53 protein-coding genes and 1 pseudogene (1 of these 54 running past the window's edge) are annotated in these 57,671 nt (G+C 46.0%); 44 read left to right on the top strand and 10 right to left on the bottom strand.

Annotated features, from left to right (window positions below):
- Window positions 1-282: 282 nt before the first annotated feature.
- A complete protein-coding gene (locus tag KI350_RS02745; protein ID WP_065643624.1) occupies window positions 283-1,983 on the top strand; it encodes a sensor domain-containing diguanylate cyclase in 1,701 nt (566 codons plus the stop codon).
- A gap of 13 nt (window positions 1,984-1,996) precedes the next feature.
- Here the strand turns inward: KI350_RS02745 and KI350_RS02740 are convergent, their stop codons facing one another.
- The gene (locus tag KI350_RS02740; protein WP_065643625.1) at window positions 1,997-2,491 is read right to left on the bottom strand and encodes a GAF domain-containing protein; all 495 of its coding nucleotides are present in this window, start codon (window positions 2,489-2,491) and stop codon (window positions 1,997-1,999) included.
- 129 nt (window positions 2,492-2,620) lie between these two features.
- Here KI350_RS02740 and refZ point away from each other — a divergent pair, with 129 nt between their 5' ends.
- Window positions 2,621-3,259, top strand: coding sequence for a forespore capture DNA-binding protein RefZ (refZ, locus tag KI350_RS02735; RefSeq protein ID WP_020452593.1), 639 nt, complete (start codon window positions 2,621-2,623; stop codon window positions 3,257-3,259).
- On the opposite strand, the gene hisJ is transcribed toward refZ, so the two are convergent.
- Window positions 3,252-4,064 (bottom strand): histidinol-phosphatase HisJ, encoded by an 813-nt coding sequence (gene hisJ, locus KI350_RS02730; protein WP_212930428.1) that lies wholly within the window; start codon window positions 4,062-4,064, stop codon window positions 3,252-3,254. The two genes, refZ and hisJ, sit on opposite strands and share 8 nt — an antisense overlap.
- 188 nt (window positions 4,065-4,252) lie before the next feature.
- Here hisJ and ezrA point away from each other — a divergent pair, with 188 nt between their 5' ends.
- Entirely contained in the window at window positions 4,253-5,947 is a 1,695-nt protein-coding gene (gene ezrA / locus KI350_RS02725; protein ID WP_003184408.1) for a septation ring formation regulator EzrA, read from the top strand.
- 102 nt (window positions 5,948-6,049) lie between these two features.
- Here ezrA and brnQ read toward each other — a convergent pair whose 3' ends face one another.
- Window positions 6,050-7,387 (bottom strand): branched-chain amino acid transport system II carrier protein, encoded by a 1,338-nt coding sequence (brnQ, locus tag KI350_RS02720; RefSeq protein ID WP_003184402.1) that lies wholly within the window; start codon window positions 7,385-7,387, stop codon window positions 6,050-6,052.
- A gap of 193 nt (window positions 7,388-7,580) precedes the next feature.
- On the opposite strand from brnQ, the gene KI350_RS02715 reads away from it, so the two are divergent.
- From KI350_RS02715 to KI350_RS02685, 7 genes are all read left to right on the top strand, one after another.
- Window positions 7,581-8,726, top strand: coding sequence for a cysteine desulfurase family protein (locus KI350_RS02715; protein ID WP_003184401.1), 1,146 nt, complete (start codon window positions 7,581-7,583; stop codon window positions 8,724-8,726).
- Window positions 8,727-8,733: 7 nt separating this feature from the next.
- Window positions 8,734-9,939 (top strand): tRNA uracil 4-sulfurtransferase ThiI, encoded by a 1,206-nt coding sequence (thiI, locus tag KI350_RS02710; protein WP_003184398.1) that lies wholly within the window; start codon window positions 8,734-8,736, stop codon window positions 9,937-9,939.
- A 111-nt stretch (window positions 9,940-10,050) separates the two neighbouring features.
- Window positions 10,051-10,263: an alpha/beta-type small acid-soluble spore protein gene (locus tag KI350_RS02705; protein WP_003184396.1), complete on the top strand. Its 213-nt coding sequence runs from the start codon at window positions 10,051-10,053 to the stop codon at window positions 10,261-10,263.
- A 133-nt stretch (window positions 10,264-10,396) separates the two neighbouring features.
- The gene (gene mbcS / locus KI350_RS02700) at window positions 10,397-11,995 is read left to right on the top strand and encodes an acyl-CoA synthetase MbcS (protein ID WP_031314684.1); all 1,599 of its coding nucleotides are present in this window, start codon (window positions 10,397-10,399) and stop codon (window positions 11,993-11,995) included.
- Between the two features lie 25 nt (window positions 11,996-12,020).
- Window positions 12,021-12,449 carry a MarR family winged helix-turn-helix transcriptional regulator gene (locus KI350_RS02695; RefSeq protein WP_003184392.1) on the top strand — a complete coding sequence of 143 codons (429 nt, stop codon included), beginning with the start codon at window positions 12,021-12,023 and terminating at the stop codon, window positions 12,447-12,449.
- A gap of 137 nt (window positions 12,450-12,586) precedes the next feature.
- A complete protein-coding gene (locus KI350_RS02690) occupies window positions 12,587-14,209 on the top strand; it encodes an MFS transporter (protein ID WP_009329374.1) in 1,623 nt (540 codons plus the stop codon).
- Window positions 14,210-14,211: 2 nt separating this feature from the next.
- Window positions 14,212-14,847, top strand: coding sequence for an HlyD family secretion protein (locus KI350_RS02685; protein ID WP_003184388.1), 636 nt, complete (start codon window positions 14,212-14,214; stop codon window positions 14,845-14,847).
- Between the two features lie 61 nt (window positions 14,848-14,908).
- Here the strand turns inward: KI350_RS02685 and KI350_RS02680 are convergent, their stop codons facing one another.
- Entirely contained in the window at window positions 14,909-15,706 is a 798-nt protein-coding gene (locus KI350_RS02680) for an NAD kinase (RefSeq protein WP_009329373.1), read from the bottom strand.
- 192 nt (window positions 15,707-15,898) lie between these two features.
- On the opposite strand from KI350_RS02680, the gene sppA reads away from it, so the two are divergent.
- From sppA to KI350_RS02605, 15 genes are all read left to right on the top strand, one after another.
- On the top strand, window positions 15,899-16,906 hold the full coding sequence (gene sppA, locus KI350_RS02675; RefSeq protein WP_003184383.1) for a signal peptide peptidase SppA: 1,008 nt from the start codon (window positions 15,899-15,901) through the stop codon (window positions 16,904-16,906).
- 15 nt (window positions 16,907-16,921) lie between these two features.
- Window positions 16,922-17,440 carry an RDD family protein gene (locus tag KI350_RS02670; protein ID WP_003184381.1) on the top strand — a complete coding sequence of 173 codons (519 nt, stop codon included), beginning with the start codon at window positions 16,922-16,924 and terminating at the stop codon, window positions 17,438-17,440.
- 121 nt (window positions 17,441-17,561) lie between these two features.
- Window positions 17,562-18,245 (top strand): DUF2953 domain-containing protein, encoded by a 684-nt coding sequence (locus KI350_RS02665; RefSeq protein WP_003184379.1) that lies wholly within the window; start codon window positions 17,562-17,564, stop codon window positions 18,243-18,245.
- 12 nt (window positions 18,246-18,257) lie between these two features.
- Window positions 18,258-18,716: a GerW family sporulation protein gene (gene ytfJ, locus KI350_RS02660; RefSeq protein ID WP_003184377.1), complete on the top strand. Its 459-nt coding sequence runs from the start codon at window positions 18,258-18,260 to the stop codon at window positions 18,714-18,716.
- A 145-nt stretch (window positions 18,717-18,861) separates the two neighbouring features.
- A complete protein-coding gene (tpx, locus tag KI350_RS02655) occupies window positions 18,862-19,365 on the top strand; it encodes a thiol peroxidase (RefSeq protein ID WP_011198194.1) in 504 nt (167 codons plus the stop codon).
- 85 nt (window positions 19,366-19,450) lie between these two features.
- Window positions 19,451-20,437, top strand: a complete 987-nt coding sequence (locus KI350_RS02650) for a class I SAM-dependent methyltransferase (RefSeq protein WP_003184373.1) — start codon at window positions 19,451-19,453, stop codon at window positions 20,435-20,437.
- 229 nt (window positions 20,438-20,666) lie between these two features.
- Window positions 20,667-21,854 (top strand): acetate kinase, encoded by a 1,188-nt coding sequence (locus KI350_RS02645; protein ID WP_020452578.1) that lies wholly within the window; start codon window positions 20,667-20,669, stop codon window positions 21,852-21,854.
- A gap of 98 nt (window positions 21,855-21,952) precedes the next feature.
- A complete protein-coding gene (locus KI350_RS02640; RefSeq protein WP_023855497.1) occupies window positions 21,953-22,471 on the top strand; it encodes a MogA/MoaB family molybdenum cofactor biosynthesis protein in 519 nt (172 codons plus the stop codon).
- Window positions 22,472-22,665: 194 nt separating this feature from the next.
- Window positions 22,666-23,877, top strand: coding sequence for an argininosuccinate synthase (locus tag KI350_RS02635; RefSeq protein ID WP_020452576.1), 1,212 nt, complete (start codon window positions 22,666-22,668; stop codon window positions 23,875-23,877).
- Window positions 23,874-25,253 carry an argininosuccinate lyase gene (gene argH / locus KI350_RS02630; protein ID WP_020452575.1) on the top strand — a complete coding sequence of 460 codons (1,380 nt, stop codon included), beginning with the start codon at window positions 23,874-23,876 and terminating at the stop codon, window positions 25,251-25,253. The genes KI350_RS02635 and argH overlap by 4 nt, the downstream gene beginning before the upstream one ends.
- A 74-nt stretch (window positions 25,254-25,327) precedes the next feature.
- Entirely contained in the window at window positions 25,328-25,471 is a 144-nt protein-coding gene (locus KI350_RS02625) for a hypothetical protein (protein WP_020452574.1), read from the top strand.
- 165 nt (window positions 25,472-25,636) lie between these two features.
- Window positions 25,637-26,398, top strand: coding sequence for an SDR family oxidoreductase (locus KI350_RS02620; RefSeq protein WP_023855495.1), 762 nt, complete (start codon window positions 25,637-25,639; stop codon window positions 26,396-26,398).
- A gap of 32 nt (window positions 26,399-26,430) precedes the next feature.
- Window positions 26,431-27,117: a metal-dependent hydrolase gene (locus KI350_RS02615; protein WP_020452572.1), complete on the top strand. Its 687-nt coding sequence runs from the start codon at window positions 26,431-26,433 to the stop codon at window positions 27,115-27,117.
- A gap of 117 nt (window positions 27,118-27,234) precedes the next feature.
- Window positions 27,235-27,792: a PadR family transcriptional regulator gene (locus KI350_RS02610; RefSeq protein ID WP_020452571.1), complete on the top strand. Its 558-nt coding sequence runs from the start codon at window positions 27,235-27,237 to the stop codon at window positions 27,790-27,792.
- A gap of 92 nt (window positions 27,793-27,884) precedes the next feature.
- A complete protein-coding gene (locus KI350_RS02605) occupies window positions 27,885-29,207 on the top strand; it encodes a CBS domain-containing protein (RefSeq protein ID WP_020452570.1) in 1,323 nt (440 codons plus the stop codon).
- Between the two features lie 28 nt (window positions 29,208-29,235).
- Here KI350_RS02605 and KI350_RS02600 read toward each other — a convergent pair whose 3' ends face one another.
- On the bottom strand, window positions 29,236-29,538 hold the full coding sequence (locus tag KI350_RS02600; RefSeq protein ID WP_023855494.1) for a YtpI family protein: 303 nt from the start codon (window positions 29,536-29,538) through the stop codon (window positions 29,236-29,238).
- Window positions 29,539-29,684: 146 nt separating this feature from the next.
- Here KI350_RS02600 and KI350_RS02595 point away from each other — a divergent pair, with 146 nt between their 5' ends.
- Window positions 29,685-30,629: a DHH family phosphoesterase gene (locus KI350_RS02595; RefSeq protein WP_023855493.1), complete on the top strand. Its 945-nt coding sequence runs from the start codon at window positions 29,685-29,687 to the stop codon at window positions 30,627-30,629.
- Window positions 30,630-30,742: 113 nt separating this feature from the next.
- Here the strand turns inward: KI350_RS02595 and KI350_RS02590 are convergent, their stop codons facing one another.
- The 3 genes from KI350_RS02590 to ytrH form a co-directional block, all read right to left on the bottom strand.
- Window positions 30,743-30,922, bottom strand: a complete 180-nt coding sequence (locus KI350_RS02590) for a YtzJ family protein (protein WP_020452567.1) — start codon at window positions 30,920-30,922, stop codon at window positions 30,743-30,745.
- 112 nt (window positions 30,923-31,034) lie between these two features.
- Window positions 31,035-31,538: a sporulation membrane protein YtrI gene (gene ytrI, locus KI350_RS02585; RefSeq protein ID WP_026579084.1), complete on the bottom strand. Its 504-nt coding sequence runs from the start codon at window positions 31,536-31,538 to the stop codon at window positions 31,035-31,037.
- The gene (ytrH, locus tag KI350_RS02580) at window positions 31,535-31,876 is read right to left on the bottom strand and encodes a sporulation membrane protein YtrH (protein ID WP_065643635.1); all 342 of its coding nucleotides are present in this window, start codon (window positions 31,874-31,876) and stop codon (window positions 31,535-31,537) included. Before ytrH ends, ytrI begins: the two co-directional genes overlap by 4 nt.
- 139 nt (window positions 31,877-32,015) lie before the next feature.
- Here ytrH and dnaE point away from each other — a divergent pair, with 139 nt between their 5' ends.
- The 7 genes from dnaE to KI350_RS02545 all read left to right on the top strand — a co-directional run bounded on the left by dnaE (window position 32,016) and on the right by KI350_RS02545 (window position 42,415).
- Window positions 32,016-35,360 carry a DNA polymerase III subunit alpha gene (dnaE, locus tag KI350_RS02575; protein ID WP_065643671.1) on the top strand — a complete coding sequence of 1,115 codons (3,345 nt, stop codon included), beginning with the start codon at window positions 32,016-32,018 and terminating at the stop codon, window positions 35,358-35,360.
- Between the two features lie 142 nt (window positions 35,361-35,502).
- Window positions 35,503-36,738, top strand: coding sequence for an NADP-dependent malic enzyme (ystJ, locus tag KI350_RS02570; RefSeq protein ID WP_065643636.1), 1,236 nt, complete (start codon window positions 35,503-35,505; stop codon window positions 36,736-36,738).
- Between the two features lie 362 nt (window positions 36,739-37,100).
- Window positions 37,101-37,976, top strand: coding sequence for an acetyl-CoA carboxylase, carboxyltransferase subunit beta (accD, locus tag KI350_RS02565; RefSeq protein ID WP_065643637.1), 876 nt, complete (start codon window positions 37,101-37,103; stop codon window positions 37,974-37,976).
- Complete coding sequence (gene accA, locus KI350_RS02560; protein WP_065643638.1) at window positions 37,961-38,938, top strand: acetyl-CoA carboxylase carboxyl transferase subunit alpha; 978 nt, start codon at window positions 37,961-37,963, stop codon at window positions 38,936-38,938. The genes accD and accA overlap by 16 nt, the downstream gene beginning before the upstream one ends.
- Window positions 38,939-39,180: 242 nt before the next feature.
- Window positions 39,181-40,140 carry a 6-phosphofructokinase gene (gene pfkA / locus KI350_RS02555; RefSeq protein ID WP_020452561.1) on the top strand — a complete coding sequence of 320 codons (960 nt, stop codon included), beginning with the start codon at window positions 39,181-39,183 and terminating at the stop codon, window positions 40,138-40,140.
- Between the two features lie 24 nt (window positions 40,141-40,164).
- Entirely contained in the window at window positions 40,165-41,922 is a 1,758-nt protein-coding gene (gene pyk / locus KI350_RS02550; RefSeq protein WP_065643639.1) for a pyruvate kinase, read from the top strand.
- Between the two features lie 106 nt (window positions 41,923-42,028).
- On the top strand, window positions 42,029-42,415 hold the full coding sequence (locus KI350_RS02545; RefSeq protein ID WP_020452559.1) for an FxsA family protein: 387 nt from the start codon (window positions 42,029-42,031) through the stop codon (window positions 42,413-42,415).
- Window positions 42,416-42,457: 42 nt separating this feature from the next.
- Here KI350_RS02545 and ytvI read toward each other — a convergent pair whose 3' ends face one another.
- Window positions 42,458-43,573: a sporulation integral membrane protein YtvI gene (gene ytvI, locus KI350_RS02540; protein ID WP_020452558.1), complete on the bottom strand. Its 1,116-nt coding sequence runs from the start codon at window positions 43,571-43,573 to the stop codon at window positions 42,458-42,460.
- A gap of 101 nt (window positions 43,574-43,674) precedes the next feature.
- Here ytvI and KI350_RS02535 point away from each other — a divergent pair, with 101 nt between their 5' ends.
- Window positions 43,675-44,139: a DUF441 domain-containing protein gene (locus tag KI350_RS02535; RefSeq protein ID WP_020452557.1), complete on the top strand. Its 465-nt coding sequence runs from the start codon at window positions 43,675-43,677 to the stop codon at window positions 44,137-44,139.
- Window positions 44,140-44,405: 266 nt separating this feature from the next.
- Window positions 44,406-44,553, top strand: a pseudogene (locus KI350_RS02530) (transporter); the annotation flags it as partial.
- A gap of 255 nt (window positions 44,554-44,808) precedes the next feature.
- Here the strand turns inward: KI350_RS02530 and bglS are convergent.
- Window positions 44,809-45,540: a beta-glucanase gene (bglS, locus tag KI350_RS02525; protein ID WP_023855487.1), complete on the bottom strand. Its 732-nt coding sequence runs from the start codon at window positions 45,538-45,540 to the stop codon at window positions 44,809-44,811.
- 626 nt (window positions 45,541-46,166) lie between these two features.
- On the opposite strand from bglS, the gene citZ reads away from it, so the two are divergent.
- The 9 genes from citZ to coaE form a co-directional block, all read left to right on the top strand.
- Window positions 46,167-47,285 (top strand): citrate synthase, encoded by a 1,119-nt coding sequence (gene citZ, locus KI350_RS02520; protein ID WP_020452555.1) that lies wholly within the window; start codon window positions 46,167-46,169, stop codon window positions 47,283-47,285.
- Window positions 47,286-47,451: 166 nt separating this feature from the next.
- Complete coding sequence (gene icd / locus KI350_RS02515; RefSeq protein WP_023855485.1) at window positions 47,452-48,723, top strand: NADP-dependent isocitrate dehydrogenase; 1,272 nt, start codon at window positions 47,452-47,454, stop codon at window positions 48,721-48,723.
- Between the two features lie 47 nt (window positions 48,724-48,770).
- On the top strand, window positions 48,771-49,709 hold the full coding sequence (gene mdh, locus KI350_RS02510; RefSeq protein ID WP_020452553.1) for a malate dehydrogenase: 939 nt from the start codon (window positions 48,771-48,773) through the stop codon (window positions 49,707-49,709).
- Window positions 49,710-50,038: 329 nt separating this feature from the next.
- On the top strand, window positions 50,039-50,761 hold the full coding sequence (locus tag KI350_RS02505; RefSeq protein WP_020452552.1) for a response regulator transcription factor: 723 nt from the start codon (window positions 50,039-50,041) through the stop codon (window positions 50,759-50,761).
- Window positions 50,754-52,499, top strand: coding sequence for a two-component system histidine kinase PnpS (pnpS, locus tag KI350_RS02500; RefSeq protein ID WP_059231763.1), 1,746 nt, complete (start codon window positions 50,754-50,756; stop codon window positions 52,497-52,499). Before KI350_RS02505 ends, pnpS begins: the two co-directional genes overlap by 8 nt.
- Window positions 52,500-52,754: 255 nt before the next feature.
- Window positions 52,755-55,394 (top strand): DNA polymerase I, encoded by a 2,640-nt coding sequence (polA, locus tag KI350_RS02495; RefSeq protein ID WP_059231764.1) that lies wholly within the window; start codon window positions 52,755-52,757, stop codon window positions 55,392-55,394.
- An 18-nt stretch (window positions 55,395-55,412) separates the two neighbouring features.
- Window positions 55,413-56,240 (top strand): DNA-formamidopyrimidine glycosylase, encoded by an 828-nt coding sequence (gene mutM, locus KI350_RS02490; protein ID WP_023855481.1) that lies wholly within the window; start codon window positions 55,413-55,415, stop codon window positions 56,238-56,240.
- A gap of 220 nt (window positions 56,241-56,460) precedes the next feature.
- Window positions 56,461-57,093, top strand: coding sequence for a sporulation membrane protein YtaF (ytaF, locus tag KI350_RS02485; protein WP_009329359.1), 633 nt, complete (start codon window positions 56,461-56,463; stop codon window positions 57,091-57,093).
- Window positions 57,094-57,110: 17 nt separating this feature from the next.
- On the top strand, window positions 57,111-57,671 hold the 5' portion of the coding sequence (gene coaE / locus KI350_RS02480; RefSeq protein WP_035338188.1) for a dephospho-CoA kinase. Its footprint extends 45 nt past the window's final position; 561 of the gene's 606 nt are visible here — the first part of the coding sequence; the start codon lies at window positions 57,111-57,113; its stop codon lies off the right edge, out of view.

The following is a 57,671-nucleotide window of genomic DNA, read 5'->3' as shown; positions in this document are numbered from 1 at the left end:
TTCAATTCAGCCATGTCCATTTTGTTTTCATGTATCCTCGCTCCAGCAGCAAAGAGTTACACGATACACCTTAATAGATAAGGAACAAAATGAAACACAGAAGCAGAACAAAAAGGCTGCATTATTTCACACAAAGAAGATTATATAATGTCCGCTGTGCAAAGTCAACCATTCATGGACTGTCCCAAAGAGTCTGAATCATTAATAAGTATAAAGTCCTGTTTTTTATGATATAATCAGGAAAATAAAATACATAAAACGGATTTTTTTAAGGTGATGACCATGAACAAACAAACTGAAGACCTATATCTGTCTTTTCATCAGAAGCTGTTCCAATTTCTTTTAAAAAAGCCGGCCGTCTCGTACGATGACTCTGTTGCCTGGCTAAAAGCGGCAGCAGAGTCATTTTTTTCGTTTATATCTCTTACATTGCGTCCTTCTTCAAGTCCGCAGGGAGCGAACGGCCAAAGCGGCCAGATCAGCCGAGTTAATGATTATTATATCATTATAACAATAGAAGAAAACAGCAAATATATAGAACTTTTGTGTCAAAAGAATCATAAAGTACCAGAACGTCTTGCTGAATCCATCCTCCTGTTTTTAATGCATTGTCTGAAACTTGATGCATTATTTCATGAGGAGCTCAATAAAACAAAGATTTATGAAAAGACGGCGCTGCTGCATGAGCTGATGGATCAGGAGCAGGTGCTCAAGACAATGGTTGAAAGTTTGAGGGGTGTTTTTCCTTTTTTGGCATATTGTCTTTTCTTGTCATACGACGAGGACCAATACATCAGCCTTCCTGCGATAGAGTTAGATGTGCAAAGCGAATCGACCGATTCTTTCGCCTTAGAGGCATACTTATCAGGACAGGCGAAGAGCAAAAATGAATCGGAAGTTTACATTCCGATTAAAGGCCGGCAGGGAACGTATGGCGTTTTGAAGGCTTTTGGACCAGGGGCTGCCGATACGGCAGCGGATATATGCATTATTTCGAATGCGGCAGGGAAAGCATTTGAAAATTCCCGGCTTTACGAACAGTCGCAGAATATGATTTCAAATTTGGAGCTGATTAATGAAACATCGCATCAGCTGAACCGGACGAAACGCCTCCCTGATATGATGAAGAGTTTGTCCGAAAGGCTGATCAGTTCATTTGGCGCCGAAGAGGTGGGCTTTTTTTATAAAAATCATTTGGACGAGGAAACCCTGCTGCCGGGAAGCACCAGTTTTTTTCAGACGGATGCGGCCCTTCCATATATCCGCTATGTTAAAGAAAAGATTTCAGAGGAAAACGGGGTATTTGTCGGAAACGGTTCTTCGTTTTTTGGAAATGACGGTTATGCTTCATTAATGGGCGTTCCGATGCTGGAGAATAATGAAAACAAAGGATTTGTCATCGTATTGAAAAAAAACGTCTGCTCTTTTTCATTTGAAATGTTTAAGCTGTTTCAGACGCTGATCAGGCATTCCACGCTCGCCGTGTCGAATTTGATGCTGCGCGACCGGCTGAAGTATCTTGTTCAAACAGACCGTTTGACAGAGCTTTACTCGAGAAGCTATTTCGATGAAAAAATCGGGTACAGTATGAAAGCGGATGAGAGCGGCGTACTCGTATTGATTGATATCGATGATTTTAAACAGATTAACGATACGTACGGCCATCAGAAAGGCGATGATATTCTCATTCAAGTCGCCAGGGTGATCCAGCGAAACATCCGCGACCAGGACGTCGCAGCAAGGTGGGGAGGAGAAGAGCTTGCGGTATACTTGCCGAAAGCAGGGCTGAACACCGGTAAAATGCTTGCTGAGAGGCTGATTACGCTTGTCAGGGAATGCACTGATCCAAAGGTGACGATTTCGTGCGGGGTATCCAATTGGTCTCAAGATCGTCCGAAATCTTTAACCTGCCTTTTTAAAGAGGCGGATGTCGCGCTGTACAATGCAAAGCGAAACGGGAAAAACAGGTTTATGACACATTAAAAAAGAGCCGGATTTACCGGCTCTTTTCGCTTAAACGCTCTCCAAGCATCTCTGTGAACTTTTTCAAATAATACTCATCTGTTTCATCGAAGCGGTTTTTAATCGGGCTGTCGATATCGAGCACCCCGATGATGTTCCCGTCAACTTCAAGCGGAACTACGATTTCGGATTGGGATGCCGCATCACACGCAATGTGTCCGGGGAACGCGTTCACATCTTCAACGCGCTCGATCCGGCCGTTTGTATAAGCGGTGCCGCAGACGCCTTTCCCGAACGGGATTCTTACGCATGCAGGAAGTCCCTGGAACGGCCCGAGCACAAGCTCGCCGTCTTTGGCAAAATAAAAACCCGCCCAGTTGATGTCTTCCAATGATTGATATAAAAGAGCGGAGGCGTTTGCTGTATTGGCGATCATATCAGGTTCGCCTTCTGTCAGCGCATCGATCTGTTTGAGGAGAAGCTCGTATTTTTTTTCTTTGCTGCCTTCTGTTTTTTCGACATGAAACATGATAATTTCCCTCGCTTTTTCTTTGAAATGGCAAAAACACGCTTGCCGTGATGCTATTTGTCGAGCACTTTTTACAGGAACAATTCCGCTTGAAGTGGAATTGTTTTAAGTAAGAAGGGGTGAAACAAGATGGGATCAAACGCTATTTCAACCACGAAGGACAGGATCATCGAATCTGCCGTGGAGCTGTTCAACCAAAAAGGTTTTTCAGGAACATCCGTCCGCGAAATTGCCCGAGCAGCCAATGTCAATGTCGCCCACATCTCCTATTATTTTAATGGAAAAGGCGGTTTAATGGAGCATTTGATATCCCGTTTTTATGAAGGCTATTTAAGAGTCCTTGAAAAGGGTTATGAACGCCTTCCGGATGCAGGTGCAACGGATTGCCTTCTTCAATTGGTTTTTGATATTCTATCGTATCAGCATGAGCACCGTCAATTAACTCGGTTTGTTTATCGCGAAGTCACGATTGATTCCACACTGAATCGCGAAGTGATGTCGACATATTTAACAAAAGAAAAGTACATTCTCCACCTGATCATTGAAAAGGGAAATGAGGACAATGAATTTTCCCGTTTTCCCCTTTCCCATTTTATGATTCAGCTGAAGTCGCTTTTAATGATGCCTTATCTGCAGCCTCAATATATTTCAGAAGTGCTGTATGTACAGCCGCACGAGCCGTACTTTTATCAGGCGTATTACAAGGAAGTCAAAACATGGCTTCTCAGTCTGTTGTACAGAGAAGGTCGGCAAGCCGCCGTTATTTAGCCAAGCGGCTCTCAAAATGTTCGTAACCAAATCCGGCATCCTCTGCTTGGTGGGCATCAGACCCAAAGACAAGCGGGATGTTTTTTTGTTCCGCTTCTTTTATCATCCATTCTTCCATATAGACGTCGCCTGCATAAGGCTTGCGGAGGCCGGACGTATTAAAGTCAAGTTCGTATCCGCGCTTTGCGGCTTCATCCAAACAGGAGGAGACCGATTTTCTGACGCTTTCTGACATCGTATACGGAAACAGCTTCACAAATTTTTTCGCAAGCGTGATGTGGCCGATTCGTTTTGGCTTAAATGCTCCCAACGGTGATACAATGGAAGAATAGATTTCGTCATAATAGGCGAGATAAACCTGCTCTGTGCTGCCGTAGCAGTCGATCAGCTGCTGAAACGCTTTTTCATCGTAGTCAAGACAGATGTATGAAGATCCAGCCGGCAAAAAATGAACGGACAGGATGCTGTCGTCAAGATGTGTGCCGTACTGATCGAGAAAAGCTTTCGTTTCATGTTCAAAGGCGCGGATATAATCGACTTCAAGACCGATCAAAATGTCAAGCTGTCCTCTGTATTCTTCCTTCAGTTCGGTCAGCCGTTCAATATAGCGGCCCAGCTGGGAGATCGGCATGGCGCTGTCTTTCTCCGGAGTCGGATCAATAAATGAAGGCGGAAGCGGCGCGTGCTCAGTAAAGGATACGGATTGGAAGCCTTTTTTGCACAATTCTTCTATATAATATCTGAATTCGTCTTTTGATCCGTGCGGACAAAAGGGAGAATGAACATGACCGTCTCGTTTCAGCATGATGTCACCCCGTAAAAAAATAGTCAGATGTTGTCACTTTGATGTAAAAAAATTAAAAATTCTGCTCAAAAAATGTTGGTTACATGGTATCATAAGAACAATGAAAACGATAGTTTAACTTCATTTTTACATAACAATTTCAAATATCATACCCTGACAGAACAAGATAAACAGCAAGGGGGCTCATTATGGAGTTTGTCATTGGCTTACTGGCGTTATTTTTAATCTTATTCGCTACGGGCTACTTATTCAGAAAAAATATATATAAAGAGATCGACCGTTTAGAAGCTTGGAAAATCGAAATCATGAACCGTTCGATTGTGGAAGAGATGTCAAAAATCAAGCATCTGAAAATGACGGGGCAGACTGAGGAATTCTTTGAAAGATGGCGCCGGGAATGGGATGAAATCGTCACCTCGCATATGCCCAAAGTCGAAGAGCTTCTGTTTGAAGCCGAGGATTGCGCCGACAAATACCGTTTTCAAAAATCGAAACAGGTGCTCGCGCATATTGAGAATCTTTTATCAGCGGCTGAGTCCAACATTGAAGACATCTTAAAGGAAATCGCCGATCTTGTCTCAAGCGAAGAGCAGAACCGCAAAGAAATCGAAGAGGTAAAAGAACGTTATACAAAAGTGCGGAAAAACCTTTTGGCATACAGCCACCTGTACGGAGACCTCTATGCGAAAATTGAAGCCGACCTCGATACCGTGTGGGAAGGCATTAAACAGTTTGAAGAGGAAACAGAAGGCGGAAATTACATAGAAGCCAGAAAGGTGCTGCTTGCCCAAGACCGTTTGCTTGAAGAGCTTCAATCATACATAGACGATGTGCCGAAACTGCTTGCCAGCTGCAAGCAGACAGTTCCGCAGGAAATCGCAAAATTGAAAGCCGGCTATCAGGAAATGATCGATAAAGGGTATAAGCTCGATCATATTCAAGTGGAGAAGGAGCTCGAAAACCTTTTGAAAGAATTGAAGCGCGCTGAAGATGCGCTTTTGGACGAGCTTGATTTAGAGGAAGCCGCCGCAATCGTGCAGATCATTGATGAAACGATCCAGACGCTGTATAACCAGCTCGAGCATGAAGTCGAAGCAGGGCAGGAAATTTTGGGCAAAGTGCCTGAGCTTGCCGCTGCATTGGAAAAGCTTGAAGCCTCCAAAAAGGATACCGAAGCTGAAACCGAGCTCGTCAAGAAAGGCTACAGACTGACTACCGGCGAACTGGAGAAGCAGCAGTCATATGAAAAGCGCCTTGAAATGATCGAAAAGCAGTTCGAACAAGTGAGAGAAAGGCTTGATCAGAAACATGTCGCCTACTCGCTGTTAAAAGAAGAGCTTGCCGATATCGAAAAGCAGATGGAAGCCGCGCAACGGGAGCATGACGAATACAGAGACATGCTGCAAATGCTGAGAAAAGAAGAGCTTCAGGCAAGAGAGCTTCTCAAGCAATTGAAGCAGACAATCAAGGATACGGCGCGCAGCCTGGAGAAAAGCAATGTTCCAGGCATCCCGGAGGCCATAACCGAAAAGATCCGACAGTCGCAGACGACTGTGCAGAAAGTGACAGAACAGTTGAATGAGCTGCCGCTGAACATGGATGCGGTGAACGAACGTCTTCAAGAGGCGGAACAGCTTGTCACGGAAGTGAAAACAAAGACGGACGAACTGGTTGAACTGGTTTTGCTGATCGAACGCATCATTCAATATGGCAACCGCTTCAGAAGCCAGGACCGTATCCTTTCCGAACAGCTGAAAGAAGCAGAAAACTGTTTTTACGCATATCAGTATGAAGAGGCTTACGACATAGCCGCCAGAGCGGTGGAAAAAGCGTCGCCTGGAGCAGTGGCCCGGCTTGAAGCGGACGCGAAGCAGCCTGAATAAAGCAAAAACCCGGCATGTAAAGATGTGTGCCGGGTTTTTTGTCTAAAGAAATGAAAGATAAAAAAACAGCCCTGTTTTAAACAGAGCTGTTTTTTGCAAAGGTCAGCTGACGTTCTTTAATTTGTCCTCCGGCAAAGCGATAAAAAATGTCACAATGTAACCGATCACTGCGCCGATAACAGCCGGAACGACCCAGCCGACACCCATGCTGAACAGCGGGATGTTCGCTTTTAAGATATCGTTAACCGGCCCCAGCGGGATTTTCGCCGCGTTTAATCCGTCGATGATGCTCAGAATTCCTGTCGGGATAAGGGCGCCGATATAGACCTCGCGCCGTTCATTAAACAGCTTATCAATGAATGAGAGCAAAACGACGACGATCGCAAGCGGATAAATCGCAGACAGAATCGGTACTGAAAACGAGATGATTTCTGTCAGTCCGAAATTGGCAATCACAAGGCTGAAAAGCGTCACAATGATGACAACTGCTTTGTAAGAGAGCTTCGGAATCAGATTTGAAAAATACTCTCCGCAAGAAGAAACAAGTCCTACGCTTGTCGTCAGGCAGGCGAACAAGATCGCGATGCCGAGCACGGCATTTCCAAGCGAGCCGAACAAATATGCGGAAGCTTTGGACAATATTTCGCCGCCGTTGTCGAGCGAACCGACGGTTTCAACGCTTGTCGCCCCTAAATAAGCGAGTGAAACGTAAACGAGTCCGAGACCGACTGCAGCGACTATCCCCGCTTTGATGCATGAAGCGGCGATTGACTTTGGATTTGTGACTCCGCGGTCTTTAATTGCCGTAATGACGACAATTCCAAAAACAATTGAAGCGATCGCATCCATCGTTTTATACCCTTCTAAAAATCCGACAAACAGCGGTGCGGATTGGTAAGCCTCTGTCACAGACCCGATGCTGCCCATCGGGGTGATAAACGCTTTGATGACTAAGATTGCGATTACAGTCAATAATATCGGTGTTAAAATTTTACCGATGCGGTCAACAAGCTTGCTTGGGTTTAACGCCAAGAAATAAGTGATCCCGAAAAAGATCAGGGTAAAGATGAACAGATAAAGACTTGACGAATGTTTTCCTAAAAACGGCTCAACCGCTATGACGTATGAAACGTTTCCCGTCCTCGGAATGGCAAATAAAGGTCCGATCGTTAAATAAATGCTGACGATTAATATCGTGCCGAAGACCGGGTGGGCTTTGTCAGCTAGGCCTTTTGCACTCCCTTTTAAAGCAACCGCGATGACGCCGAGCAGAGGAAGACCAACGCCCGTCAGCAAGAATCCGATGATAGCCGGCCAAATATTCTCTCCGGCAGCTTGACCAAGCTGGGGAGGAAAAATCATATTTCCCGCTCCGAAAAAGAGGGCGAACAGCATAAGCCCAATCGCCGTCGTTTCCTTAGCGGATAGTGAAGTTTTCATTAAAAAGAACCTCCTGGCATTTTGTTTAAATTTTCTGTCAATTTATTTTCGTGATATAATATGACAAAAGTCCAAAGACTATTATATTTTAAAAATCAGAGAAGTCAAACATTTATTTTTAATTTTCAATTACAAGTTGATATGATAACATATACAGTCATGAAAAAGAACGTTCATTTTAAAGGAGTAGATCATGATTTATCTTGATAATAGTTCAACAACAAAACCATATCCTGAATTATTACAAATTTATGAACAAGTAAATCAGCGCTTCTTCGGCAACCCGTCGTCTCTGCACCGCCACGGCGTTGAAGCGGATCAATTGCTTTCTGAAGCGCGGAAACAGATTAAATCGGCGCTTTCGCTAAAAAATCATGATATCGTGTTTACGTCCGGCGCTTCAGAAGCCAATAACATGGCGCTTAAAGGCATTGCTTTGGCACATGCGCAAAAAGGAAAGCATATCATTGCTTCCTCCATTGAACACCCGTCTGTGACGGAATCCTTGGAGCAGCTGAAGACGGCCTTCGGCTTTGAGGTTACATATCTTCCTGTCGACGGCCATGGCTTTGTTTCTCTTGAAGACTTGAAACAAGCGCTCCGCAAAGACACGATTCTTGTAAGCATCATGCACGTCAACAATGAAACAGGCGTCATCCAGCCTCTGGAAGAAATCGGGAAAATCGTAAAAGAAAACACAAGGGCATACTTTCACGTTGATCATGTTCAGGGCATCAACAAGGTTCCGCTGGACATCTCCGGGGCAGCCATTGACCTTTGTACAATCTCGGGTCACAAATTTCACGGCTTAAAGGGAACAGGAGCCCTCATTCTAAACGAACGGATCTCGCTTTTTCCTTTGATTTCCGGAGGAGAACAGCAGAACAACAGGCGTGCTGGAACTGAAAATACCGCCGGCGCCGTTACACTTGCAAAAGCGATCAATTTGTCAAAACAGGATTATAACCATTATATAGAAGAAATAAAGGCGGCAAAATCAGCTTTTATCAAGGAGCTAAAAGAGCTGAAAGGTGTTATATTAAATACGCCGGAAGAAAACAGCGCGCCGCATATCATCAATTTTTCCGTTCCGGGATTGAAGGCTGAGGTCCTTTTGCATATGCTAGAGGAGCGGGATATTTTCGTATCGACGACATCAGCATGCTCTTCAAAACAGCATAAGCCGAGCAAGGTGCTTTTAGAAATGGGAAAAGGTGAAGGTGCGGCCTCAAGCAGCATCAGAATCAGCATGACGTACCGGGATAATCATGAGATTGTCGGCCCGTTTATGACGGCCTTAAAAGAAAGTTTACACAAACTAAAAGGAATTATGAGGTAGAGGCACAATGAATGAGGACTACATTTTAATCAGATTTGGCGAAATTTCAACAAAAGGAAAGAATAGAAAGCTTTTTGTCGATCGCCTGAAAAGAAATATCAAAATGGTCTTGCGCGATTTCCGCAACGTCCGTTATGAATCAACACGCGACAGAATGACTCTCGTATTAAACGGAGAAGACGCTGAAGCTGTAATGGCTCGTCTGAAACACGTTTTCGGCATCCAATCGTTCAGTCTTGCCGTGAAGTGCCGGACAGATCTGGAAAGCATTAAAGAGACGGCGCTCGCTTCTGTTCAAGAACAATACAAGCCCGGGGATACCTTTAAAGTATCGACGAAAAGGGCTTATAAGCAGTTTGAATTAAATACAAATGAGATGAATGCCGAGATCGGAGGACACATTTTGCGCAACACCGACGATCTTACCGTTGACGTCCACTCCCCGGACATCCATTTGCGTATCGAAATTCGGGAAGATGCCACGTATTTGACATTCCGGGATGAAAAAGGTGCGGGCGGACTGCCGGTCGGAAGCGGAGGAAAAGCGATGCTTATGATATCCGGCGGAATCGACAGCCCTGTTGCCGGGTTCTATGCCATGAAGCGCGGACTTGAGATCGAAGCCGTTCACTTTTTCAGCCCGCCATATACAAGCGAGCGGGCCAAGCAAAAAGTGATCGATCTTACTAAGCGGCTTACGGCTTTTGGCGGAGACATCAAGCTTCATATCGTTCCGTTTACAAAAACTCAAGAGCTCATTCAAAAGCAGATTCCCGAGAACTATTCCATGACGGCGACCAGAAGGCTGATGCTCCAGATCGCCGACAAACTGCGCGAACGCCATAACGCGCTTGCGATCTTTACAGGGGAAAGCCTCGGCCAGGTGGCAAGCCAGACGCTTGAAAGCATGTATGCCATCAACGCGGTCACGAGCACGCCGGTTTTGCGCCCTTTAATCGGCATGGATAAGACGGAAATCATCGAAAAAGCGAAGGAAATCGATACGTACGATATCAGCATACGTCCGTACGAAGACTGCTGCACGATCTTTACGCCTTCTGCGCCGAAAACGCGTCCGAAAAAAGAGAAAATCGAACACTTTGAAAGCTACACAGATTTCGAACCGCTTATCAACGAAGCTGTGGAAAACACGGAAACGATTGTTTTGAGCAGCAAAGCGGAAACGAAAGATCAATTTGCGGATTTTTTCTAAAGGAATATTCAATCAAACATCTTTGTCTGTTTTTGCATACAATTACCAAACATTCTTTGTATGAAGTCATGTGTTTTTACACAATCTATACTCACAAGGAGGTGAGAACACATGGCTCAAAACAACAGACAAAGCAGTTCTAACCAACTATTGGTTCCTGGTGCTGCTCAAGCTATCGACCAAATGAAATTCGAAATCGCTTCTGAATTTGGCGTTAACCTTGGAGCAGAAACTACTTCTCGTGCAAACGGTTCAGTTGGAGGAGAAATCACTAAGCGTTTAGTTTCTTTCGCTCAACAGCAAATGGGTGGAACACAACAATAATTAAAATTAAAAAGCAATGGATAATGGGTGGGGTTTAATCCCCACTCTTTTTTATGTTCTGCAAAATAGGCATTTCGGAATACAATTGTATGAAAGGATTATGTATAATAAAAAGATGGCACAAGACAAGGAGATGGAAGGGTTGAGAAGAGAAGATTTGATTGCGCCGGAGAAGTATAATGCGGTTGATGAAATTGAAAAATTTAAATCTTCCCGTGATAAAACCGCTTTGATCTGGGAAGATGAATCAGGGCGTCAAGTGTCATGGTCCTATGAAAAATTGATTGAAAAGGCTTACAAAATCGGCAGCATATTGACCCGTTCTGGACTGAAAAAAGGTGACAAGCTTATCGTGATGATGCCGCGGATACCGGAAACGTATGCCGTGTACATGGCCATTTTAAAAGCTGGAATGGTGGTCATCCCATGTTCCGAAATGCTTCGGGCGAAAGACTTGGATTACAGGATCAAGCATGCAGGCGTCAAAGGAGCCGTCGTATATTCAGCATTTCTTGATGCTTTTCTAGATGTTCGTTCAAAAGAGGCACTGTCGTTATTTGCCGTCGGAGAAAGCAGCGAAGGGTGGATCAATCTGCTCGAAAAAATGAATCAGGCCATTGCAGCGGATTTTCAAGCGGCGGATACCTCTCGCGATGACATCGCATTTTTATCTTACACATCCGGCACGACCGGTCAGCCAAAAGGGGTTGTACATACACACGGCTGGGCTTATGCTCACTTAAGAACGACAGCTTCCGCATGGCTTGACATTTCGGAAGGGGATCTCGTCTGGGCGACAGCAGGGCCGGGCTGGCAAAAATGGGTATGGAGCCCGTTTTTAGCAGTGCTCGGTAGCGGTGCAACCGGCTTTATCTATCATGGAAAATTCACGCCGGAAACGTATTTGCGGCTGATTGAGCGCCATCAAGTCAATGTGCTGTGCTGTACGCCGACAGAGTACCGGTTCATGGCGAAAGTCAATGATTTGTCCCGATTTGACCTGTCTTCTCTGCACAGCGCTGTTTCGGCCGGAGAGCCGTTGAACAGGGAAGTCATCGATACATTTAAAAAGCATTTTCATATTGCTGTGCGGGACGGATACGGACAAACGGAGAGCACGCTGTTGGTGGGGATTTTAAAAGGTATGAAAATCAAGCCTGGAAGCATGGGAAAACCGACGCCTGGAAACTTGGTTGATATTATTGACGGGAATGGAAAGAGCTGTCCCCCGGGCGAAACAGGCGATATTGCCGTTCACTTAAGCACGCCGGCTCTTTTTAAAGAATATTACAAAGATCAAGAACGAACGCTCCGACAAAGAAGAGGGGATTACTTTATAACAGGGGATAAGGCGCGAAAGGATGAAGACGGCTATTTTTGGTTTGAAAGCCGCAATGACGATGTGATCATCAGCTCAGGATATACAATCGGCCCGTTTGAAGTTGAAGATGCGCTGATCAAGCATCCTGAGGTCAAAGAATGTGCTGTTGTGGCAAGCCCTGATGAAATCAGGGGATCGATCGTGAAAGCATACGTTGTCTTAAAGGACCCATCCCGCGGAAATGAACACCTGACAAAGGAATTACAAGACCATGTAAAAGCCATGACGGCCCCTTATAAATACCCCCGGGAGATAGAATTCATCGAAGAACTGCCGAAAACGCCTTCGGCGAAAATCAAGCGCTTTGAACTAAGACAACGGGAAATCGCACTTAAAACGAAAGCTGAATAACCACACAAAGAGGAGGGAATATCCGTTGGGTCATGACTCACTCCGAAACATAGAGAAAGAAATCGCGCTTTTGGTCCGTCTGACGACGGCCTACAGCCCGCGCTTTGGAAGTCTGGACCGCTCGGAATATCTGCTGTTAAGCGAGCTTGATAAGCAAAGTCCTCTCGCCATCAACTCGCTGGCTGAAACCTTAATGCTGAATCTGTCGACAGCAAGCAGACAAGTTTCAGCCTTGGAACGGAAAAAGCTCATCAGACGTTTTCCTGATCCCAACAACGGCCGGATCAGCCTTGTGGAGATGACTTCGGAGGGCATTGATGCTCTGAAAAAAGTGCAAAAGGCCCGCTATCATGTATACACGGAGGTTCTTCAAGACTGGACAACAGAAGAACTGAACACGTTGGAAACCCATTTGATCAGACTGAATCAGGATTTTAAAAAGTGGAGCAAATAAGCGGCTAAAGGCTGGTTGGTCAGACGATCATCAGCCTTTTCTTTTTCTTTCGGTTGATTTATTGCGGGAAGGATGTATAATTTAACTTGCATAATACAACTTGTAATATGAAATATATAACTAAAGGAGGAGCGCTTATGAGTCAATCTGATGTGGCGATCCCGAGCTCTAAAAAAATCGGCATTCCGAAGTATTTGATCATTTCGGTTTTAACGATACTGGCCATTGGGCCGCAATATTTTCTTAATCTTTCCTATACGCTCAGTCAAGTCGTCATTCAAAACGGACTTCATTTGTCACCGGACGATATGCGGATTCCGTCCATTTTGACAAATCTTGCTTTTGCTCTCGGTGTTCCGCTTGGACGTATATTTTCAAGGAGGTTCGGCATTCGGAACAGCTACCTGACACTCATCACCTTATTTTTATGCGGCTCGCTGATCGACGCATTTTCAGCAGGCTTGTTTTCGCTTCTTATCGGAAGGGTGATACAAGGATTATGCTCCGGAATGTTATTTTTGACGATTCTTCCTGTCAAATTGATTTCGTTTCCGAACAAGGTCCGCAATTTGTTTTTGTTTTTCGTCATTAGCGGATTGTTCGGCGCTTCTGCCATCGGAGCGGTTTTTGGTTCCCTGTCACTCAGCGCGGATGCATGGCGCTGGGTGTTTATATTAAATATTTGTTCGCCTGTCCTTTGCCTTGTGATCGGCTTCTTTTCTTTGCCGAAACAAGCAGCGGATGAGCGGGAGCATCATTCGATTGATAAGACGGGCGTTTTTATGCTCTCATTGCTCATGGTTGTTTTGACGGTGCCGCTTATCAATTTGCAGAAGACGGGTGTTCATTCTTTTTATGTGTGGCCGTTCTTTTTGGCCGGATTCATCATTTTGGCGTTGTTTGTCATTACAGACTTGCGCGCCCGGGAACCTCTTGTGCCGTTTCGTTCACTGTGGTCCGCAAAAGCTGTTTCCGGGACAGTCATGGCCGTTGCTTCACACATTGCAATCATTGTTTCCCTTGCCGGGATAAACGGATTTTTGGAAAACATTGCAGAGGCTTCTTTTGAAAGCATGACACGCTTTTATTTGTGTTTTTTCGCAGGGATTTTAGCTACTGCCGTGCTCAGCACGCTTTTGTATGATCATTTTGGCGCCGGATTGCTCGGCTGTATCGGCGCTTTGGAAATGATCATCGTCGGTATGGAATGGAGATCGGTTCAACCCGGTGTTTCGATGGAGTCGTTATATCTTCATGCTGTTTTGCTGGGCAGCGGCGTCAGCATGGTATTGGTATCGGGAGCGCTGGGCACGGCGCTTGCCGGAGATATTCACCAAGCTTCAAAACGCTCGGTTTCGCTTCACTTTATCCGCAATTTCGCCGGTGCCTGGGCTGCACCGGTGATCGGCTGGTTTGCTTCAATGAAGAATGCGGTGCACTACGAGATGATAAGAGGACATATCAGTGAAGCTGATCCTGAAATTCAGCTGGAATTGTCAAAAATGATTCGTGATTTTGTCAGCAGCGGGCTTTCTGTTGGTGATGCGAAGAACATGGCGGCCTATACGATTGTTGCAAATGCCAGAAAAGCTTCAGCCCTTGGCGCATATCACGATTTGTTTACGATACTGCTCTGGCTAAGCATCATCATGCTTGCGGCTTCAATTGGAAAGGCAGCGACCGGAAAAGGAAGATCGCTCGTTCAGAAGCGCCTTCGCCTGCCAGACCCTTCAGCAAGTCAACAAAAGGAGATAGGATAAACATGAGTAAAGGACGTTTGATGATCATCAATATGATTGGTATTATCGCAACTTTAGCGCTTGTCGCTGTATGCGGATATTACTATTATCAAAATAAACATTATGTCACGACGGATGAAGCAAGGGTTTCCGCAAATATGACAAAAATAACGGCGCCTGCTTCCGGAAAATTAAGCGGCTGGGATGCAAAAGAAGGCGACCATATATCAGACGGCGACAACCTCGGAAAAATATCGGACGGGCAGCAGTCGGTAGCTGTCAAAGCCATTTCCGACGGAACACTGGTCAAAAATACAGCCGTCAATCATAAAATCGTAAATGCGGGGGTTGTCATCGGTCAAACTGCCGATATGGATAACATATATATTACGGCTCATATTAAAGAAACGGAATTACGCGATATCGAAAAAGACGACAAAGTGGACATCAAAGTCGACGGGGACCCTGATACAACGTTTGAAGGGAAGGTCGAAGAGATCGGATATGCGACAGATTCGGTATTTTCAATGTTTCCGGAAATGAACCAAAGCGGAGACTATACGAAAGTCACCGAGAAAGTTCAAGTCAAGATTTCGATTCAAAATCCGTCCGCCAAATTGCTTCCCGGCATGAATGCGGAAGTGAAAATTTCGTTATAGGCATTCGCAAAAAAGAGCAAGACGATCGTCTTGCTCTTTTTTAATGAAAAGGTTTTCAAAATTATAGAAATGTGCGCCTTACTTTTTCCCAGAACGAATTATCTTTTAATTTAATGGTTTTGATCATCTTGCCGGAGAGGCTGACTTCGACTTCTTTCACATTCATCGTACTGAAGGCTTCGTTATCAAGGCCGATGATCGGATAGTCGTTCCCGTCCTGGACGATTTTTAATGTCAGCTTTCGATCCGCGCTTAAAATAAACGGCGAGCCGAGGGTTCTGTATGTGTTGTTGTTCAATGAAGCGAGCTCTGTCACCTGTATGCATGGAATCAGCGGATCAACGATTGCCCCATCAACCGATTTGTTATAAGCGGTGCTTCCGGTCGGAGTGGACACGATCATTCCGTCCCCCCGGAATGTTTCAAAATGAAGATCATCTATATAGACGTCCATTACAAATGTTTTAATAATGCTTGAACGGATGGATACTTCATTTAGACATTGAAAGCTGGTCCCGTCAACGGTTACATCGATCAGAGGATATTTTCTGACCTCGATTTGCTCCGAGTTTGTCGCTTCAATCATTTTATCGGTATCATATATATTAAAATCCGCATACAAATGAGCTTTCCCCTTTTTGGCCACGCCTACGTACAGGCAGTCATCCCTGAAGTTCGTCTTTCGAACAGCCTGCAAAAATGTCCCGTCGCCGCCGATGCTTGCGATAATATTGGCTTCATTGTGATGGTGAACGACGCGAAATCCGTGTTCTTCGGCAAGCTGTTTCAGTTTTTTGCACTGCTCGTCGGTTTCTTCGCTTTTTTTGTAAAAGAAATAAATGTTTCGGCGGTCTGTCACAATCATTCTCCCCTTTGTCTGTTAAGTTTAGATTTTTCTGCCATCTAACATATATGTTAAAATGACCTGTGACCCTTAGTTTACCATGTCCAAAAACTTCTTGTATATGAAGCGGCATCATAATGAACTTTTTCTCTTCATATACGTACTAAGACATGCAGCTTTTTTATTCAAAGGAGGAGAACAGACAAAATGAATGCGAAAAGATGGATCGCACTTGTCATCGCGCTGGGCGTTTTTGCGTTATCTGCGGTGATGAGCCTTTTGCTTGCAGTATTTGACACGATGGGGAATGACGGAAAGATGCAGTTTGGCCTCAATGACACCCAGGAAGAAACGGTGCTTGAACAAGGAAACAGCTCAAGAAAAATCGCCGTTCTTGAAGTGAACGGAACGATTTCCGACAATGGCGGCGCTTCAGGCCTGTTCAGCTCTGAAGGCTACAACCACAGATCGTTTTTGCAAATGCTTGAAAAAGCAAAAGACGATTCTGCCGTAAAGGGCATTGTTCTGCGCGTCAATTCTCCGGGTGGCGGAGTATACGAGAGCGCTGAGATACATAAGAAGCTTGAAGAGATCAAAAAAGATACGAAAAAACCGATTTACGTATCAATGGGATCGATGGCTGCGTCCGGCGGCTATTACATTTCAACGCCTGCCGACAAAATCTTTGCAGCGCCTGACACGCTGACGGGTTCACTCGGGGTCATCATGGAAAGCCTTAACTACAGCAAGCTTGCAGAGAAGCTTGGATTAAAAACGGAGACGATTAAAAGCGGTGAGTTTAAAGATATCATGTCACCGACGCGCGATATGACGAAAAAAGAAAGAGAAATCATGCAGTCAATGGTCGATGACGCGTACGAAGGGTTTGTAGATGTTATTGCCGAAGGGCGCGGCATGTCCGAAAATGACGTGAAAAAAATTGCCGACGGACGTGTCTATGACGGCCGCCAGGCGAAACAGAACCATCTCATTGATGAGCTCGGCTATTATGAAGATGCGGTCAAAGCGATGAAAAAGGACCACAAAAACCTTGCCGGCGCATCTGTTGTCAGCTATGAAGAATCAGCCGGCCTTGCCTCGCTGTTTTCAATGACTGCAAATAAGATGTTTAAAAGCGAAGCTGATTTCTTAAACATTAAAGAAGCGATTTCTCAATCCGGTGCACCGAGACTCATGTATTTATATGCCAAATAGGAGGGGACCGAAAAAATGGATGTGACTTATGATGGAAAGGATCATAATGAATTATCGCCGAATGTCGGCGTTTCCAGGGAAGAATCGGCCCCGCATGTAGAGCATGCCTATGCCGGTTTTTGGATCAGGCTGTTTGCTTTTCTGCTTGACGGGGTTGTTATCGGCAGCATCAACAACTTAGCGGTTTCACCCGTTTTCAGCCTGCTGAACCTCCCTAAAGAATCAGGGTTTTTCACCTTTTCGCTTTATTCTTTTGTGACGGCGGCAGTATTTTTTGCTTACTTTGTCCTGATGACGAAGTATTTCGGACAGACGTTGGGCAAGATGGTATTCGGGCTGAAGGTCGTGTCGCTTGTCCCGGAAAAAGGGCTGACATGGGATGTGGTCCTGTTTAGGGAGTTTATCGGCCGCTATATCAACAGTTTATATATTACGTATCTCGTAGCAGCGTTTTCGCCTAAGAAACAAGGGATTCACGATTTCTTTGCGGACACTGCGGTTATCCATGAAAAACTGTATCGAAAAAAAGACTGAGAGTTTTAAACCCGGCTGAAGACTGCCGGGTTTTTTTATTCCTTTGTATCGGCGGAATTCCGGCTATGTTTATTTTTCCAGTTTTCTTCCTATAATGCTTAGTATAAGAGGAAGTGAAATCATGATTTACATATGGATTGCGGGAGTATTCATTCTTTTGGCAGCATTGATGATAATGAAAATCCGCGTAGCGATCGAGTATCTTCATACAGACGATGACGACCGGCTGACCGTCAAAGTTCGGACGGCTTTTGGCATTCTGCGCATTAAAAGGGAGATTCCGGTGATTAAAATCAACCAGGAGGATATGACCGTTGATGTGAAAGAACAGACGAATTCGGCTCTGAAAAAAGATAAAAAGAGGAGAAAAATCGGCTATCGGGAAGTGTTCGATAGTACGAAGCAAATCAAAAAATTGGTGGAACAGATCATCAATATGCAGCCGATCATCCGCCGGTTTATGAAGCGGATTCACGTCACGAAGCTCGAATGGACCTCTGTCCTCGGCTTTCCTGACGCGGCTTTAACCGGGATTGTCACAGGCGGCGCCTGGTCCCTGAAAGCCGGCACGGTGGCTCTCTTGCATCAGCTTTTTTGCTTTGACAGCCAGCCGGAATACGAGGTGATTCCAGCCTTTAACAGCCGTTCCTCCAAAACGCATCTGACATGTATATTCCATTTTCGGGTTGGACATGCTATAACCGCAGCTTTCAGAATCGTGGTGAACTGGAAAGGGAAAATGCGCGGCTTATTTAAGCTGCCAAAAAATCTGTCAGGTTCAACAAAGAATGATTCATCAGTATAGGAGGAATAGAATATGGCTGAACATCCAATTCAAGGTTTGATGAAAACCGCAATGGAAAACTTAAAAGAAATGATTGATGTCAATACCATTATCGGAGATCCTGTGGAAACACCTGACGGCAGCGTCATCCTAACCGTCTCCAGAGTGGGATTCGGCTTTGCGGCTGGCGGAAGCGAGTTCGGCGGCAATAAACCGGCCGAATCCAAAGCGAGCGATGGAGACCGCGAACGAAAAGAATCGAAGCTCCCGTTTGGCGGGGGAAGCGGAGGAGGCGTATCGATTACGCCGATTGCTTTTTTGATTGTCGGATCATCAGGCGTTAAAGTACTGCATTTGGATGAAAACACGCACGTCATCGATAAGATTTTAGACTCAGCTCCGCAAACGATCGAACGGATTCAGCATATGTTTAAGAAAAACGATAAGCAGAAGCAAAATATGAACCGTCAAAACCAGACGCCTCCTTTTTAAAAGCCCCGGCTTTCCGGCAACAGAGTCCCAGAAGTTAACTGTTCCTGCAGCAGTTAACTTTTTTTGTCTCTGCCGGACTTAAGCTTTGCAGTTTGTCCTAAACTCTTTTATAGTAGAGTCATACATAAATGAAGGAGGAATGATGATGGCTTCAATTACATTTAAGGGAAACCCGGTGACACTGGTGGGTTCAGAAGTGAAAGTCGGAGACCAGGCGCCTGATTTCACGGTTTTGTCCAATTCGCTTGAGGAAGTCACACTTCAGGACATCAAAGGCAAACCGGCGGTTATTTCGGTGATTCCGTCTATCGATACAGGTGTTTGTGACGCACAGACCCGCCGCTTTAACGAAGAAGCCGCAGGCCTCGGTTCGGTGAAAGTGTATACGATCAGCGCTGACCTGCCGTTTGCACAGGCGCGCTGGTGCGGAGCAAACGGAATTGAAAATGTGGAAACATTGTCAGATCACAGGGAGATGTCTTTTGGGGAAGCATTCGGGGTTTACATTAAAGAATTGAGATTGCTTGCCCGCGCCGTATTTGTTTTAGATGAAAACGGAAAAGTTGTCTACACTGAATACGTCAGCGAAGCGACAAACCATCCGGACTACGACAAAGCCATCGAAGCTGCCAAATCACTCGTTAAGTAAATTCAACTCATAAAAGGGCTCCAGGTGTTCATCTTGCCGGAGCTCTTTTCATGGCTTTGATTTTTTGATAAGGAGAGACATCATCATGCAAAACTATCCAGTCGAAACGATTTATGAATGGCTTGACAAAGGAGCGGAAGTCATCGCACGCGATCGGCAGATCCCTTACATAGAAGGATTGGCGGAAGCCGGAGAGGCATTCTTTACAGGTTCTGCGGACCGCGGGCTTTCCGAAGAAGCCGAACAAAAGGTGAAGGATCTGATCGGCCGTGCGCGCTTTTCAGAGTGCAGTCATGAGTCGATACGGAAAGCCTTCCAGCTTGCCATACTGAAAGGCCAGAAAGATATTCCTCATCCGAACAGGCAGATGACGCCCGATACGATCGGATTATTTATCGGATATCTTGTGAACAAATTTATGGAGCGGAAAAAAGGATTGACGCTGTTTGATCCGGCGGTCGGCACTGGAAACCTGCTGCTTGCCGTTTTGAACCAGCTGGCTGAGGAAGCGGGAAAAGCGTTCGGCTCAGAGATTGATGACGTCCTGATCAAGCTGGCCTATGTCCAGGCAAACCTGCAGGAAAAGGAAATCGAGCTTTTTAACCAGGACAGCCTGCAGCCGATTTTTATGGAACATGCCGATGCGGTCATCTGCGATCTTCCTGTCGGATATTATCCTGATGACGAAAGTGCGCGCGCTTTCGAATTAAAGGCAGATGAAGGCCACTCTTTTTCACACCATTTGTTTATTGAACAAAGCTTGACCTATACGAAACCGGGCGGCTATTTATTTTTTATGATTCCGAACCATTTGTTTGAAAGCGGTCAAAGCGAAAAGCTGCGTACCTTTTTAAAGAACAATGCGCATATTAATGCAGTGCTTCAGCTTCCGCTGTCGATTTTCAAAGATGAAGCACACGCGAAGAGCATTTTGGTTTTACAAAAGCATGGGGAACAGGCGAAAGCGCCTAAACAGGTTCTGCTCGCGCAAGTCCCGTCATTCGCCAATCAGGATGCGATGCTGAACATGACAGCCAAACTCGACAGCTGGTTCCAGGCTGAAAAAAGATAAGCAGATCAGAGAAGATATATTCTCTGATCTATTTTTATATTCAGAAAATAATAATTTCTTAGTGAAAGCGTTAACATGTCGGATCGTGACTTGAAATGCACTCTTTTGAGTGTTTAAATGAGAAAGGCAGATATTTTTTGAATTTACTAAGAACGATTTTATACATATTTTTTATGTTCCGGGTTGAACATAATGTCACCGGACTATAGGTAAAAAGGAGCGTCATTTTATGTCCAAAATTATTGCAATCAATGCTGGAAGCTCATCACTGAAATTTCAACTGTTCGAAATGCCCAGCGAAAAAGTATTGACAAAAGGCCTTGTTGAGCGAATCGGGCTGGATAACGGCATCTTCACGATTTCCGTCAACGACGAAAAAAAGACTGAAACAACAGATATTCCGGATCATTCCGTAGCTGTAAAAATGCTGCTGGATAAACTTACAAAATTCGGCATTATCAAAGATTTAAATGAAATCGACGGAATCGGACACCGCGTCGTACACGGCGGCGAAAAGTTCAGCGACTCCGTTTTATTGACGGATGAAATGATCCATGAGATCGAGGAGATTTCAGAACTCGCACCGCTTCATAACCCGGCTAATATTGTCGGAATTAAAGCGTTTAAAGAAGTACTTCCAAATGTTCCTGCCGTGGCTGTTTTTGATACGGCATTCCACCAAACAATGCCGGAACAATCTTATCTGTACAGTCTGCCATACGAATACTATGAGAAATTCGGCATCCGTAAATACGGTTTCCATGGCACATCTCATAAATATGTGACTGAACGCGCGGCAGAGCTGCTCGGCCGTCCGATTGAAGAACTTCGCCTGATTTCCTGCCACCTTGGAAACGGCGCGAGCATCGCAGCTGTTGAAGGCGGCAAATCAATCGATACATCAATGGGCTTCACACCGCTTGCAGGTGTAGCGATGGGTACGCGTTCAGGAAACATCGATCCTGCGCTTATCCCGTTCATTATGGAAAAAACGGGTCAAACAGCCGACGAAGTCCTGAACACACTCAATAAAAAGAGCGGTCTTTTAGGTATTTCCGGATTCTCAAGCGATTTGCGCGATATTGTCGAAGCAACTAAAGAAGGCAATGAACGTGCGGAAACAGCCCTTGAAGTATTCGCAAGCAGAATTCATAAATACATCGGTTCTTATGCAGCGAGAATGAGCGGAGTAGACGCGATCATTTTCACTGCCGGCATCGGGGAAAACAGCGTTGAAGTCAGAGAGCGCGTTCTTCATGGTTTGGAATTCATGGGTGTCTATTGGGATCCTGCGTTGAATAACGTCCGTGGAAAAGAAGCGTTTATCAGCTATCCGCATTCACCTGTAAAAGTCCTCGTCATCCCGACGAATGAAGAAGTGATGATTGCAAGAGACGTCGTTAGACTGGCTCACTAAAAATAAAAAAACAGCCTTCTCTTTACAAGGAAGGCTGTTTTTTTATGCATCTTCCCCTTTATAATGAAAAAAGACTGTATAAAGGAGGCTATTTAGCCATGAGTGTTGAGGAACATAAAAAAGAAGCGCCGGACCGCGTCAACTGCAAAGTTATTACTGTCAGCGATACAAGAACGGAAGACACAGATAAAAGCGGCCGGCTTATGAAAGAGTTTTTAGCGGAAGACGGTCATGAGATCGTTTCCTATGAGATTGTAAAGGATGAAAAGGAAATGATTCAAAAAGCTGTGCTGGAAGGCTGTCTTGATGACCGTATCGATGCCATCCTATTAAACGGAGGGACGGGCATTGCCTCTAGAGATGTAACAATCGAGTCGATCGTTCCTCTTTTTTCGAAAGAAATTCCGGGATTTGGGGAGATATTCCGCATGCTGAGTTATACAGAGGATATCGGAGCGGCTGCGATCCTTTCAAGAGCTGCAGCGGGTGTTATTCAAAACAAAGCCGTGTTTGCAACACCGGGTTCAAGCGGGGCGGTTAAGCTTGCAATGTCAAAGCTGATTGTGCCTGAGCTTGCCCATGTCATCAGAGAACTGAGAAAAGATATGAAAAAATAAAGCCGGAAAGCCCTCCGGCTGAACGCTGAATATGCACTGAACTTCATTCATAAAAAATGAATGAAGTTTTTTTTATAAAAAGGTTGAAAAAACCAGACTTCCTTGTTAAAGTGTATACATATTAAATGTATTTTTATTAAATAAAACTTATTTTTATACAAAAAAGAGCACCGAGATGAGAGGAGTTTTTCAAAATGACGCAAAAGAAAAAAGTGGTTTTAGCATATTCAGGAGGACTTGATACTTCTGTCGCGATAAAATGGCTGCAGGAACAGGGATATGATGTAGTGGCCTGCTGCCTTGACGTCGGGGAGGGAAAGGATCTCGCATTTGTTCAGCAAAAAGCGCTTCAAGTCGGGGCTTCTAATTCATATGTTATCGATGCAAAAGAAGAATTTGCGAAAGAGTTTGCACTGACCGCCCTCCAGGCCCATACGCTTTATGAAGGAAAGTACCCGCTTGTATCAGCTCTGTCCAGACCGCTGATCGCCAAAAAGCTGGTCGAAGTGGCTGAAAAAGAGAACGCCCAAGCCGTGGCTCACGGCTGCACAGGCAAAGGAAATGACCAAGTGCGCTTCGAGGTGTCCATTAAATCGCTCAATCCGGATTTAGAGGTACTGGCACCTGTGCGCGAATGGAAATGGTCGCGCGACGAAGAGATCGCGTATGCAGAAAAGCACGGCATTCCGATTCCGATCAATCTTGACAGCCCGTATTCAATTGACCAGAACCTGTGGGGCAGAAGCAATGAATGCGGAGTTCTGGAAGATCCATGGGCGGCGCCTCCTGAAGGGGCTTATGATTTGACGAAGCCGCTTGAAAAAACACCGGATACCCCCGATGTGATCGAAATCGCTTTTGAAGAGGGCATTCCGGTTTCCATTGACGGCGCTCATTACTCGCTGTCAGACTTGATTTTAAAGCTGAATGAACTGGCGGGCGCGCATGGAGTGGGGCGCATCGACCATGTTGAAAACCGCCTTGTCGGCATCAAATCACGCGAAGTGTACGAATGCCCGGGCGCGATGACTTTGATTAAGGCGCACAAAGAGCTTGAAGATTTGACATTAGTAAAAGAAGTGGCGCATTTCAAACCTCTGATCGAACAAAAAATGGCTGAAGTGATCTATAACGGCCTGTGGTTTTCTCCGCTTAAAGACGCGCTTTCCGGTTTCTTGAAAGAAACGCAGAAGCATGTCACGGGCGTCGTCCGCGTCAAGCTGTTCAAAGGCCATGCGATCGTTGAAGGGCGTAAATCCGAATACTCCCTGTATGATGAAAAACTGGCGACGTATACAAAAGACGATGCGTTCGATCATCACGCTGCCGTCGGCTTTATCGAGCTGTGGGGACTGCCGACGAAAGTAAACAGCATCGTCCAAAAAAAGGAGCAGATTAAAGCATGAAAAAGCTGTGGGGAGGCCGGTTCCAAAAAACACCGGAAAAATGGGTCGATGAGTTCGGCGCATCGATCCACTTTGACAAAACGCTCGTGAAAGAAGATATCGCAGGGTCTCTCGCTCATGCTTCCATGCTTGAAAAATGCGGCATTTTAACCGAAGCAGAAGCGGTCAAAATAAAAGAAGGCCTGACATCCCTTTTGCACAAAGCGGAAAAAAACGAACTCGATTTTTCAGTCGATTACGAAGACATTCACCTCAACCTTGAAAAAATGCTCATTGACGAAATCGGGCCGCTCGGCGGAAAGCTTCATACGGCCAGAAGCCGAAACGACCAGGTGGCGACGGATATGCACCTGTATTTAAAAGGGCACACAGAGCATATCATTGAGCTGATTACGGCTTTTCAACACGTGCTTATCGAAAAAGCGGAAGAACATGTGGAGACGATACTGCCGGGATACACCCATCTGCAGCGGGCGCAGCCGATCTCGTTCGCGCATCATTTGCTCGCTTACTTCTGGATGCTTGAGCGCGATAAAGAACGCTATCATGATTCATTCAAGCGGATTAACAAGTCCCCCCTTGGATGCGGGGCGCTCGCAGGAACGACATTTCCGATCGACCGTGAATATTCAGCAGGTCTGCTCGGGTTTGACTCGATATATGAAAACAGCTTGGACGGCGTCAGCGACAGGGATTTCATCCTTGAATTTTTAAGCGCGAGCAGCATTTTGATGATGCATCTGTCAAGATTCTCCGAAGAAATCATTCTTTGGTGTTCGCAGGAATTTAAATTCATTGAGCTTGATGACACTTATGCTACGGGGAGCAGCATGATGCCGCAAAAGAAAAACCCGGACATGGCAGAGCTTATCCGCGGGAAAACCGGACGCGTATACGGTGATCTGATCGGCCTCCTGACGATTATGAAAGGGCTCCCGTTAGCGTACAATAAAGATTTGCAGGAAGACAAAGAAGGTATGTTTGATACTGTGAAAACGGTCGAAGGAAGCCTTGAGATTTTTGCCGGCATGACGAAAACGATGACAGTGAACAAAAATATGATGAAAAAAGCAACGGAGCAGGATTTTTCAAATGCCACCGAACTTGCCGACTATCTGGCGAAAAAGGGCATGCCGTTCAGAGAGGCGCACGAAGTCGTCGGGAAGCTTGTCTACACTTGTATCGAAAAAGGCATTTATCTCAGCGGCCTGCCGTTTGAAGAGTTCGAAAAGGCAAGCGAACTGTTTGAAGAAGACGTCTACATCGTGCTCGACCCGCACCATGCCGTCGAAAAAAGGATGAGTGAAGGCGGGACGGGATTCAAAAAGGTGGAAGAAGCCATTCAAAAGGCGAAGCATTGTTTGAACAATTTTTAACACTTCCCGATTCGATTCATAACTGTGCGGCTTCATACGCAAAATAGATTTGTGAATCGAAAAGGGGTGTGGCAATGAAACAAGATCAGTCAAAACACGCATACATGTATGATGCCGACGGCGATAAAGAAACCGTTCAGCAAATCTCTGATGCCTATTTCAGCGGATTTGTCGCGCACGATGACGCACAGCCGTTAGCTGATGCAGATAAACAATAGAAAGCTGGAGCCCGTAACAGCGGGCTTCAGCTTTCTTCTGTCCAGCGACGATTGCAAATTTCCCGATGCTCCACATGTGATATACTCTGGCTTTTGTAGTAAAGTATAGGTAGATACATGCAATCATTTGCGAATACCGAGAACCAATGCCTGGGAGGGAAAGATGTGCGCCATGCGTTAATTACTGCCGGTTCAAAAGGTTTGGGGCGTAAAGTGACGGAAGCCCTGCTTGAAAAAGGCTACTCAGTGACGGTGAATTACAGGCAGGACGAAGAAGCTGTCAGCCGCCTCAAAGAAAAATGGCGGTCATCCCTTGACCGTTTACAGTTTGTAAAGGGAGATGTCACCAAGAAAGAAGACCTGCTCCGGATGGTGAATGCCGCACTTGAGCGATTTGGAAAAATTGATCTTCTGATCAATAATGCCGGCCCATACATATTTGAACGAAAAAAGCTTGCAGATTATACTGATGATGAATGGTATGACATGCTTGAAGGCAACTTAAGCTCTGTCTTCCATCTGTTTAAAGCGGTTGTTCCGGTGATGAGGCGCCAGCGGTTCGGCCGCATCATCACATACGGATTTCAGGGGGCAGACCATGCGCCGGGCTGGCTGCATCGTTCCGCTTTTGGAGCGGCGAAAGTGGGGCTGGCTTCTTTAACAAAAACGATCGCCATTGAAGAAGCGGGCTCCGGCATCACAGCCAACATGGTTTGTCCAGGCAACATCGTCGGGGATATGAAAGAGGCTTCGATTTCAGAAGCGAGGGCGTCACTTGATGAGGAAACGCCGATCGGCAGGTCGGGAACCGGTGAAGATATCGCAAGGATCATCACTTTTCTATGCGATGAACATTCCGACTACATTACGGGAACAGTCATTGAAGCGACAGGCGGCTTGAATGTGATTAACCGTCATTCTCTTTAGACGTGCGAAATTAAAAAACAGGGGTGGATATGATGAAAGTGACATATCATGGTCATTCAGTGGTAACAGTTGAAACGGGAAATCATCAATTGATCTTCGATCCGTTTATTACAGGAAATTCTTTAACCGATTTAAAGCCGGAAGAGGTTAAAGCGGATGTTATTTTGCTGACCCACGGTCATAACGATCATGTCGGCGATACCGTCGAAATCGCCAAGCGAAATCATTCGCTCGTTGTAGCTCCGAATGAACTCGCGGTCTATCTGGGATGGAAAGGCCTGAATGTCCATCCGATGCATATCGGCGGCTCCCATCAGTTCGATTTTGGCCAAGTCAAGCTGACGCAGGCTTTCCACGGATCGGCTTATACGGAAGAAGACAGCCAAAAGATCGTCTATACCGGCATGCCGGCGGGGATCCTCTTGACTGTGGAAGGAAGGACGATTTTTCATGCAGGAGACACCGGGCTTTTCTCAGATATGAAGCTGATCGGTGAATTAAATCATATCGACCTCGCTTTCCTGCCGATCGGCGATAATTTTACGATGGGCCCGGAGGATGCCAAACTGGCCGCAGAATGGCTCAGGGCGAAACAGGTTGTACCGGTTCACTACTCGACGTTCCCCGTCATCGAACAGGACCCGCATGCATTTGCGGACAGCCTTCCCGGCGGCGTCGGAAAAGTGCTTGAGGTCGGTGAGTCAATCGAATTTAAATAAACTTGTTTTTAGAGGACCCGAATCCGGGTCCTTTTTTCGGTTGAACCGGTTATATGTCTATCAAAACATGTTAATGATGATATAATATAGGAATCGGATTGTTCTTGGGAGGATATTATGAGGGTATTGAAATACGCGATTTTGGGGCTCCTTGATCACGGGAGTTTGAGCGGCTACGATATGACAAGCCGCTTTAAAGCCGAATTGGGCCAATTTTGGAGCGCCAAGCACAGTCAGATTTATCCCGAGCTGAAAAAGCTGACGGATGAAGGATTTATCGAATATGAAACGGTGATCCAAGGCTCAAAATTAGAAAAGAAAATGTATTCCATCACAGAGGCCGGAAAGCGTGAACTTCACGGATGGCTTACGGAATTCAAACCGGTCCCCGATACGGTAAAAGATGAATTTATGCTGAAAGCTTATTTTATCTCTTCGATGGAACGTGATGAAGCGAAAAGGCTTTTTGCCGATCAGCTTCAAAAGCGGGAGGAGAAAGCCGTTTTTTTAAAAAATAAGCTCGAAGAATTGAAGCGCGAAGCGGGTGAATCGATAACTTTCCGCTCGCCTCATTTCGGCCATTACCTTGTATTGACCCGGGCGCTGGAGCGGGAAAACGGCTATTGCTCATGGCTTGAAAAAGCGCTTCTTCTGATGGAGAATGATCGCTCTTAGACGGACATGATGTTGCGAAGGCGGATTGCGGTTCAATTGCACAACCATTTATAATAAATATATCTAGCAGTCAGAGGATGAAGGTGAAACGATTGGCGACAAAACACGAACAGATTTTAAAATATATTGATTCTTTGTCCGTCGGCGAAAAAATCTCCGTCAGGCGGATTGCGAAGGAAATGAAAGTCAGTGAAGGAACTGCTTACAGAGCGATAAAAGAAGCCGAGAATAAAGGGTTTGTCAGCACGATCGAAAGGGTCGGAACGATCAGGATCGAGCAAAAGAAAAAAGAGAATATTGAAAAACTGACATACGCTGAAGTGGTCAATGTCATTGACGGCCATGTGCTTGGCGGAAAAGCAGGGCTTCATAAAACGCTCAACAAATTCGTCATCGGAGCGATGAAGCTTGATGCGATGATGAGATATACCGGGGCGGGCAACCTGCTGATTGTCGGCAACCGAATCGATGCGCACCGCCAGGCTTTGGAAGCGGGTGCTGCCGTGCTGGTGACCGGCGGTTTTGATACGGAGCCGGAGATTATTGAGCTTGCCGACAGGCTCGAGCTCCCGGTCATTTCTACAAGCTATGACACGTTTACTGTAGCCGCGATGATCAACAGGGCGATTTATGACCAGCTCATCAAAAAAGAGGTCGTGCTTGTCGAGGATATTTTGACCCCTTTGGAAAAAACGGTCTGCTTATCCCCTCATGAAAAGCTCGAAAGATGGTATGAGAAAAACTTTGAAACGGGGCATGGACGTTTTCCCATCGTTGACGAGCAGATGAAAATCCACGGCATTTTAACTTCAAAAGATGTTGCCGGATATGACCGCTCTGTATTGATTGAAAAAGTCATGACGAAAAACCCGATTACAGTAATCGGCAAAACGTCAGTCGCTTCAGCGGCGCAGATGATGGTCTGGGAAGGAATCGAAGTGCTTCCCGTCGTTGACGAGCGGCAAAAGCTGATCGGCATGATCAGCAGGCAGGACGTATTAAAGGCGCTTCAAATGATTCAGAAGCAGCCTCAGGTCGGCGAAAAACTCGATGACATTGTGACAGGCGGTTTCAAAGAATCGGACAATGACAAAAACAAGCCGGATCCGGTTTATCAATACGAAGTAACGCCGCAAATGACAAACCACTTGGGAACGATTTCCTACGGCGTGTTTACGACGATTTTGACCGAAGCTGCAAACCGTTTTTTGCGGTCGCACAAAAAAGGCGAACTCGTGATAGAGAGCATGACGATTTATTTTTTAAAGCCTGTGCAAATGGAGTCTGTCATTGAAATAAAACCGAACATTCTCGAAGCCGGGAGAAAGTTCGGAAAAATGGATATAGAAGTTTTTCACCAGGGTGCTCTCGTCGGCAAAGCGATGATGATGGTTCAGCTGATGGAAAGAAGCTAAGGGACGCGGCCAGTGTCCCTCTTTTCGCTTATGCGTTTTCCCGTTCGTTTTCTTTCGCAAGCAAAGGGACATAGTGCTTATAGGCTCTGTAGCCGGCCCACATGCTCCCGAGCCCGGTCAGCATAAAAATAACGCCGATGACGACAGCCAGCGTGCCGCGGTTTAAAAGCAGCTGATTGGCGCCGAAGAACATGATAAACAGGCCCAGACTCATGCTTGACTTGGCCGAATAGTATTCCCGTTCAATCGCTTTTTTGGTGCGCACATACCTTACTTTGAAGTACCCATAAGCTATCGCTGAAACCACAATGAAAAAAACAAAAAACGGCATAATCGACATCCTCCATTGTAAGTTTTACAAACCCATTGTATACATAATCGGGTTCGCTTTCTACAATAAAAAGTCATAACTTTCACTTTCCACCAACAACAGATTATGATTTAATGGTTAAAAACAAAGTAAAGAAGGGGCGCGTCATGAAAAAAGAAATCATCAGAACCATATCATTATATGACACGATCATTATACATAGACATGTGAGACCGGATCCCGATGCCTACGGATCCCAATGCGGCCTTGCGGAAATCCTGAGGGCAACCTATCCTGAAAAAAATATTTTCGCGGTCGGAACGCCCGAGCCTTCCCTCGCTTTTTTGTACACCCCGGATGTGATTGAAGACCCGGTGTATGAAAATGCACTTGTCATCGTCTGTGACACGGCCAATCAAGCGAGAATTTCCGATTCGCGCTACAACATGGGCGACAAGCTGATCAAAATCGACCATCATCCGAATGAAGACCAATACGGCGACCTTTTATGGGTGGATACGAATGCGAGCTCGACGAGCGAGATGATTTACGAACTGTATTTAGCGGGTAAAGAACAAGCGGGATGGACGCTTCCGACAAAGGGTGCCGAACTGATCTATGCCGGCATTGTGGGGGATACAGGGCGCTTCTTATTTCCGAACACGACAAAAAAGACATTGAAATATGCCGGAGAGCTGATTGAGTATCCTTTTAATTCTCAGGCGCTTTTTAATCAATTGTATGAGACGAAATTAAATGTTGTGAGGCTGAACGGTTACATTTACCAGAATGTTTCTCTGTCCGAAAACGGTGTGGCGTCGGTATTCATCACCCGTGACATTTTGCATCAATACAATATTACGCCGTCTGAAGCTTCACAGCTTGTCAGCACGCTCGGCAATATTTCAGGAATCAAAGCATGGGTGTTTTTTGTGGAGGAAGCCGACCAGATCAGGGTAAGGCTTCGTTCAAAGGGGCCGATTGTCAATGAAGTCGCTAAAAAATACAACGGCGGAGGCCATCCGCTCGCAGCCGGTGCTTCCATCTATGACTGGAAAGACACCGATCTTGTCATCGCTGACTTGGAGCGCATATGCAAAGAAAACAAATAAGAGGGGAAGTCCCTCTTTTTTTGTGCAGTTCAACTGCAAGCGTTTGCATTATATGTTGCGAAAAAGTAAGCAGCAAAGTGTAAGCAGATCATTTTACGCATCACAGCTGCTGCTTATTCAGGTATAAACCATGATCCGATATCTGTTACATCCTCATAAACATGGATGTTTTGGGCTCTTAACTCTCTTTTGATAAGGGACGCGAGACTTTCGGTTTCCGCATAAGCCGAGTAGCCCAGCTTGATCCGGTTGACTTTATCTCTTGCCAGCTGATGGTAACTGTAAATGTACATTCTGCTTTCCTCCCTTTTTAAAAAAACTTACATATCGCTTACTGTCAGTTTAAATTAAAATATGGAAAAAAGCGACGAATGCATGTAAATCGTAAAAAAAAATCCATAAATTTTATTCGGAAAAAGAGATTTTGATTTCAACGGAAAGCCGCGTATAAATCGTCAGTTCGGTGACTTTCGCTTTGTACGTTTTATCGTTTATCGTATACTCTTTATTTTCAATCGTCCGCTTTAAAAGCTCCTTCGTCCGGTAGACGCTTTCGATATCCTTTGTGATGACATCCGAAATGTTATCCCGGATATGCTCTTCAAAGTTCATCATGTCGGGCTGTGACAGCTTGTATTGCTTGCCGTTGATCAGCTTGACGTCGACGCTTTGAATCAGCAGTTTTCTTTTATTATCTTCATTCAGCTTATGAAGGTCCTCCCGGTAAATGGTGATCTGGTCATTTAAATCATTGATGCGCTCTTTCTGTTCCCTTATCAAGACGACCTGCTTCTCCTGAAAGGTGCCGTATGTAAACAGGAACACGACCCAGCTGATGATGGCTCCGCACATCATTCCCGCAAAAAAACGCTGCCAACCCGGTTTTTTATAATAAGGAGGGATTCTCATGAGGAAATATGCTCCTGTGTGAGCCAATTGATGATCAGATAACCGGTCTGTGCTCCTCCCATCGCTGAAAGAATCAGGAGAAGCTGCTTGACGATGTCTCTCGTATTGCCTTCGATAATGCCCCTTTCAAAGCTGTAAACCGCGTCAAACGTGCCGCCGATTGCGGCAACCAGCGCCCAGATTTTCAGCCGGTTTGCGAGGCTTGTAATAATCGTTAAAGGCGGCTGCCCCGACAGATAGGCGCCGATCCCTCCGATTATGCAACCGCCGAGAAGCACGCCAAGCGCAATAAAATAACAGCTGATAAAGTTTGGAAAAAAGGGCTGTTCAGGATCCATTCCGATCACCTCACCTTATCACACTATATGGATAAAGAAAGACAAGTATGATTGTTGATCAAAGAAAGAACATTTGTTTCTCATTCGATCCCATCATATAATGAAAAGAGACGGCTCGAAAAAGGAAGGGGTGACAGAAATGCCTTTTGTTCACCTGCAAGTACATAGCGGTTACAGCTTATTAAACAGCGCCGCTTCCGTGGAGGACCTCACGGCCAAAGCCAAAGAGCTGGGCTACAGCGCGATGGCGCTGACGGATGACGAGGTCATGTACGGGGCGGTGGAATTTTATAAATCATGCAAAAAACGCGGCATCAAGCCGATTATCGGGCTTACGGCCTCAGTTTTAACGGATGAAAAAGAACAGCTTTCATATCCGCTCGTTCTTTTGGCGAAAACAAACAAAGGCTACCAAAACCTGCTGAAAATCAGCAGCGTGTTGCAGTCGAAATCAAAAACCGGCATCAAAGAAAAATGGCTCAAAAGTTATCATGAAGGGCTCATTGCGCTGACAACGGGCGGGACAAGCCATGTTGAAGCGCTGTTGAAAGAAGGGCTGATCGAAGAAGCGAAGAACGCCGCCCTCCGCTGTCTTTCGATCTTCGGAGAAGGCAGCTTTTATTTGTCGTATCAGCCGTACAAGGGCGATCCGCTTCTTTCTGAACGCATTCTGGAGCTCAGCGAACATACGGGAATTCCGATTGCCGCAACCGGCGATGTACGCTACATCGAAAAAGAGGATGCGGCAGCTTATACGTGTTTAAAAGCGATTAAAGCGGGCGAGAAGCTGAACGAAGACATGAAGGCCGAAGGAGATCTGCATCTTGAGCTCAAGCCGCCCGCTGAAATGCTTGACATTTACAGGGATCGTCCGGACGCGTTGGAGAATACAGTCAAAATCGCGGATCTGTGCCAGGTGGACCTGAGCCTTGGCCAGACGCGCCTGCCGAAATATCCGGCGCCTTCCGGCAAGAATGCTGACGATTATTTGGCTGAGCTTTGCTTTCTCGGACTGGAAAAACGGTTCGATGCCGCTCCGAGGGAGTATGTCGAACGGCTTGAGTATGAGCTGAAAGTGATTCGCGACATGGCGTTCAGCGACTATTTTTTGATCGTCTGGGATTTCATGAAGTTCGCCCACGACAACGGCATTATCACAGGGCCGGGGCGGGGGTCGGCGGCCGGCTCTCTCGTCGCTTATACGCTGTTTATCACAGATGTCGATCCGATCAAGCACAAATTGCTGTTTGAACGGTTTTTAAATCCGGAGCGCATCAGCATGCCCGATATCGATATCGATTTTCCCGATACGAGAAGGGATGAAGTCATCCAATACGTGAAAAATAAATACGGGGCACTGCACGTAGCGCAAATTATCACGTTTGGTACATTGGCCGCAAAAGCGGCGCTCCGGGACGTCGGCAGGGTGATGGGCATCAGTCCGAAAGAAGCCGACCAGTTGGCGAAATTGATTCCGTCCAAACCTGGAGTGACGCTGAAAGAGGCGAGAGCTCTTTCTGTTGAACTGGACAAGCGCCTGAACGGGTCCAAGAAGCTTCAGGACATATTTAAAACGGCTCAGAAAATCGAAGGGCTTCCGCGGCATACGTCCATTCATGCGGCGGGCGTCGTGTTGAGCGAGGAGCCACTGACGAATATCATACCGATACAGGAAGGACATGACGGTGTATATTTAACGCAATATTCGATGGGCTATCTCGAAGACTTGGGACTATTGAAAATGGATTTTCTCGGCTTGCGCAATTTAACGCTCATTGAATCGATCAAAACGCTGATCGAAAAAAGCGAGCGGGTCACCATCGATTTTTCGGCGATTCCCTATGAAGATGAACAGACGTTTAAGCTGCTGTCAGAAGGAGATACGACAGGTATTTTCCAGCTCGAATCAGCCGGCATGAGAAACGTTTTAAAAAGGCTCAAGCCATCAAGCCTTGAAGACATTGTCGCTGTTAATGCCTTGTACCGCCCGGGCCCGATGGAAAATATCCCGCTGTATATCGAACGAAAGCACGGACGGGTTGCCGTGTCTTATCCGCACGAGGATTTGGCCGAGATTTTGAAAGATACATACGGCGTGATCGTTTATCAGGAACAGATCATGATGATCGCATCGCGGATGGCGGGTTTCAGGCTTGGAGAAGCCGATCTTTTGCGAAGGGCGGTCGGCAAAAAAAACAAGGAAATTCTCGATACAGAGAGAAATCATTTTATTAGTGGATGCTTGAAAAAAGGGTATTCCGTACAAGCGGCTAATGAAGTATACGATCTGATTGTAAAATTCGCCAATTACGGTTTTAACCGGAGTCATGCGGTTGCATACAGCATGATCGGCTACCAGCTCGCTTATTTAAAAGCGCATTACCCCCTCTACTTTATGTGCGGCCTCTTGACGAGTGCGATCGGAAATGAGGAAAAGCTTGCTCAGTACATCTATGAAGCGAAAGGGAAAGGGCTGCATGTTTTAGGTCCTTCCATTAATAAGAGCGGCTATCCGTTCGTCGTGGAAAACGGGGCGCTGCGCTACAGTTTAAGGGCTGTTAAAGGCGTCGGTATTTCGGCTGTGAAAGAAATCTACAGGGCGAGAAAAGAAAAGCCGTTCGCAGATTTGTTTGACTTTTGTGTCAGGACTTCTGTGAAAAGCGTGAACCGGAAAACGATTGAAGCTTTAATTTTTGCCGGAGCAATGGATGAATTCGGTGAAAACCGGGCTACTTTGCTCGCTTCTGTCGATGTCGCGCTGGAGCATGCCGAATTGTTTGCAGGTGACAATGATCAGCTCGGCTTCTTTCTCGATGAAGGCTTGACGATTAAGCCGAAGTACGCCGAGACGGAAGAAATGCCGCTCGTCGACCTGCTGGCACACGAGAAGGACACGCTCGGCATTTACTTTTCTGACCATCCGCTGAGCGTTCACCGCAAGAAGCTGGACCGTGCAGGTGCGCTGCCGATTATTCAGCTGCTCGCCTCCAGCCGTAAAAAGGCGGCTTTGGGCGGACTTTTGACGAAGATGAAGACGATCCGTACAAAAACGGGACAGACGATGGCTTTTCTGGAGCTGAGCGATGAAAGCGGGGAAATGGAGGCGGTTGTTTTTCCTGAACAGTTCAGGCAGCTTTCCCCGATCCTGGAAGAAGGCGTATCGCTTTTTGTGGAAGGACGTCTTGAGACAAGGAATGAAAAGCGCCAGCTGATCATCGCCGGGGCATCGCTCGTCGAATCGCTTCATGCGAAAAAGCAGCCGTCCGTCTATATTAAAGTGGAGGAAAGCCAGCACACCCATGATATCTTCAAGAAGATCAGCAGCATCCTGCTTGAACACAAAGGGGAGACGCCGGTCTGCGTCTATTATGAAAAACGAAAGCAAACGATGCAGCTGCCGGAAAGCTACAATATCAAGGCTGACCACGCTGCCCTCTACAGGCTGAAAAGCGTTGTAGGTGAGAAAAATGTCGTGCTCAGATAGCAGGTATTTTGAGCATTTTTGATCAAAAAAGCGGTCAATTGTGTTATCATTTTTAAGATTCTAGGGTTCGTCTTACAAGAATCTTAAGCAGAAAACGAAGCAAAGTTTTTGGCAAAATTCCCTTGAAGGAGTGTTTGTTAACATGTCATTGAAAGAAAAAGCGCTGCATATGCACAAAGTAAACCAAGGCAAATTGGAATCAAAATCAAAAGTGCAGGTTCGCAATGCGGACGATTTAAGCCTTGCATATTCTCCAGGTGTGGCTGAACCCTGCAAAGCGATTTACGATGATAACAGCAAAGTATACGATTATACAATGAAGGGAAACATGGTAGCAGTTGTCTCGGACGGAACGGCTGTGCTCGGCCTCGGCAATATCGGCCCTGAAGCCGCCCTTCCGGTTATGGAAGGAAAAGCGGTTCTTTTCAAAAGCTTTGCCGGTGTAGACGCTTTCCCAATCTGTTTAAATACATCTGATGTCGACAAAATTGTTGAGACGGTCAAGCTGCTTGAGCCGACATTCGGCGGCGTCAACCTTGAAGACATTGCAGCGCCGAACTGTTTTGTCATTGAAGAACGCCTCAAAAAAGAAACGAAAATCCCGGTGTTTCACGATGACCAGCACGGTACTGCAATCGTAACGGTAGCCGGTCTCGTCAATGCGCTGAAGCTGTCCGGCAAATCGATGTCTTCCGTCAAAGTCGTGGCAAACGGCGCCGGGGCAGCGGGAATTGCCATCATCAAGCTTCTTTATCATTTCGGCGTGCGCGATATCATCATGTGCGACACGAAAGGCGCGATTTACGAAGGCCGTCCGAACGGCATGAACGCTGTTAAAGAAGAAGTCGCAAAATATACGAACAAAAACCGCATAGACGGCTCGCTCAAAGATGTGATCAAAGACGCCGATGTCTTTATCGGAGTTTCCGTCGAAGGCGCTTTGACAAAAGAAATGGTTGAAAGCATGGCTGACAAACCGATCATCTTCGCCATGGCGAATCCAAATCCTGAAATCATGCCTGCTGAAGCGCATGAAGCCGGAGCAAGCGTCGTTGGAACGGGACGCTCTGATTTCCCTAACCAAGTGAACAACGTTCTCGCATTCCCCGGCATCTTCCGCGGGGCGCTCGACGTCCGCGCGACACATATTAACGAAGAGATGAAAATCGCCGCGGTTGAGGCGATCGCATCACTCGTTTCCGACGAAGAGCTGAGTCCCGAATATGTCATTCCGGCTCCGTTCGATCCAAGGGTCGCACCGGCCGTTGCTAAAGCGGTAGCGAAAGCCGCGATGGAAACAGGCGTTGCACGAATCGATGTCGATCCTGAAGAAGTCGCTGAAAAGACAAGAAAGCTTGCAGTAATTGAAGGGAAATAAAACTCCATTTTTGTGATCAGCGCGTGATTGCTCTGGCCTAAAGAGCCGTCACGCGCTGTTTCTCGAATATGATGTACAGTTTTTCCTCTTATTGGGGACACTTGTAAGGGAATATGCGGGTTGTAAAAAATTTTTTCAAATCGCTTTTCCGGACTTTTGTATCCGCTCTCAAGGCTGATATATCAATTTGTCAGTCTCTAACTGCATAAAGCGCGATCCGGCTGTTTGCCGGTCAAAAATGTCGAATTGAGGATGACACCGTTTGACAAAAAAAGTACAATAGTTTCGGTATAGTGATGTTCTAGTCTATAAACAGGACAGGCATACATGAAGAAAACCCTTCAGAAAAGGGAGGTAATCTTTTGTTAAAAGATATATTCAGCAAAAAGAAAAAAAAATACGCTTCCGTTCCCGCGGAATCAGCAAAGCAAGATGTACCGGAAGGGATCATGACAAAATGCCCGGATTGCAAAAAAATCATGCTCACAAAAGAGCTGGATAAAAACTTAAGGGTCTGCATGAACTGCGGTTACCATCTTCAAATGAACGCGAAGCAGCGTATAAAAAGCCTGCTGGACGATGGCTCCTTTGAAGAATTCAATCAGGATATGATGTCTGAAAACCCGCTGGAATTCCCAGGATACCTTGAGAAACTGCAAAAAGACCGGGAAAAAACGTCGCTGAATGAAGCGGTTGTCACCGGAAAAGGGACGATTGACGGATCTCCGGCAGTCGTTGCCGTGATGGATTCATCTTTCAGAATGGGAAGCATGGGGTCTGTCGTAGGCGAAAAAATTACGCTGGCGATCGAAAAGGCAAGAGAAGACAAAGTGCCGTTCATTATTTTTACCGCATCAGGCGGTGCGAGAATGCAGGAAGGCCTTCTCAGCTTGATGCAAATGGCTAAAACAAGCTCCGCTTTAAAGCTGTTCAGTGAAGAGCAGGGCTTGATCATTTCGGTGATGACACATCCGACAACAGGCGGTGTATCCGCAAGCTTCGCATCCCTCGGCGATTACAACCTAGCCGAGCCGGGCGCGCTGATCGGCTTTGCCGGAAGAAGAATTATCGAACAAACCATCCGTGAAGAACTGCCTGAGGATTTTCAGACTGCAGAATTTCTGTTAAAGCACGGACAGCTTGATTCCGTCGTTCACAGAGCAGACATGAAAAAAACGCTCGGCAGCATTTTGAAAATGCACCAAACTGGAGGTGATCTCGAGTGGCTGGAGAATTAGAATTTGAAAAACCGGTGGTCGAACTGCGTGAAAAGATCGCCGAATTGAAAAGGTTCACACAGGATTCCGATATGGATTTAAGCTCGGAAATTACGAAGCTTGAAGCTCGTCTTGAAAGGCTTGAAGAAGACATTTATACAAATCTGAAAGCCTGGGACAGAGTCCAGATTGCAAGGCATCCGAACCGTCCGACAACTCTCGATTATATCGAGCATCTCTTTACCGATTTTTTTGAATGCCACGGAGATCGTTATTTCGGTGATGATGAAGCGATTGTCGGCGGAATTGCCAAGTTCCGGGGCCTTCCTGTGACAGTGATCGGCCAACAGCGCGGCAAGGATACAAAAGAAAACATCCGCCGCAATTTCGGAATGCCGCATCCGGAAGGCTACCGCAAAGCGCTCAGGCTGATGAAGCAGGCCGATAAATTTAACAGGCCGATCATCTGCTTTATTGATACAAAAGGAGCATACCCTGGAAAAGCAGCTGAAGAGCGGGGGCAAAGCGAAGCCATTGCCAAGAACCTTTTTGAAATGGCGGGACTCTCTGTGCCGGTCATCTCGATCGTCATCGGGGAAGGCGGCAGCGGGGGAGCGCTTGCGCTCGGCGTCGCAAACCGCTTATTGATGCTGGAAAACTCAACTTATTCGGTGATCTCTCCCGAGGGAGCGGCTGCTATCCTCTGGAAGGATTCAGGACTCGCGAAAAAAGCGGCAGAAACAATGAAAATCACCGCTCCGGACCTTAAAGAATTGGATATTATAGATCATGTTATAAAAGAAGTAAGAGGCGGAGCACACCGCGATGTAGAGCAGCAGGCCGCCTACATCGATGAAGCGCTGAAAAACGAGCTTAAATCCTTGCTGAAACTGGATAAGAACGAGCTGATTCAACAAAGATATAACAAGTATAAATCAATTGGAAAAATTTCGACTGAAAACCAATATGTTGGGATAAAATAAATAAACGTGAGGCCTTTGGCTCACGTTTATTTTTTATGGATGAAGGTGAAAAGTGAAAGGATTGTGTCTTTCACCCGCGATTTTTCAAAGAGTTTGCTTAAAATTTATTTAAAAACTTTTTGTTTAATTGTATAATGAGTAAGGTTTTATAGGGATTTTCGGAAAATTTTCATCCCTTTTTCATTGTTTTAGCGGCAATGAACGTGTTAAGGTAAATTATATATGTTTTCGAGGTGAAAAAGATGAAACGTATCGGAGTATTGACGAGCGGCGGAGATTCCCCGGGAATGAACGCGGCGGTCCGCGCGGTTGTCAGGAAAGCGATCTACCATGACGTAGAAGTATACGGAATTTACAACGGGTATTCAGGTTTAATCAGCGGAAAAATAGAAAAGCTTGAAATCGGTTCTGTCGGAGATATCATTCACCGCGGAGGAACGAAGCTATATACAGCAAGGTGTCCTGAGTTTAAAACGGTAGAAGGACGGGAAAAAGGAATAGCGAATTTAAAAAAATATGGTATAGAAGGATTAGTCGTCATTGGCGGAGACGGTTCTTATATGGGAGCGAAAAAGCTGACAGAACACGGCTTTCCTTGTGTCGGAGTGCCGGGAACAATCGACAATGACATCCCTGGAACAGATTTGACGATCGGATTTGATACGGCGTTAAATACCGTTATCGATGCCATCGATAAAATCAGGGATACAGCTACTTCCCATGAACGTACATACGTGATTGAAGTAATGGGCCGCCATGCCGGGGATATTGCTTTATGGTCAGGTTTGGCAGGAGGCGCGGAATCCATTTTGATTCCTGAAGCTGACTACGATATGGAAGAAATTATTGCAAGGCTGAAAAGAGGGCATGAGCGCGGCAAAAAACACAGCATCATCATTGTGGCGGAAGGCGTCGGAAGCGGTGTTGAATTCGGCAAAAGAATTGAAGAAGCCACAAATCTCGAAACTAGAGTATCGGTGCTTGGACATATCCAGCGCGGCGGTTCTCCGACTGCAGCAGACCGTGTATTGGCAAGCCGTCTAGGGGCATTTGCGGTTGAACTGCTTCTTGAAGGAAAAGGCGGACGCTGTGTCGGAATTCAAAATAACCAGCTTGTGCATCATGATATCATTGAAATACTCGATCATAAACATACAATTGATCAAAGCATGTACCGCTTGTCTCAAGAACTGTCAATCTAGTGTAAAACCCGAGGAGGAAGCAATATGAGAAAGACTAAAATAGTTTGTACAATTGGACCGGCCAGCGAAACTGTTGAAAAGCTCACCCAGCTGATGGAAGCCGGAATGAACGTGGCGCGCTTGAACTTTTCCCATGGAGATTTCGAAGAGCACGGCGCAAGAATTAAAAACATTCGCGAAGCAGCCGGCAAGCTGGGAAAAGATATCGGTATCCTTCTTGATACGAAAGGTCCGGAAATCCGCACGAACACAATGGAAGGCGGTTCAATCGAACTGGAAGCGGGTTCTCAGCTGATCGTTTCAATGGAAGAAGTCATCGGTACACCTGAAAAAATCTCAGTTACATATGATGGGTTGATTCACGATGTATCAATTGGTTCAACAATTTTGCTTGACGATGGACTGATCGGACTTGAAGTAACAGATGTCAACAAGGACAAGCGTGAAATCGTCACGAAAGTAATGAACAGCGGAACGCTGAAAAACAAAAAAGGCGTGAATGTGCCGGGCGTCAGCGTCAATCTTCCGGGAATTACGGAAAAAGACGCTAACGACATTGTGTTCGGTATCGAGCAGGGTGTTGATTTTATCGCGGCATCTTTTGTGCGCCGTCCGTCGGATGTCCTTGAAATCCGCGAACTTCTTGAAGAGCACAATGCGGCAGATATTCAAATCATTCCAAAAATCGAAAACCAGGAAGGCGTTGACAACATCGATGCCATTCTTGAAGTATCAGACGGTCTGATGGTTGCACGCGGAGACCTCGGTGTTGAAATCCCTGCCGAAGAAGTGCCGCTCGTTCAAAAAGAACTGATCAAAAAATGCAATGCGCTTGGCAAGCCTGTTATCACGGCTACCCAAATGCTCGACAGCATGCAGCGCAATCCGCGTCCGACACGCGCGGAAGCGAGCGACGTTGCCAATGCGATCTTTGACGGAACTGACGCGATTATGCTTTCAGGTGAAACTGCTGCGGGAAATTACCCTGTTGAAGCCGTTCAGACGATGCACAATATCGCTTCCCGTTCAGAAGAAGCGCTCAACCATAAAAAGATCCTTTCTGCACGAAGCAAGCAAGTCAGCATGTCAATTACAGATGCCATCGGCCAGTCTGTGGCGCATACGGCAATCAACCTTGACGTGAATGCCATCGTCACACCGACAGAAAGCGGTCATACGGCGAGAATGATTTCCAAATATCGCCCGCAGGCGCCGATTGTCGCAGTTACGGTAAATGATGCGGTTTCAAGAAAACTGTCTCTAGTCTTCGGTGTTTTCGCAACAAGCGGACAAAACCACAGCTCCACTGACGAAATGCTTGAAAAAGCAGTGCAAAAATCTCTCGACACAGGCATCGTACGCCACGGCGACTTGATCGTTATCACGGCCGGAGCTGTCGGTGAAGCCGGCACAACAAACTTGATGAAAGTGTATGTTGTCGGAGACGTGGTCGCAAAAGGCCAGGGAATCGGACGCAAATCCGCGTTTGGTGAAGTGGTCATCGCTCAAAATGCACAAGAAGCGGATAAAAAAATGAAAGATGGCGCCGTTTTGGTTACAAAAAGCACGGATCGTGACATGATGGCGTCCCTTGAAAAAGCGGCTGCGCTGATTACTGAAGAAGGCGGTTTAACCAGCCACGCGGCAGTCGTAGGCTTGAGCCTCGGCATCCCTGTCATCGTCGGAATGGAAAATGCGACTTCCATTCTCAAAGAGGGAGAAGACATTACGGTCGACTCCGCCCGCGGAGCTGTTTACAAAGGACGTGCAAGCGTACTTTAATCGCTTATTGAAGAAGAAGGGAAGCTTTTCCCTTCTTTTTTTGCAGGCGGCACAAGCAAAACAGGGCGGCCGTTCGCTTCCATATTAGAATTATGAGGTGAAGACAATGAAGTTTTTCTTATTATTTCTCGTCATTTTTCCAGCGAGTGAAATCGGTCTGTTCCTCTTGTCCGCTAATTGGATCGGTGTCTTGCCGACCGTTTTGCTGATCATCTTGACGGGATTTCTCGGGGCCGCTCTCGCCAAAAAACAAGGAATCGAAGTTTACTACAAAGTTCAGCGCGATCTTCAGTACGGAAAAATGCCTGGGGATGCGATTTTGGACGGGCTTTGTATTTTCATAGGCGGCATGCTGCTTTTGCTGCCCGGCTTTTTATCGGATATCATCGGTTTACTGCTGCTGCTGCCGGCAACGCGCAGCCGTTTCAAACCGTTCATATCCCGCAAGCTGAAGAGGATGTCTGAAGGCAGGCGGATTAACATCATCAAATAACCCGATAAGCGGCGGCCCGCATTGGAAAAAGCAGGCTGCCGCTTATTTTTCATTTCCTTTAATAAACTGCCATACGTCTTTAAAAATACCTGTTGTAAAGAGAGCCTGAATGAGAACGAGAAGGGCGGGACCCATGATCAATCCGAGAAAGCCAAACAATTTGAAACCGGCAAACAGCGCGATCAATGTTCCCAAAGGGTGAAGTCCGATTGACCGGCTCAAAATCTTCGGTTCGGCCAGCTGCCTGAAGACGAGCACGACGATGTACAGGACTCCGAGGCCGATCGCGAGCGGCAGCTGCTTGGATGCTGCTAAATAGACGATCCACGGCACAAATACAGACCCCGCTCCCAAATACGGCAGCAGGTCGACCAGCCCGATGAGAAAAGCGATGGCGACAGCATGATTAACCTTCAACACAGAAAGCCCGATCAACACCAGCACCATCGTCATCGCCACAAGGGTAAGCTGGGCCTTCACAAAGCCTGCCAGCGCTCTTTTCAATTCCGCATAGACAGCCGCTGCACCCGAGATCAGCCGATCAGGAAGAACAGACCGCGCCTTGTTTTGTATTTTATGCAAATCTTTGCTGATAAAAAAAGTGGCTAGGAGCGAAAAGATCAGCACGGCCGCCATATTCGGCAGAAAGGCGAAAAAGAGGGGCACCATCTCAAGAATTTTTGAAAGAAACAAAGCGGTGCCTGATGCGAGTTCACTGCCCAAATTTTGGACCTGTGTAATGATCGATTCCTGCTGGGCGGCTTCGAGCCCGTCAAAAAAAGCGGCAAGCTGATTATACAGCGGCATGATTTGATTCGTAAAAAAAGATTCGATATAAAGAGCGGCTTTATTAAACTGGACGGGGAGTATTTTAGCCAAATGAGCCGTTCCAGAGACAATCTCGGCAACGACCAGGGTCAAAAAGCCGGCTCCGGCGATCAAAAAGCCGCATAGCACGATGCCGACATTAACGCCTCTCGGGAGCCCGGTCCGCTTATCGAGCCATTCCACAAAAGGGTTGATCATGATGGCGAGAATAAGCGCAATCACAAAAGGATAGGTTAACGGAAAAGAGTAGTAGCCGACCGCTCCGCAAGCAGCGGTCAAAAACAGCACATACACTGCCCGAAGCGCAGCTGTGAGATAGGATTGATTCAATTCTGCATCCTCCTGATATTAGAAAGCATGTCCTTATTTCATTTTATTCTTGAGTCCTGTTATTATGAGAAAGGTCATAAAAAAATGGAGTTGAATACAGCATGTTTACTCAAGCTAATTTATTTTTGATCCTGCTTTTGGCCATCGCATTAATCGCGAAAAATCAGTCGTTGATCATCGCGGTATCCGTCCTGCTTTTGATCAAGCTGACCGGCCTCGATCAAAAGCTGTTTCCGGCCATCCAATCCAAAGGGATTAACTGGGGAGTTACCGTTATTACAATAGCGGTCCTTGTGCCGATTGCCACTGGAGAGATCGGCTTTAAACAGCTTGGCGAAGCGATGAAATCATATTACGCATGGATCGCACTCGGGGCGGGTATTCTCGTAGCATTGATCGCCAAAAACGGGATCACATTGCTCGCGGAAGACCCGCATATCACCACCGCTCTTGTATTTGGAACGATTTTAGCGGTCGCTTTATTCAAAGGTGTTGCCGTCGGCCCGCTCATCGGTGCCGGGATCGCCTATCTTGTCATGCAGGCCGTCCAGCATTTTACATCTTAGAAATGCGGGCCAGCTCCCCCTGTTTCAGGGGGTTTTTTAGTTTGAAAAAAACGTTCGTAACTAAAAATAAACATACATAACGCAGTTAAAACTCCTGAAAATTTGTAAATAGAAGTCAGCTGGTGCAAAAAAATAAGGCCCTCTATAAAAGAGGGCTCAGTTTGTCAAAAACCTGTGTGGGGAAATATGACCGTTTATTTCGAATTTGTGGGTTTTTATTTGTGGAGTCTTCAGCAGGTAAGCTTGGATAAAAAGAAAAAATGATCTATCGTCTCTTTCGGGCTGAAACGCTTGCATCAGTTATCGCATCCTTTATTATGATGGCTGTCGAATTGGGAGTTCTGTTCAGTGCCGGAGAGTTTATTTTTTCTGCTAACTGAGACGCCGGATATGATTGCGGCGCGGACGGCAGCAAGTGATTTTAGTGAACGAAAGAGAAAAATTGCTAGAAAACAGAAAGAAATTGAAGAAACCATCAAAAAATTGAAGGATATGAAGATGTCATTTTCACAAAAGAAAGAGAACTAAAGAAGCAAAAAAAGCAAACCCAGAAAGAGGGCTGTCATCATCTCGATAAGATTGTATAAAAGACTAATCATGCCAACAACTTCTCATTACAATGATAAGAGCCTGCTAGGTTGAGGCAGCAGGCTCTTATCATTTTTGAGATTATTTTTTTGTATAACGCACCCAGTCGTAATGAGCGTATAGAGGTGTTACACCGTTGTAAGAACCGAGCCAGTCATCGACACCAATACCATTCCACAAGTTCATCATGATCTTTCCTGGCGTAGTCGGAATTTGGCTCGTCGCGGTATGTTTTAATTGCCCATCGACATACCATTTAATCGAGTTTGGCTGCCAATCGAACGCATACGTATGATAGGAATTGGATGCATCAAATCCGAGATCCACAAGCTTCTCATGGTTTCCTACACCATTCGTATAGTAGTTAAACTGAACCTTTGTTGTGTCTTTTCCTAAAAATTCGATATCAATCTCATCCCAAGGAGTTCCATCTGTTGGACCTGTGTAAGTGAAGAACGATGAAACGATCCCTACGTTTTTAGCTGGTTTCATTCTGACTTCATAAAGTCCATATCCATATGTTTGAACAGAGCGATTTTCCCCGCAGTCAAACTTGTTATAAGATGGACTTGTTAGCCCCAAACGCATTTCACCTAATGATGTCATTGATACGTTATTTGCACGCCAAGTGCAGTTGAACACACCTCCATTCGAATAACCATTTGCTTTCTGCCATACACCGGAGTTATAGCTGTTAAAAGGGTCAAAAAACGATCCGCCTGCTTGAGCCGAGGCAGTAGAAGTGACTGCAGACAAACTCAAAAACAATCCGGTGACAAGAAGCAGCAACACTCGTTTCATACGATAAGGCATGTGGCATTCCCCTTTCTTTGAAAACGTTTTCTTTATCGATCATACCTGATTCTTTTAAAAGGGAACATCAGTCAAAATAATGATAATAACTTTTCATTCATAAAAACTCCCCCCGTTTGTTTTAAAACGGATGAAGGGGATTTGCTGTAAAGTAACAAGTAAAAGATTTTATCTCTTTTTCTTTTGTTTATAAATTTATTATAGGTGAAAATCATAAACCGATTAGTATGAAAGAACTGGAGGAATACGTCTGTCCACTTTTAATAAAAATCCCTTCCCAAAACCTCCCTCAAATAGATACAGAAGAATACATGATTCTACAAAGCTGTCGATTGATAATAAATAACTACGAACCCTTGATTTATAAGGCTTTGAAAGCATTTTTGATCAAAAACCTACAAATTTATCAGATTATTGTTTATAATATAAATATGCTTAATCTTTATTAAGCATATCGGAGTATCGAACGGTATATAGAAACGCACGATTGTTTTATTTGAAAAACGATTTAATGTAAGCATTTTCTTTTTGGGTTGAAGAAGATGTATACAACATGCGTTGTTTTTGCTCCTAGGTTTTGGTTTAATTTTAAAAGGGGAAATTTTTAAAAAAAGGGAGAGATGAGTATGACAGCAACACGCGGCCTTGAAGGGGTAGTCGCCACTACATCATCAGTAAGTTCAATTATTGATGATACTCTTACATATGTAGGGTATAACATCGATGATTTGACAGAAAAAGCTAGCTTTGAAGAAGTTGTTTATCTGCTTTGGCATTTAAAGCTGCCGAACAAAGAGGAACTCGCAGAGCTTAAAAAACAGCTTTCTGAAAATGCCGGTATCCCCAAAGAAGTGATTGACCATTTCAAATCCTACTCGAATGGAAAAGTCCACCCGATGGCAGCTCTTCGGACAGCCGTTTCTTTACTCGGACTGTTTGACGAAGAAGCAGATCAAATGGATGCGGAAGCAAACTACAGAAAAGCGGTGCGTCTCCAAGCGAAGATGCCTGCGCTTGTCGCTGCTTTTTCAAGAATCCGCAAAGGGCTCGAGCCGATTGAGCCGAATCCGGAACTCGGTTTTGCCGCCAACTTTCTCTACATGCTGAATGGAAAAGAACCTTCACCTGTTGAAGTGGAAGCGTTTGACAAAGCCTTGATTCTGCATGCGGATCATGAGCTGAACGCATCTACGTTCACAGCCAGAGTATGCGTCGCGACGCTTTCAGACGTCTACTCAGGGATCACGGCCGCAATCGGGGCCTTGAAAGGTCCGCTTCACGGCGGAGCAAACGAAGCAGTTATGAAAATGCTTTCAGAGATTGGCGAGGTTGAAAACGTAGATTCATATATTCACGCCAAGCTTGAAAAGAAAGAAAAGATCATGGGGTTCGGCCACCGCGTATACCGCCAGGGAGATCCCCGCGCAAAACATTTGAAGGAAATGAGCAGACGTTTGACGAATTTAACGGGTGAAAGCAAATGGTATGAGATTTCAGAGCGGACTGAGGAAATCGTCACGTCTCAGAAAAAACTGCCGCCAAACGTAGACTTTTATTCTGCGTCGGTTTATCATAGCTTAGGAATCGACCATGATCTGTTCACGCCGATTTTTGCGATCAGCAGGGTATCAGGCTGGCTCGCTCACATTCTCGAACAGTATGAAAATAACCGACTGATTCGTCCGCGGGCTGATTACACCGGCCCTGACATGCAGACGTTCATTCCGATTGAAGACAGAAGCTGACCGTTTGAAAGGAGGCTGTTCGAGCTTTGTTCGGCCGGCCTCTTAACGGCTTTCTTAGGAAACAACGATTTCATGAATCTATGAAAAAACATGTTTGTCCCCCGCCAAACGGGGGAAACAAATGTTTTTCTATATTGAAGAATTACATATTATGGGAGGTTTTATTGTGGCACAAGGCGAAAAAATTACAGTCTCCGGCGGAGTATTAAACGTTCCAAACAACCCGGTCATCCCGTTTATTGAAGGGGACGGAACAGGTCCTGATATTTGGAGAGCGGCTTCCAGGGTTCTCGAAGCGGCTGTGGAGAAAGCGTATAACGGCGAAAAGGAAATCACTTGGAAAGAAGTCTACGCCGGGGAAAAAGCGTACAACAAAACAGGCGAATGGCTTCCTGAAGAAACGCTTGATACGATCCGCGAATACCTGATCGCGATTAAAGGTCCTTTAACAACTCCTGTAGGCGGCGGAATCCGCTCATTAAACGTAGCGCTAAGACAAGAGCTTGACCTGTTTACATGCCTGCGTCCTGTCCGCTATTTCACAGGCGTTCCTTCACCGGTTAAGCGCCCTGAAGATACGGATATGGTCATCTTCCGCGAAAATACTGAAGATATCTATGCCGGCATCGAATACGCGAAAGGCTCTGAAGAAGTTCAAAAGCTGATTTCATTCCTGAAAAACGAGCTTGGCGTTAACAAAATCCGTTTCCCTGAAACATCAGGCATCGGTATCAAGCCGGTTTCTGAAGAAGGAACGTCAAGGCTTGTCAGAGCTGCGATCGAGTATGCAATCGAGCACGGCCGCAAATCTGTAACGCTCGTCCATAAAGGAAACATCATGAAATTCACGGAAGGCGCCTTTAAAAACTGGGGCTATGAAGTGGCTGAAAAAGAATTCGGCGATAAAGTATTCACATGGGCCGAATACGACCGCATCGCTGAAAAAGACGGCAAAGACGCTGCAAACAAAGCGCAAAGCGAAGCTGAAGCGGCCGGCAAAATCATCATCAAAGACAGCATCGCTGACATCTTCCTTCAGCAGATCCTGACCCGCCCTGCCGAGTTTGATGTTGTGGCGACAATGAACCTGAACGGGGACTACATTTCAGATGCGCTTGCTGCCCAAGTCGGCGGAATCGGCATCGCTCCTGGAGCAAACATCAACTATGAGACAGGACACGCCATCTTTGAAGCGACACATGGTACAGCTCCAAAATATGCTGGCCTAGACAAAGTAAACCCGTCTTCAGTCATCCTATCCGGCGTGCTGCTTCTTGAGCATTTGGGCTGGAATGAAGCTGCCGATCTTGTGATTAAATCTATGGAGAAAACAATCGCATCCAAAGTCGTCACATACGATTTCGCTCGTTTGATGGACGGCGCGACTGAAGTTAAATGCTCTGAATTCGGTGATGAGCTTATCAAAAATATGTCTTAAACGGCTGTTTTGGGGTAAAACAACAACAATTAAAAGGGGTAGAAAACATGGGAAAGAAGCGAAATAAAGTATCTGTCATCGGAGCGGGCTTTACAGGTGCAACAACTGCGTTTTTAACGGCTCAAAAAGAATTGGCTGACGTCGTGCTAGTCGACATTCCGCAGCTTGAAAACCCTACAAAAGGGAAAGCGCTCGATATGCTGGAAGCGAGCCCTGTCCAAGGATTTGATGCGAATATTACAGGAACGGCAAACTACGAAGATACGGCCGGCTCAGATATCGTCGTCATCACGGCGGGAATCGCAAGAAAGCCGGGAATGAGCCGGGACGACCTCGTGGCTACAAATGAAAAGATCATGAGGAGCGTAACGAAGGAAGTTGTTAAATACTCACCTGATTGTATCATCGTCGTTCTGACAAACCCTGTGGATGCGATGACATACGCCGTCTATAAAGAATCGGGCTTCCCGAAAGAGCGGGTCATCGGCCAGTCGGGAGTTTTGGATACGGCAAGATTCAGAACGTTTGTCGCTCAGGAGCTCAACCTTTCCGTCAAAGACATTACAGGTTTTGTACTGGGCGGACACGGGGACGATATGGTTCCGCTCGTTCGCTACTCTTATGCAGGCGGCATTCCGCTTGAAACGCTTCTTCCGAAAGACCGGATCGATGCGATTGTTGAAAGAACGAGAAAAGGCGGGGGAGAAATTGTCAACCTGTTAGGAAACGGAAGTGCGTATTATGCGCCAGCCGCTTCCTTGACAGAAATGGTTGAAGCAATCTTAAAAGACCAGCGCCGCGTGCTGCCGACTATTGCCTACCTTGAAGGCGAATACGGCTATGAAGGCATTTACCTCGGCGTTCCGACGATTATCGGCGGAAACGGTCTTGAACAGATCATTGAACTTGAACTGACTGAAACAGAAAGAAGTCAGCTTGATCGATCCGTTGAATCAGTCAAAAACGTCATGAAAGTATTATCATAATGAAAACAGCAGGAAGGCTTTATACAAGCCTTCCTGTTTTTGAATGCGATCTTTTTTTACATAAAACCATATGAAAATCAAGACATAAACACGGGCTGTCAGCATATACCTAATCATAATCATCTGCCCGGACATTTTCATTCTTTTTTCTGGAAGCATTCCATCGCTTAAAACAGCGGTTTATTGCCGAAAAAGAGAGATTTTATGCAAAACACTGAAAAATCAAATTGTCGAACGGATAGGCTTTCGTTAAAATAGGAGTGAAAACGTTTATTTAACAAAAGATAGAGAAAGAGATGTCGGGGAAATCTGAAGCCTGGAGGCATGTCATGAGCAAAAAGATATTAGTTGTAGATGATGAGGAATCGATTGTTACCCTTCTAAAATATAACCTTGAACGGTCGGGCTATCATGTGGTGACGGCCATGGACGGAGAGGCCGGCTTATTAAAGGCGATTGAAGAGAAGCCGGATCTGATCGTGCTCGATCTGATGCTTCCTAAAATGGACGGCATTGAAGTATGCAAGGAACTCAGACAGAAGAAGCTGATGTATCCGATTTTGATGCTGACCGCTAAGGATGATGAATTTGATAAGGTGCTCGGTCTCGAGCTGGGTGCCGATGACTATATGACGAAGCCGTTCAGCCCGAGAGAGGTGACGGCAAGGGTCAAAGCGATTTTAAGAAGAACACAGACGCTGTCCGTTCATCCGGAGGAGACGGAAGAACCGGATGCAGGCGAGCTGATCATAGGCGAATTGAAAATACTTCCAGAACATTATGAGGTTTACTTTCAAAACGAACGCCTCGAGCTAACGCCTAAGGAATTCGAACTCCTTTTATATTTGGGAAGGCATAAAGGGAGGGTGCTGACGAGAGACCTTCTCCTCAACGCTGTCTGGAACTACGACTTCGCGGGCGATACGCGCATCGTCGATGTCCATATCAGCCATCTTCGCGATAAGATCGAAAAAAATACGAAAAAACCGGAATACATTAAAACAATCAGAGGTCTTGGCTACAAAATGGAGGAGCCGAAGCTGAATGATTAAATTCCGGACCCGGCTTTTAGCTGCCCTGCTGACGCTTTTGATTCTCGTATTTGCTTCACTCGGTTTTCTGCTCGTTCACTTGTTTCACTCCTCATATGATGCCAAACTGAGCAGCCATATTGAAAAAGAAGCCGCTTTGGTCGCTTCATTGGCAAATCGTGAAAACATGAAGTCTTCGGAGCAAGGAGCCATTTTAGAGAAGGCAAGCCGTGAACTGGACAGTCATGTATCGCTGGTTGATACAAAAGGTCAGGTTCTTTTTCATTTTGGGGGCCGTGCAGAAGATCAATCCGTTATCAAAGAAGCGCTTGAGTCGGATTTAAACGGTGAAGGAGGAGGCTTCAGAATCAATCCGGATGACGAGTCGGTTTACCGTTACGTGCAGCCACTGAAAGAAGACGGGAATGTGAATGGATATATTCTGATCAGCACTCCTGTCGATTCATTGCAAGATATCAATCAAAAGATCTGGATTCTCCTCGGCGTGAGCCTTGGAACGGCCTTTTTAATCATCGCCGGGCTTGGGGCGAGAATAACCTCTCAATATACGAATCCGATTGAGTCTGCGACACAAGTAGCGATTGAGCTTGCCAAAGGAAACTATAAAGCAAGAACTTTCAACGAAGATGAAACGATGCTGAGCCAGTCCATCAATATGCTGGCGCAGAACCTGCAGGACATGACAAGAGCACAGGAAATGCAGCGCGACCGTCTGCAAACCGTCATCGAAAATATCGACTCCGGTCTGATCTTAATCGATGGAAAGGGTTATATTCACCTTGTGAACCGCGCTTATCAAAAGCAATTTCACGTAGAAGCCGATCAGCTTCTTTACCATTTCTATCACGAAGTGCTCGAACACGAAGAAATCATTAATCTCATCGAAGAAATTTTTATGACGGAAACAAAGGTCCGCAAAATGTTTAAACTGCCGATCAAAATTGAAAGAAGGTATTTTGAAGTCGACGGAGTTCCAATTATCGGCATCAATGATGAGTGGAAAGGCATCGTTCTCGTGTTCCATGATATGACGGAAAGAAAGCAGCTTGAAGAAATGAGGAAGGACTTTGTCGCCAATGTCTCCCACGAGCTGAAAACGCCGATTACATCGATCAAAGGGTTCACCGAGACGCTTTTAGACGGAGCGATGAACGAAAGGGAGACGCTGCTGCAATTTCTATCGATCATCTTAAAAGAGAGCAGCCGTCTGCAAACGTTGATCCAGGACCTGTTGGATCTGTCGAAAATCGAACAGCAGAACTTCACCTTGAATATTCAAAATTGCAATATAGGTGAAATCCTCGCTGAAATTGGGATGCTTTTGAAGAATAAAGCGGAGGAAAAAGGAATCACCTTGACACTGGAAAAGCCGGAGAAGCCAGCCGTTGCTTCCGGGGATCCTCACAGACTAAAGCAGATCTTTTTAAATTTGGTGAACAATGCCCTCACATATACGCCTGAAGATGGAAACGTAACGATTTCGGCTGATGTACTGGAAAATGCAGTGCAAGTCAAAGTGAAGGATACGGGCATCGGGATCAAGCGGTCCGAAATCCCGAGAATATTCGAACGCTTCTACCGGATCGATAAAGACAGGAGCAGAAATTCAGGAGGAACCGGTCTCGGCCTTGCGATCGTCAAGCATTTAGTCGAAGCCCACGACGGTGAAATCGACGTCGAAAGCGAGCGGGGGAAAGGCACCGAATTCACGGTCCGCTTAAAACGCGCATCCGAGTAGCTTCATTTAGCAAACTTTACAAAGGCTTAACAACTTTTATATATATGGTTAAAACTTGGCTGATAGGATCATTAGTGAACCCCTTCATCCAAGGAGCCATATGGACGGACGCGATCAACAGCGCGTCCCTTTTTTTATTTTTCTGCGAAATCACTCTCATTTTCCTTTCAAAATGAACTTTGCTAAAATAAAATAAGCAAATATGATCACGAAGTTGAATGGAAGCTGACGAATCGGCTCCTTAGGAGGATAAAGATGACTGAAAGAAAAAAACTAGTATTGGTTGACGGAAACAGCCTGGCTTACCGCGCGTTTTTCGCTCTGCCTCTTCTCAGCAATGAAAAAGGGATACATACAAACGCTGTGTACGGTTTTACCACGATCTTAATGAAGATGCTTGAAGAAGAAAAACCGACCCACATGCTCGTTGCTTTTGATGCGGGGAAAACGACATTCAGACATAAAACGTTTAAAGAATATAAAGGCGGCAGACAAAAAACGCCGCCCGAGCTGTCCGAACAGCTGCCGTTTATCCGCGAGCTCCTCGACGCCTATCAAATCTCAAGGTATGAGCTTGAAAACTACGAGGCCGATGATATTATCGGCACCCTTGCCAAGTCAGCGGAAAAAGACGGATTTGAAGTGAAGATTTTTTCAGGCGACAAAGACCTGACACAGCTGGCTACAGAAGGAACGACGGTCGCCATCACGAAAAAGGGCATTACAGATGTTGAATACTATACGCCGGAACATGTCCGGGAAAAGTACGGACTTACACCTGAACAAATCATTGACATGAAAGGGCTGATGGGAGACTCATCAGACAACATTCCAGGTGTGCCGGGCGTCGGCGAAAAGACGGCGATCAAGCTTTTGAAACAGTTCCATACAGTAGAGGAGCTGCTGTCGTCAATAGACGAAGTCAGCGGAAAAAAACTGAAAGAAAAGCTTGAAGAATTTAAAGAACAGGCATTGATGAGCAAAGAGCTTGCGACAATTACGACAGAAGCGCCGCTTGAAGTCACCCTCGATTCCCTCGGATACGAAGGTTTTGACAGGGAAGCGGTCGTCAAGATTTTTAAAGATCTCGGTTTTAACTCTTTGCTCGAAAGGATTGGCGAAGAGCCGGGAGAAAAAGAAGAAGAACAGTTTGAAGAGATCAACGTCACGATCAAAACAGACATCACGGATGATTTGTTTGCGTCACCGGCTTCACTCGTTGTCGAACAGCTCGGCGACAATTATCATGAGGCGCCGATTCTCGGTTTTTCGATCGTCAACGAACATGGCGCTTTCTTCATCCCGGAAGAGACGGCCGTTCAGTCGGACCGTTTTAAAGAGTGGGCCGAAGACGAGTCGAAAAAGAAATGGGTGTTTGATGCAAAACGCGCGGCGGTCGCTTTGCGCTGGCGGGGCATCGAACTGAAAGGCGCAGAATTTGACGTTCTCCTTGCGGCCTATATCATCAATCCGGGACACTCTTACGACGATGTTGCAAGCGTTGCGAAAGAACACCAATTACACATTGTCGCGGCAGATGAAGCGGTCTACGGAAAAGGCGCGAAACAGGCGGTGCCGGATGAGAAGGAGCTTGCCGACCATTTAGCCAGAAAAGCGAAGGCGATATCGCTGCTCCGCGAAAAGCTCCTTGATGAATTGGAGAAAAACGAGCAGCTCGATCTGTTTGAAGCGCTCGAAATGCCCCTCGCCCACATTCTCGGTGAGATGGAATCGATCGGTGTCCAAGTCGATGTCGACAGATTGAAAAAAATGGGAGAAGAACTGTCCGCCAAATTAGCGGAATACGAGAAGAAAATCCACGAGTCAGCAGGTGAAACGTTCAATATCAATTCACCAAAGCAGCTCGGTGTGATTTTGTTTGAAAAACTCGGGCTGCCTGCCGTCAAAAAAACAAAAACGGGCTATTCGACTTCAGCCGATGTGCTGGAAAAACTGCGCGACAAACACATCATTATCGAAGATATTCTGCACTACAGACAGATCGGCAAGCTCCAGTCCACATACGTCGAAGGGCTTTTAAAAGTAATCAAAAAAGACAGCCATAAAGTGCATACCCGCTTTAATCAAGCTTTAACACAAACGGGAAGGCTCAGCTCAACCGATCCCAATCTGCAAAATATACCGATCCGTCTTGAGGAAGGCCGCAAAATCCGGCAGGCGTTTGTCCCTTCGCAAAAAGGCTGGCTCATATTTGCTGCGGATTACTCCCAAATCGAATTGAGGGTTCTCGCCCACATTTCAAAGGATAAAAATTTGATTGAAGCGTTCACGAACGATATGGACGTTCACACGAAAACGGCGATGGATGTTTTTCATGTATCAGAAGAAGAAGTCACCCCTGCGATGAGGAGGCAGGCGAAAGCCGTCAATTTCGGAATCGTCTACGGAATCAGCGACTACGGCTTGTCGCAAAACCTGGGAATTACAAGAAAGGAAGCGGCCGCGTTTATTGAGCGCTATTTCCACAGCTTCCAGGGAGTTAAAGAATACATGGAAGAAACCGTTCAAGAAGCGAAACAGAGGGGCTATGTGACGACTCTTTTAAGCCGGAGGCGGTATATACCGGAATTGACGAGTCGGAATTTCAATCTGCGCAGCTTTGCCGAACGGACGGCAATGAACACGCCGATCCAGGGAAGCGCCGCAGATATCATTAAAAAAGCGATGATCGACATGGCGGACAAGCTGAAAGAAAAAAATCTCCAGGCCAAACTGCTGCTGCAGGTTCATGACGAATTGATTTTTGAAGCGCCTGAAGATGAAATCAAAGTGCTTGAACAACTGGTTCCGGAAGTAATGGAACATGCATTGGAGCTCGATGTTCCGCTGAAAGTGGACTGCGCTTCAGGGCCTTCATGGTACGATGCAAAATAGAGAAAAGGAAGTGATGATGTGCCGGAATTACCAGAAGTCGAAACGGTCCGGCGCACTCTTGCCGGGCTTGTAAGAGGGAAAACGATCGATGCGGTTGATGTCAGATGGACAAAAATCATAAAACGTCCGGAGGAGCCTGAGGAATTCGCAAGGCTCCTGGCCGGTCAGACGATTCAGTCGATCGGAAGAAGGGGAAAATTCCTGTTGTTTCATCTTGATGATTGTGTCATGGTTTCCCATTTGAGAATGGAAGGAAAGTACGGGCTTCATCAAAACGATGAACCTCTTGATAAACATGTGCACGTTATTTTCAGGTTCACGGACGGAAGCGAGTTGCGCTACCGGGATGTCAGAAAGTTCGGCACGATGCATTTGTTTAAGCCGGGGGAGGAACTGACGGAGCTGCCTCTCAGGCAGCTCGGTCCCGAACCTTTCAGCGAGGAATTTACAGCCGGTTACTTAAGAGAGCGCCTGAAGAAAACAAACCGCTCAGTGAAAACCGCACTGCTCGATCAGCGGACAGTGGTCGGGCTGGGCAATATTTATGTCGACGAGGCTTTATTCAGAGCCGGTATCCATCCCGAGACAACAGCGAACAAGCTCACAAAAAAACAGACGGTTCTTCTTCATGAAGAGATCGTTCAAACGTTAAAGGAAGCTGTTGAAGCAGGGGGAAGCACAGTCAGATCTTACATCAATTCACAAGGTGAAATCGGCATGTTCCAGCTCAAACTTTTCGTTTACGGCCGGAAAGATGAACCTTGTAAAAAGTGCGGATCTCCAATTGAAAAAACAGTCGTTGGCGGAAGGGGCACGCATTTTTGCATAAAGTGCCAGAAAAAATGACAATCGCATAAAAGGGACAACAGCAAGCCGTATCATGGTTCAAGCTGTCGATGCATACGCTCCATATAGCTGTTAAAAGCAAGCTTTAAGGTGTGATGTTTCTTTTTCGGGTAAACAACACACGGATGGTTTTCTTCTTTCATATATATAAGAAGCCTAGAAAGCTGCCTTTAGGCTGCATGACTTAACTGCTCGCATCAACAGAAAGGAAGAGCCTGATATGATGTTTGCATCTTTCTTGCTGCTGGCATTTGCCGTCAGCTTGGACAGTTTTTCAGTCGGATTTACTTACGGATTGCGAAAGTTGAAAATCCCATTTAAAGCGATTTTGATTATTGCTTTTTGCTCTGGAGCCGTGATGTATATTGCCATGATGATCGGAACCCTTTTGGCGAAATTCCTGCCCGTTGTCGTAACAGAAAGGCTCGGAGCCGTCATATTAATGGGGATCGGCGCATGGGTGCTGTATCAGTTTTTCAGGCCGGAGAAAGAACAGGATCTCGTCTTCTCTGAAAAAACGCTCATCAACCTTGAATTGAAATCGCTCGGAATCGTGATACACATTTTAAGAAAACCGACAAGCGCCGACATTGATAAATCAGGAATCATTACCGGTATAGAAGCTTTCCTTCTCGGTTTCGCCCTCTCTATTGACGCGTTCGGAGCAGGGATCGGCGCGGCTGCGCTCGGCTTTTCCCCTGTACCGATGAGCATTACGGTAGGCATCATGAGCTCATTGTTCGTATTTTGCGGAATACAGGCGGGGCGATTTTTATCGAAATGGAACTGGATGGATAAACTGACCTTTCTTCCCGGTATATTGCTGATTATGATCGGCATCTGGAAACTGTAAGAAGGAGGTGCAGGCCTTTGACATTGGTCATCGGGTTGACCGGAGGGATTGCCAGCGGCAAAAGTACTGTCGCGCAAATGTTCCAGCAGTGCGGCATCACAGTCGTCGATGCGGACGTAATCGCGAAAGAGGCCGTTGAACAAGGGATGCCCGCTTATCAGAAAATCGCTGAGACATTTGGTCAAGGCGTGCTGCTTGAAACAGGCGGTATCGACCGGAGAAAACTTGGAGAAATTGTTTTTACTAACGAAGAAAAGAGGATGCAGTTAAATGCGATCGTCCATCCGGAAGTGAGAAAAATGATGATCAAACAGCGCGACGAAGCCATCCGGGCCGGTGAACGGTTTGTTGTTCTCGATATTCCGCTTTTATATGAAAGCGGGCTTGAACATTTGACAGATAAAGTGATCGTCGTCTGGGTGCCGATGGAGCTTCAGCTTGAGCGGCTGATGAAAAGAAACCGGCTCACTGAAGACGAGGCGCTGAACAGAATTCACGCCCAGCATTCTCTTGACGAAAAAAAGAAAAAGGCAGACGCGGTGATCGATAACAGCGGCAGTCTGAAAGATACAGAAGGG

Origin of the sequence: Bacillus sp. J41TS8, from assembly GCF_018333035.1 — a bacterium.
Classification (GTDB): domain Bacteria; phylum Bacillota; class Bacilli; order Bacillales; family Bacillaceae; genus Bacillus; species Bacillus paralicheniformis.
Note: the sequence above shows the minus strand (reverse complement) of the source record. Positions and strands in the feature narration are given on the sequence as shown.

Excerpts from the sequence above, each read along its gene's own strand:
- KI350_RS02745 (WP_065643624.1), top strand. The coding sequence starts at position 283 with ATGAACAAACAAACTGAAGACCTATATCTGTCTTTTCATCAGAAGCTG.
- KI350_RS02740 (WP_065643625.1), bottom strand. The coding sequence starts at position 2,491 with ATGTTTCATGTCGAAAAAACAGAAGGCAGCAAAGAAAAAAAATACGAG.
- refZ (WP_020452593.1), top strand. The coding sequence starts at position 2,621 with ATGGGATCAAACGCTATTTCAACCACGAAGGACAGGATCATCGAATCT.
- hisJ (WP_212930428.1), bottom strand. The coding sequence starts at position 4,064 with ATGCTGAAACGAGACGGTCATGTTCATTCTCCCTTTTGTCCGCACGGA.
- ezrA (WP_003184408.1), top strand. The coding sequence starts at position 4,253 with ATGGAGTTTGTCATTGGCTTACTGGCGTTATTTTTAATCTTATTCGCT.
- brnQ (WP_003184402.1), bottom strand. The coding sequence starts at position 7,387 with ATGAAAACTTCACTATCCGCTAAGGAAACGACGGCGATTGGGCTTATG.
- KI350_RS02715 (WP_003184401.1), top strand. The coding sequence starts at position 7,581 with ATGATTTATCTTGATAATAGTTCAACAACAAAACCATATCCTGAATTA.
- thiI (WP_003184398.1), top strand. The coding sequence starts at position 8,734 with ATGAATGAGGACTACATTTTAATCAGATTTGGCGAAATTTCAACAAAA.
- KI350_RS02705 (WP_003184396.1), top strand. The coding sequence starts at position 10,051 with ATGGCTCAAAACAACAGACAAAGCAGTTCTAACCAACTATTGGTTCCT.
- mbcS (WP_031314684.1), top strand. The coding sequence starts at position 10,397 with ATGGAAGGGTTGAGAAGAGAAGATTTGATTGCGCCGGAGAAGTATAAT.
- KI350_RS02690 (WP_009329374.1), top strand. The coding sequence starts at position 12,587 with ATGAGTCAATCTGATGTGGCGATCCCGAGCTCTAAAAAAATCGGCATT.
- KI350_RS02685 (WP_003184388.1), top strand. The coding sequence starts at position 14,212 with ATGAGTAAAGGACGTTTGATGATCATCAATATGATTGGTATTATCGCA.
- sppA (WP_003184383.1), top strand. The coding sequence starts at position 15,899 with ATGAATGCGAAAAGATGGATCGCACTTGTCATCGCGCTGGGCGTTTTT.
- KI350_RS02670 (WP_003184381.1), top strand. The coding sequence starts at position 16,922 with ATGGATGTGACTTATGATGGAAAGGATCATAATGAATTATCGCCGAAT.
- KI350_RS02665 (WP_003184379.1), top strand. The coding sequence starts at position 17,562 with ATGATTTACATATGGATTGCGGGAGTATTCATTCTTTTGGCAGCATTG.
- ytfJ (WP_003184377.1), top strand. The coding sequence starts at position 18,258 with ATGGCTGAACATCCAATTCAAGGTTTGATGAAAACCGCAATGGAAAAC.
- tpx (WP_011198194.1), top strand. The coding sequence starts at position 18,862 with ATGGCTTCAATTACATTTAAGGGAAACCCGGTGACACTGGTGGGTTCA.
- KI350_RS02650 (WP_003184373.1), top strand. The coding sequence starts at position 19,451 with ATGCAAAACTATCCAGTCGAAACGATTTATGAATGGCTTGACAAAGGA.
- KI350_RS02645 (WP_020452578.1), top strand. The coding sequence starts at position 20,667 with ATGTCCAAAATTATTGCAATCAATGCTGGAAGCTCATCACTGAAATTT.
- KI350_RS02640 (WP_023855497.1), top strand. The coding sequence starts at position 21,953 with ATGAGTGTTGAGGAACATAAAAAAGAAGCGCCGGACCGCGTCAACTGC.
- KI350_RS02635 (WP_020452576.1), top strand. The coding sequence starts at position 22,666 with ATGACGCAAAAGAAAAAAGTGGTTTTAGCATATTCAGGAGGACTTGAT.
- argH (WP_020452575.1), top strand. The coding sequence starts at position 23,874 with ATGAAAAAGCTGTGGGGAGGCCGGTTCCAAAAAACACCGGAAAAATGG.
- KI350_RS02625 (WP_020452574.1), top strand. The coding sequence starts at position 25,328 with ATGAAACAAGATCAGTCAAAACACGCATACATGTATGATGCCGACGGC.
- KI350_RS02615 (WP_020452572.1), top strand. The coding sequence starts at position 26,431 with ATGAAAGTGACATATCATGGTCATTCAGTGGTAACAGTTGAAACGGGA.
- KI350_RS02610 (WP_020452571.1), top strand. The coding sequence starts at position 27,235 with ATGAGGGTATTGAAATACGCGATTTTGGGGCTCCTTGATCACGGGAGT.
- KI350_RS02600 (WP_023855494.1), bottom strand. The coding sequence starts at position 29,538 with ATGCCGTTTTTTGTTTTTTTCATTGTGGTTTCAGCGATAGCTTATGGG.
- KI350_RS02595 (WP_023855493.1), top strand. The coding sequence starts at position 29,685 with ATGAAAAAAGAAATCATCAGAACCATATCATTATATGACACGATCATT.
- KI350_RS02590 (WP_020452567.1), bottom strand. The coding sequence starts at position 30,922 with ATGTACATTTACAGTTACCATCAGCTGGCAAGAGATAAAGTCAACCGG.
- ytrI (WP_026579084.1), bottom strand. The coding sequence starts at position 31,538 with ATGAGAATCCCTCCTTATTATAAAAAACCGGGTTGGCAGCGTTTTTTT.
- ytrH (WP_065643635.1), bottom strand. The coding sequence starts at position 31,876 with ATGGATCCTGAACAGCCCTTTTTTCCAAACTTTATCAGCTGTTATTTT.
- dnaE (WP_065643671.1), top strand. The coding sequence starts at position 32,016 with ATGCCTTTTGTTCACCTGCAAGTACATAGCGGTTACAGCTTATTAAAC.
- ystJ (WP_065643636.1), top strand. The coding sequence starts at position 35,503 with ATGTCATTGAAAGAAAAAGCGCTGCATATGCACAAAGTAAACCAAGGC.
- pfkA (WP_020452561.1), top strand. The coding sequence starts at position 39,181 with ATGAAACGTATCGGAGTATTGACGAGCGGCGGAGATTCCCCGGGAATG.
- pyk (WP_065643639.1), top strand. The coding sequence starts at position 40,165 with ATGAGAAAGACTAAAATAGTTTGTACAATTGGACCGGCCAGCGAAACT.
- KI350_RS02545 (WP_020452559.1), top strand. The coding sequence starts at position 42,029 with ATGAAGTTTTTCTTATTATTTCTCGTCATTTTTCCAGCGAGTGAAATC.
- KI350_RS02535 (WP_020452557.1), top strand. The coding sequence starts at position 43,675 with ATGTTTACTCAAGCTAATTTATTTTTGATCCTGCTTTTGGCCATCGCA.
- bglS (WP_023855487.1), bottom strand. The coding sequence starts at position 45,540 with ATGCCTTATCGTATGAAACGAGTGTTGCTGCTTCTTGTCACCGGATTG.
- citZ (WP_020452555.1), top strand. The coding sequence starts at position 46,167 with ATGACAGCAACACGCGGCCTTGAAGGGGTAGTCGCCACTACATCATCA.
- mdh (WP_020452553.1), top strand. The coding sequence starts at position 48,771 with ATGGGAAAGAAGCGAAATAAAGTATCTGTCATCGGAGCGGGCTTTACA.
- KI350_RS02505 (WP_020452552.1), top strand. The coding sequence starts at position 50,039 with ATGAGCAAAAAGATATTAGTTGTAGATGATGAGGAATCGATTGTTACC.
- pnpS (WP_059231763.1), top strand. The coding sequence starts at position 50,754 with ATGATTAAATTCCGGACCCGGCTTTTAGCTGCCCTGCTGACGCTTTTG.
- polA (WP_059231764.1), top strand. The coding sequence starts at position 52,755 with ATGACTGAAAGAAAAAAACTAGTATTGGTTGACGGAAACAGCCTGGCT.
- ytaF (WP_009329359.1), top strand. The coding sequence starts at position 56,461 with ATGATGTTTGCATCTTTCTTGCTGCTGGCATTTGCCGTCAGCTTGGAC.